This window comes from Streptomyces sp. NPDC040432 (genome assembly GCF_055595445.1).
In genome coordinates, this window is sequence record NZ_JBVIVP010000016.1 from 57672 (window position 1) to 113970 (window position 56299).

At 68.3% G+C, this 56299-nt stretch carries 51 protein-coding genes and 6 pseudogenes (1 of these 57 running past the window's edge); 32 read left to right on the forward strand and 25 right to left on the reverse strand.

The features are described 5' to 3' along the window. The 3 genes from ACZ58N_RS27250 to ACZ58N_RS27260 all read left to right on the forward strand — a co-directional run. Positions 1-478 carry the 3' portion of an SDR family oxidoreductase gene (locus tag ACZ58N_RS27250; protein ID WP_471164879.1) on the forward strand. It extends 338 nt beyond the left edge of the window, so only the last 478 of its 816 coding nucleotides appear in the window; the start codon falls outside the window, past its left edge; the stop codon is at positions 476-478. A 375-nt stretch (positions 479-853) separates the two neighbouring features. Further along, positions 854-1408, forward strand: coding sequence for a hypothetical protein (locus ACZ58N_RS27255; protein WP_471164882.1), 555 nt, complete (start codon positions 854-856; stop codon positions 1406-1408). 1184 nt (positions 1409-2592) lie between these two features. After that, positions 2593-2769, forward strand: a complete 177-nt coding sequence (locus ACZ58N_RS27260; RefSeq protein WP_471164884.1) for a hypothetical protein — start codon at positions 2593-2595, stop codon at positions 2767-2769. Between the two features lie 121 nt (positions 2770-2890). Here the strand turns inward: ACZ58N_RS27260 and ACZ58N_RS27265 are convergent, their stop codons facing one another. Continuing rightward, positions 2891-3232 carry an STAS domain-containing protein gene (locus ACZ58N_RS27265; protein ID WP_471164887.1) on the reverse strand — a complete coding sequence of 114 codons (342 nt, stop codon included), beginning with the start codon at positions 3230-3232 and terminating at the stop codon, positions 2891-2893. A gap of 761 nt (positions 3233-3993) precedes the next feature. Here ACZ58N_RS27265 and ACZ58N_RS27270 point away from each other — a divergent pair. From ACZ58N_RS27270 to ACZ58N_RS27280, 3 genes are read left to right on the forward strand one after another with little or no spacing between them, the layout of a single operon-like run. Then, positions 3994-5037 (forward strand): ATP-binding protein, encoded by a 1044-nt coding sequence (locus ACZ58N_RS27270; RefSeq protein WP_471164890.1) that lies wholly within the window; start codon positions 3994-3996, stop codon positions 5035-5037. A 53-nt stretch (positions 5038-5090) separates the two neighbouring features. Beyond that, positions 5091-5339 carry a hypothetical protein gene (locus tag ACZ58N_RS27275; RefSeq protein ID WP_471164893.1) on the forward strand — a complete coding sequence of 83 codons (249 nt, stop codon included), beginning with the start codon at positions 5091-5093 and terminating at the stop codon, positions 5337-5339. Next, positions 5320-5640 carry a hypothetical protein gene (locus ACZ58N_RS27280; protein ID WP_471164895.1) on the forward strand — a complete coding sequence of 107 codons (321 nt, stop codon included), beginning with the start codon at positions 5320-5322 and terminating at the stop codon, positions 5638-5640. The genes ACZ58N_RS27275 and ACZ58N_RS27280 overlap by 20 nt, the downstream gene beginning before the upstream one ends. 266 nt (positions 5641-5906) lie before the next feature. Here the strand turns inward: ACZ58N_RS27280 and ACZ58N_RS27285 are convergent, their stop codons facing one another. Then, entirely contained in the window at positions 5907-7085 is a 1179-nt protein-coding gene (locus tag ACZ58N_RS27285) for a PP2C family protein-serine/threonine phosphatase (RefSeq protein WP_471164897.1), read from the reverse strand. A gap of 53 nt (positions 7086-7138) precedes the next feature. Here ACZ58N_RS27285 and ACZ58N_RS27290 point away from each other — a divergent pair, with 53 nt between their 5' ends. Next, entirely contained in the window at positions 7139-7648 is a 510-nt protein-coding gene (locus tag ACZ58N_RS27290; RefSeq protein WP_471164900.1) for a MarR family transcriptional regulator, read from the forward strand. A 111-nt stretch (positions 7649-7759) separates the two neighbouring features. Here ACZ58N_RS27290 and ACZ58N_RS27295 read toward each other — a convergent pair whose 3' ends face one another. Continuing rightward, positions 7760-8554 carry a MarR family transcriptional regulator gene (locus ACZ58N_RS27295; protein ID WP_471164903.1) on the reverse strand — a complete coding sequence of 265 codons (795 nt, stop codon included), beginning with the start codon at positions 8552-8554 and terminating at the stop codon, positions 7760-7762. A 265-nt stretch (positions 8555-8819) separates the two neighbouring features. After that, entirely contained in the window at positions 8820-9062 is a 243-nt protein-coding gene (locus ACZ58N_RS27300; protein ID WP_471164906.1) for a hypothetical protein, read from the reverse strand. 24 nt (positions 9063-9086) lie between these two features. Between ACZ58N_RS27300 and ACZ58N_RS27305 the strand changes: the two genes are divergently transcribed. Continuing rightward, a complete protein-coding gene (locus ACZ58N_RS27305; RefSeq protein WP_471164908.1) occupies positions 9087-10772 on the forward strand; it encodes an acetolactate synthase large subunit in 1686 nt (561 codons plus the stop codon). A 154-nt stretch (positions 10773-10926) separates the two neighbouring features. Then, the gene (locus tag ACZ58N_RS27310) at positions 10927-12441 is read left to right on the forward strand and encodes a glutamate synthase-related protein (RefSeq protein ID WP_471164911.1); all 1515 of its coding nucleotides are present in this window, start codon (positions 10927-10929) and stop codon (positions 12439-12441) included. 5 nt (positions 12442-12446) lie between these two features. On the opposite strand, the gene ACZ58N_RS27315 is transcribed toward ACZ58N_RS27310, so the two are convergent. The 5 genes and pseudogenes from ACZ58N_RS27315 to ACZ58N_RS27335 all read right to left on the reverse strand — a co-directional run bounded on the left by ACZ58N_RS27315 (position 12447) and on the right by ACZ58N_RS27335 (position 19321). Further along, complete coding sequence (locus ACZ58N_RS27315) at positions 12447-12947, reverse strand: hypothetical protein (RefSeq protein WP_471164914.1); 501 nt, start codon at positions 12945-12947, stop codon at positions 12447-12449. A gap of 377 nt (positions 12948-13324) precedes the next feature. After that, positions 13325-14599, reverse strand: a pseudogene (locus ACZ58N_RS27320) (IS701 family transposase); the annotation flags it as partial. Positions 14600-14655: 56 nt separating this feature from the next. Then, on the reverse strand, positions 14656-15738 hold the full coding sequence (locus ACZ58N_RS27325) for an IS630 family transposase (protein WP_471165167.1): 1083 nt from the start codon (positions 15736-15738) through the stop codon (positions 14656-14658). A 59-nt stretch (positions 15739-15797) separates the two neighbouring features. Continuing rightward, complete coding sequence (locus tag ACZ58N_RS27330; protein ID WP_471164923.1) at positions 15798-17195, reverse strand: protein kinase domain-containing protein; 1398 nt, start codon at positions 17193-17195, stop codon at positions 15798-15800. After that, positions 17192-19321, reverse strand: coding sequence for an AIPR family protein (locus tag ACZ58N_RS27335; protein WP_471164926.1), 2130 nt, complete (start codon positions 19319-19321; stop codon positions 17192-17194). Before ACZ58N_RS27335 ends, ACZ58N_RS27330 begins: the two co-directional genes overlap by 4 nt. A 404-nt stretch (positions 19322-19725) precedes the next feature. Between ACZ58N_RS27335 and ACZ58N_RS27340 the strand changes: the two genes are divergently transcribed. Beyond that, on the forward strand, positions 19726-20250 hold the full coding sequence (locus ACZ58N_RS27340) for a DUF5956 family protein (RefSeq protein ID WP_471164929.1): 525 nt from the start codon (positions 19726-19728) through the stop codon (positions 20248-20250). A 28-nt stretch (positions 20251-20278) separates the two neighbouring features. Here ACZ58N_RS27340 and ACZ58N_RS27345 read toward each other — a convergent pair whose 3' ends face one another. From ACZ58N_RS27345 to ACZ58N_RS27355, 3 genes are all read right to left on the reverse strand, one after another. Next, a complete protein-coding gene (locus ACZ58N_RS27345) occupies positions 20279-20503 on the reverse strand; it encodes a hypothetical protein (protein ID WP_471164932.1) in 225 nt (74 codons plus the stop codon). Continuing rightward, on the reverse strand, positions 20500-21114 hold the full coding sequence (locus ACZ58N_RS27350) for a hypothetical protein (protein WP_471164934.1): 615 nt from the start codon (positions 21112-21114) through the stop codon (positions 20500-20502). The genes ACZ58N_RS27345 and ACZ58N_RS27350 overlap by 4 nt, the downstream gene beginning before the upstream one ends. A 62-nt stretch (positions 21115-21176) precedes the next feature. Beyond that, entirely contained in the window at positions 21177-21368 is a 192-nt protein-coding gene (locus ACZ58N_RS27355; RefSeq protein ID WP_471164937.1) for a hypothetical protein, read from the reverse strand. Here ACZ58N_RS27355 and ACZ58N_RS27360 point away from each other — a divergent pair. After that, entirely contained in the window at positions 21339-21596 is a 258-nt protein-coding gene (locus ACZ58N_RS27360) for a hypothetical protein (protein WP_471164940.1), read from the forward strand. The genes ACZ58N_RS27355 and ACZ58N_RS27360 overlap by 30 nt on opposite strands. Before the next feature lie 226 nt (positions 21597-21822). Here ACZ58N_RS27360 and ACZ58N_RS27365 read toward each other — a convergent pair whose 3' ends face one another. Then, positions 21823-22284 (reverse strand): Ku protein, encoded by a 462-nt coding sequence (locus tag ACZ58N_RS27365; RefSeq protein ID WP_471165169.1) that lies wholly within the window; start codon positions 22282-22284, stop codon positions 21823-21825. Between ACZ58N_RS27365 and ACZ58N_RS27370 the strand changes: the two genes are divergently transcribed. Beyond that, positions 22215-22694 (forward strand): hypothetical protein, encoded by a 480-nt coding sequence (locus ACZ58N_RS27370; RefSeq protein WP_471164942.1) that lies wholly within the window; start codon positions 22215-22217, stop codon positions 22692-22694. The genes ACZ58N_RS27365 and ACZ58N_RS27370 overlap by 70 nt on opposite strands. A 182-nt stretch (positions 22695-22876) precedes the next feature. Continuing rightward, positions 22877-25945, forward strand: a complete 3069-nt coding sequence (locus tag ACZ58N_RS27375) for a tetratricopeptide repeat protein (RefSeq protein ID WP_471164944.1) — start codon at positions 22877-22879, stop codon at positions 25943-25945. Between the two features lie 520 nt (positions 25946-26465). Here ACZ58N_RS27375 and ACZ58N_RS27380 read toward each other — a convergent pair. Further along, entirely contained in the window at positions 26466-26999 is a 534-nt protein-coding gene (locus ACZ58N_RS27380) for a hypothetical protein (RefSeq protein WP_471164946.1), read from the reverse strand. Positions 27000-27305: 306 nt separating this feature from the next. Between ACZ58N_RS27380 and ACZ58N_RS27385 the strand changes: the two genes are divergently transcribed. After that, positions 27306-27905: an SMI1/KNR4 family protein gene (locus tag ACZ58N_RS27385; RefSeq protein ID WP_471164949.1), complete on the forward strand. Its 600-nt coding sequence runs from the start codon at positions 27306-27308 to the stop codon at positions 27903-27905. A gap of 1119 nt (positions 27906-29024) precedes the next feature. Here ACZ58N_RS27385 and ACZ58N_RS27390 read toward each other — a convergent pair. Beyond that, positions 29025-29432, reverse strand: coding sequence for a RidA family protein (locus ACZ58N_RS27390; RefSeq protein ID WP_471164951.1), 408 nt, complete (start codon positions 29430-29432; stop codon positions 29025-29027). 408 nt (positions 29433-29840) lie between these two features. Here ACZ58N_RS27390 and ACZ58N_RS27395 point away from each other — a divergent pair, with 408 nt between their 5' ends. From ACZ58N_RS27395 to ACZ58N_RS27425, 7 genes are all read left to right on the forward strand, one after another. Continuing rightward, the gene (locus ACZ58N_RS27395) at positions 29841-30233 is read left to right on the forward strand and encodes a hypothetical protein (protein WP_471164953.1); all 393 of its coding nucleotides are present in this window, start codon (positions 29841-29843) and stop codon (positions 30231-30233) included. A 602-nt stretch (positions 30234-30835) separates the two neighbouring features. After that, positions 30836-32080 (forward strand): sensor histidine kinase, encoded by a 1245-nt coding sequence (locus ACZ58N_RS27400; protein WP_471164956.1) that lies wholly within the window; start codon positions 30836-30838, stop codon positions 32078-32080. Further along, positions 32077-32778: a response regulator transcription factor gene (locus tag ACZ58N_RS27405; RefSeq protein WP_471164957.1), complete on the forward strand. Its 702-nt coding sequence runs from the start codon at positions 32077-32079 to the stop codon at positions 32776-32778. Before ACZ58N_RS27400 ends, ACZ58N_RS27405 begins: the two co-directional genes overlap by 4 nt. 187 nt (positions 32779-32965) lie before the next feature. Continuing rightward, positions 32966-33919 (forward strand): ABC transporter ATP-binding protein, encoded by a 954-nt coding sequence (locus tag ACZ58N_RS27410; RefSeq protein ID WP_471164959.1) that lies wholly within the window; start codon positions 32966-32968, stop codon positions 33917-33919. After that, positions 33916-35466, forward strand: coding sequence for an ABC transporter permease subunit (locus tag ACZ58N_RS27415; protein WP_471164962.1), 1551 nt, complete (start codon positions 33916-33918; stop codon positions 35464-35466). Before ACZ58N_RS27410 ends, ACZ58N_RS27415 begins: the two co-directional genes overlap by 4 nt. After that, entirely contained in the window at positions 35463-36239 is a 777-nt protein-coding gene (locus ACZ58N_RS27420) for an ABC transporter permease (protein WP_471164963.1), read from the forward strand. Before ACZ58N_RS27415 ends, ACZ58N_RS27420 begins: the two co-directional genes overlap by 4 nt. Positions 36240-36408: 169 nt before the next feature. Further along, positions 36409-37020, forward strand: a complete 612-nt coding sequence (locus ACZ58N_RS27425; RefSeq protein ID WP_471164965.1) for an SMI1/KNR4 family protein — start codon at positions 36409-36411, stop codon at positions 37018-37020. A gap of 1242 nt (positions 37021-38262) precedes the next feature. Here ACZ58N_RS27425 and ACZ58N_RS27430 read toward each other — a convergent pair. Next, complete coding sequence (locus ACZ58N_RS27430; RefSeq protein ID WP_471164967.1) at positions 38263-38508, reverse strand: hypothetical protein; 246 nt, start codon at positions 38506-38508, stop codon at positions 38263-38265. Positions 38509-39075: 567 nt separating this feature from the next. Between ACZ58N_RS27430 and ACZ58N_RS27435 the strand changes: the two genes are divergently transcribed. From ACZ58N_RS27435 to ACZ58N_RS27445, 3 genes are all read left to right on the forward strand, one after another. Next, complete coding sequence (locus tag ACZ58N_RS27435) at positions 39076-39435, forward strand: hypothetical protein (protein ID WP_471164970.1); 360 nt, start codon at positions 39076-39078, stop codon at positions 39433-39435. Positions 39436-39449: 14 nt separating this feature from the next. Beyond that, on the forward strand, positions 39450-39629 hold the full coding sequence (locus ACZ58N_RS27440) for a hypothetical protein (protein ID WP_471164973.1): 180 nt from the start codon (positions 39450-39452) through the stop codon (positions 39627-39629). Between the two features lie 512 nt (positions 39630-40141). After that, positions 40142-40585, forward strand: a complete 444-nt coding sequence (locus ACZ58N_RS27445) for an integrase core domain-containing protein (protein WP_471164974.1) — start codon at positions 40142-40144, stop codon at positions 40583-40585. 36 nt (positions 40586-40621) lie between these two features. Here the strand turns inward: ACZ58N_RS27445 and ACZ58N_RS27450 are convergent. The 3 genes and pseudogenes from ACZ58N_RS27450 to ACZ58N_RS27460 all read right to left on the reverse strand — a co-directional run. Then, positions 40622-40849: pseudogene (locus ACZ58N_RS27450) on the reverse strand (hypothetical protein); the annotation flags it as partial. A gap of 208 nt (positions 40850-41057) precedes the next feature. Further along, a pseudogene (locus tag ACZ58N_RS27455) lies at positions 41058-41231 on the reverse strand (three-helix bundle dimerization domain-containing protein); the annotation flags it as partial. 156 nt (positions 41232-41387) lie between these two features. Continuing rightward, the gene (locus tag ACZ58N_RS27460) at positions 41388-41972 is read right to left on the reverse strand and encodes a DUF5994 family protein (protein ID WP_471164977.1); all 585 of its coding nucleotides are present in this window, start codon (positions 41970-41972) and stop codon (positions 41388-41390) included. Positions 41973-42301: 329 nt separating this feature from the next. Here ACZ58N_RS27460 and ACZ58N_RS27465 point away from each other — a divergent pair. Then, positions 42302-43391: pseudogene (locus ACZ58N_RS27465) on the forward strand (alcohol dehydrogenase catalytic domain-containing protein). 141 nt (positions 43392-43532) lie between these two features. On the opposite strand, the gene ACZ58N_RS27470 reads toward ACZ58N_RS27465, so the two are convergent. Further along, a complete protein-coding gene (locus tag ACZ58N_RS27470) occupies positions 43533-44390 on the reverse strand; it encodes a slipin family protein (protein WP_471164979.1) in 858 nt (285 codons plus the stop codon). Positions 44391-44496: 106 nt separating this feature from the next. Beyond that, a complete protein-coding gene (locus ACZ58N_RS27475) occupies positions 44497-45120 on the reverse strand; it encodes a CBS domain-containing protein (protein WP_471164982.1) in 624 nt (207 codons plus the stop codon). 169 nt (positions 45121-45289) lie between these two features. On the opposite strand from ACZ58N_RS27475, the gene ACZ58N_RS27480 reads away from it, so the two are divergent. Both ACZ58N_RS27480 and ACZ58N_RS27485 read left to right on the forward strand, forming a co-directional pair. After that, the gene (locus ACZ58N_RS27480) at positions 45290-45670 is read left to right on the forward strand and encodes a universal stress protein (RefSeq protein WP_471164985.1); all 381 of its coding nucleotides are present in this window, start codon (positions 45290-45292) and stop codon (positions 45668-45670) included. A gap of 123 nt (positions 45671-45793) precedes the next feature. Further along, a pseudogene (locus tag ACZ58N_RS27485) lies at positions 45794-45862 on the forward strand (class I SAM-dependent methyltransferase); the annotation flags it as partial. A 10-nt stretch (positions 45863-45872) separates the two neighbouring features. Here the strand turns inward: ACZ58N_RS27485 and ACZ58N_RS27490 are convergent. After that, positions 45873-46016, reverse strand: a complete 144-nt coding sequence (locus ACZ58N_RS27490; protein WP_471164987.1) for a hypothetical protein — start codon at positions 46014-46016, stop codon at positions 45873-45875. Positions 46017-46340: 324 nt separating this feature from the next. On the opposite strand from ACZ58N_RS27490, the gene ACZ58N_RS27495 reads away from it, so the two are divergent. Beyond that, positions 46341-48059 carry a GAF domain-containing sensor histidine kinase gene (locus ACZ58N_RS27495; protein WP_471164988.1) on the forward strand — a complete coding sequence of 573 codons (1719 nt, stop codon included), beginning with the start codon at positions 46341-46343 and terminating at the stop codon, positions 48057-48059. Positions 48060-48068: 9 nt separating this feature from the next. On the opposite strand, the gene ACZ58N_RS27500 is transcribed toward ACZ58N_RS27495, so the two are convergent. The 3 genes from ACZ58N_RS27500 to ACZ58N_RS27510 form a co-directional block, all read right to left on the reverse strand. Beyond that, a complete protein-coding gene (locus ACZ58N_RS27500; protein ID WP_471164991.1) occupies positions 48069-48758 on the reverse strand; it encodes a response regulator in 690 nt (229 codons plus the stop codon). A 44-nt stretch (positions 48759-48802) separates the two neighbouring features. After that, positions 48803-49288: a Crp/Fnr family transcriptional regulator gene (locus ACZ58N_RS27505; RefSeq protein WP_471164994.1), complete on the reverse strand. Its 486-nt coding sequence runs from the start codon at positions 49286-49288 to the stop codon at positions 48803-48805. 118 nt (positions 49289-49406) lie between these two features. Next, positions 49407-51767, reverse strand: a complete 2361-nt coding sequence (locus ACZ58N_RS27510) for a phosphoketolase family protein (protein ID WP_471164997.1) — start codon at positions 51765-51767, stop codon at positions 49407-49409. 489 nt (positions 51768-52256) lie between these two features. Here ACZ58N_RS27510 and ACZ58N_RS27515 point away from each other — a divergent pair, with 489 nt between their 5' ends. From ACZ58N_RS27515 to ACZ58N_RS27530, 4 genes and pseudogenes are all read left to right on the forward strand, one after another. Next, positions 52257-52937, forward strand: a complete 681-nt coding sequence (locus ACZ58N_RS27515) for a helix-turn-helix domain-containing protein (RefSeq protein ID WP_471164999.1) — start codon at positions 52257-52259, stop codon at positions 52935-52937. Between the two features lie 333 nt (positions 52938-53270). Continuing rightward, positions 53271-55619: pseudogene (locus ACZ58N_RS27520) on the forward strand (glycoside hydrolase family 65 protein). A 162-nt stretch (positions 55620-55781) separates the two neighbouring features. Beyond that, complete coding sequence (locus ACZ58N_RS27525; protein ID WP_471165000.1) at positions 55782-56102, forward strand: flavodoxin domain-containing protein; 321 nt, start codon at positions 55782-55784, stop codon at positions 56100-56102. Then, positions 56054-56287: a hypothetical protein gene (locus ACZ58N_RS27530; protein ID WP_471165188.1), complete on the forward strand. Its 234-nt coding sequence runs from the start codon at positions 56054-56056 to the stop codon at positions 56285-56287. Before ACZ58N_RS27525 ends, ACZ58N_RS27530 begins: the two co-directional genes overlap by 49 nt. Positions 56288-56299: the final 12 nt, after the last annotated feature.

Here is a 56299-nt window from a genome sequence, read left to right on the forward strand (position 1 = left end):
GGCGTCGGATCTGGCGTGGACCACGGTGTCGCCGACCGAGATCATGGCCAACGCCCTGGAGTGGGCGGACGAGGTGCGCGACGGCCGGGTCGAGCGGCCGTACGGGGACTCGCGCACCGCGATGGTGCACGAGGGGGACATCGGCGCGGTGGCCGCGGCGGCGCTGCTCGATGACGGGCACGCGGGCGCGGAGTACCTGCTGACCGGCCCGGAGCGGCTATCGCTGCGGGAGAAGATCGCCGCATTGGGCTCGGCGGTCGGCCGGGAGGTGGAGTTCGTGGAGTTGACGCCGGATCAGGCGCGGGTGTCGATGCGGGCACAGGGTGTACCGGAGCACATGATCGACTTCCAGCTGGAGGTGTTCGCCGACCCGCCGGTCGAGTACAACTCCCCGAACGGTGTGATCGAGAAGGTGACCGGACGTCCGGCGCGCACCTTCGCGCGGTGGGCGAAGGAGAACGCGGGCGCGTTCCGCTGAGAGGCCGTCTCTGACCCTCCGCCGCCGGGGCGTTCGCAGCACCCCTCGCTCGCGTCACGCCGGCCTCGGCAACTTTCGTTCGGGGAACAGTCACTGTGACCGTTCCCCGAACGCTTGCACAGGGCTCCCCATTTCGGACCTGTGGCTCCTGACCTGCAGATACAGGTTTCCCGTCTCTCGCGATATTGCCGGTGCCTCACCTGCCTTGTTGGATTCGCCCGCACTCTCGGGGGACGTTGCCGGTCCTACGGCGAAGGACGTGAACGGTCTCAGGTGATGTTGTCGGCCAGGCTGATCTGTCTCAGGCGAAGTTGTCGCCCAGGTTGAACTTGCAATGCCCGAGATCACGGCTGAGCCGCGGCCGATGGTTGTGGCATGCTCGTCCGCGCGATCGATGCCCCGGCCGACGGCTGGTCGTTTGCCACAGCGCGGGAGCCGGCCCGATTCGGTGCCTGCGAGGTGAACGGCGTTCCCGGTGTTGAGCACGCGGTGGGCGCGCGCGGAACGTTGTGCGGATACCGGGTGGACACCACCCGGTATCCGCACTTGTTCGATCCCGGTGCCCTGCAGTCGTGTCGGCGTTGCCGCCAGCAGGTTGAGGCTGCACCGACAGAGCCATGCGTACAGGAACGTCTTCACGACAAGGTCCAGGGCGCCGCACAGGGGCAAGCCCGCGATGGGCTGCTCGCCGCGCTCCGCCGAGGCGCGAAGGACGCCTTGTGGATCAGCGGTCCATCCGCATCCCTGGCGAAGCACTACGCGAGGCTTGATGAGTTGACCGATGGGGCTGGGCCCGTCGCTGACGCGTTCGCTGCCGCTGCGACTATCGGCTTGGCTCGCGTTGAGGATGGCCCTTGGCGCTTCATCGTTGTTCTGCCGGAGGACAGCGGCTCCCCGCTCGTCGCACGCGGACCACACGATCTTCCCTGATACGGCCGGGCCCTCGTGATGACGGACTGTCTCAGGTTCGGTTACCCCTCTTGGGCGGTTTGAGCCTGTTTCCTGCGATTGTGCCCGGGCTCGAACGGTGGTTCGTGCCGGGTCGCTCGCCTGGGGGTTCGCCGGCCATCCATGGAACGGGGTCCGCTTCGCCTCCGCGTGGGGATCTGGCGACGTCCTGGACGCTATCCCGGTCCGACCCGAACAGGTTGCCGAGATCAGCGCGGACCGGGCCATCGACCACGGCGGCGTCCACCGCCACCCGGTCCGCTTCCAACGGCTGCGCCTGGACGTCACGGCGGACGACGTGCCGCAGTTCGGGACCGGCCCGGCGACGGCCACCGGTTCACTTCGGTGGCGGGCCGGATCGGTGAAGATGGCGTCATCGTCGCCGGCGCTTGGTACGCGGGCACGGCGACGTCCCGGGGACGCCGGTGAGTTCACCGAAGGCCGTCGGACCGCGTTCACGGTCGACGTCCGCGAGGTGCGGGTTCTCGGAAGCCGCTGACCTGCATTGGGGATGTTTTCGGTGAGGGTTCCGGTGATGTTTTCGGCAACCTCACCAAGCACCCAGTGAGGTCATCCGGGGGTCGGGCCGGTACCCAGGCCGCGTCGGCCCGTGCCGCGGGCGGGCGGGGCGGTGACGGCCTGGACGTCGGCCGCCCGGGACGTCATTCCGGGCGCGGGAGGGCTGCGGACCATCGGACTCGGGGCGGGCGCCGGTACCGAGCCGGCGACACGTGCTGCTCACCGTTTCCTCTGACAGCCAACTTGGACGGGCTGCCATCGAGGCTGGACGGATCGACCGGGTACGTGCGCGTTGACCGGGCAACCGGATAGTGGGCCGCAATCAGTAGCCACGGACGGGACGGAAAACGACATGTCGCACATGCAGCTCTTGGCCAAGGGAGCGGGTCAGGGCTCCCCGCCCTTCTGGATCATCGCCATCGGTGTGATCGTCGTCGTTGGAGCGGCGTTTCTGGTTTCGAAGGCGCGTAGGAGATAGAGCGCGGCGCTCAAGCCGTCCAACTTCGATGGCGATCGGTCCGACTTCGATGTCAGAGGACACACCGGTTCATTGTCCCGGCCTTCGTTGGCGTCACGTGAAGGTGTCACCCGGTGAAGCCTCCTGGTCGGATTTCTGCCGATTCGAGCGGGCGGAGACGCCGACGAGGGTGACGTCGGAGCTCGACGAGGAAGGCCTGGTCGCCGCCCTCACGCGTACTCCTTCGTCACGCTGCGTCCGGAGCGTGCTCGATGCCGTCGTCGAGGCCGTGGACGCCTTCACCGCCGGGCAGGGCACCGACGACGACCAGGCCGTGCTCGTCCTGACCGCCACCGGGCCCGAGTAGACGTACGCGAGGATCCGCCCGCCCGACCCGCAGGCGCCGGTCCCACCGGACATCGACGAACACCCAAGGCCCACGGCCCGCCCCGCCCCGACCGGACCGAACCGTCCATGGGGCCCCACGGTCAGGCGGCGGTGGTGGCGGCCGGCTCGTTGTAGATGAGGGTGTCCCACAGGGGGTGGGGGAAGAGTGATCGGGTCAGGCCGAGGAGCCGCCGTGGCTGTGGGTTGAGCCCGGTGACGGTGAGGCTTCGGCCGGTTTCCTGGCAGGCGAGGTGTTGGAGGGTGAGGAGATGGACGCCCGCCACCCCCATGAAGGTGATGTTGTTCAGGTTCCATACGACATGGGTGACCGATCCGGGCCAGCGGTTCGTGGCCGCGATCAGGGCGGGTAGGTCGTCGTGGTCGATGTCGCCGTGCGGGTTGATCGTCACGGTGGCGTGGCCGCGGTCGAAGTGGATGTGCATCGCGTGCGCCCCCCTTCCGGGGGTCGTGAGCACAAAACGTCCGGAGCCCGTGGGCCCCCGAACAGGGTTGGCGGTCCCCGGGTGCCCGTGAAGGGGGCAATGCCCAAGGCCCGTGAACCGTCCCCGAGTCGTGACGACCCGGGAGCGGCAAGCTCTCGTCCCGTCATCATGACACCCGACCTCGACCACCGACACGCCCCCGGACGGAGCGCCCTCAATCACCGCGGGCGAACGCTCGGCCGACGGAGGGACGGAGGGACGGAGCAGAACATCATCGACGTCGAGCAGTACGGCAGCGGTCTTCATGTTGAGCACCCGCACGGGCACGGGCACGGGCATGGCAAGGGGGATCAGGGTTCGGTGGCAGGCTGTCCGGCTTTGGCGGCCGAGTGTTCGCCCGGACCAGTGCGAGGAGGTCGCGCCGAGGAGGTCCGATCCGGCCCTCCGGCCCTCGTCCGATCGAGGGCGTCGGTGGCCACCGCCCGCTACCCGACTCTGCTCGTGGCGACCGTTGCCCTTACCAGGGCAGGTCTCACCACCGCAGGGCAGCTCCCACCCAGGGTCGGGTGCGGCCCCCTCGGACCTGACTTGCCGGCTGTTTCGCCGCCCTGATCTACGCACGTGGTGTGTCGCGCCGGGGCCTGCATCTCGTCGACATTGCGTGTCGTTGGACGTCACCGCCACGCCCAGGGCGGCCAACGTCGTCGTGGCATTCCTGCGTTCTGGTGCGCGGGCGGTGCGGAACGGTTGAGAATGCTGTGATGATCTCCGACCTGCGTGATGGCGCGACGCGGTTCGTCGGCCGCACGTCCGAGATGGTCGCCCTCTTGGCCGCTCTGGCCGGGAAGCGGCTCACGACCGTGACGGGAGTCGGTGGTGTGGGCAAGTCGCGTCTCGCCCTCCACGTCGTCCGCGATGGTGTCGGCGAAGGCATCCCGATCGTGTGGGCTGACCTGTGGCCGCTGGAGGACGACAAACGCCTGGTTGCCACGATCGCCGACGCGATGGGCTTCTGCGACCACCGACACCGCGACCCCTTGGCAGGCTTGTGCGAATGGCTGTCCGAGCGGCGAATGCTGCTGGTCCTCGACTCGTGCGAGCACCTGATCGCTGCTGTTCGCAGCGTGGTGGCGGACCTCTTGACCGCCGGTCCCGGGCTTCGGGTACTGGTCACGAGTCGCGAGCCGCTCGTGATTCCCGGCGAGCACGTGCTCGAACTCGCCCCTCTCGCCGAAAGTGATGCGGTGGACCTGCTCTGCGAGCGAGCTTCCGCAGCAGGGGCGGCGTGGCAGGGCCGGGGTGAAGTGGCCGCGTTAGCCGAAATCTGCCGGCTTCTGGATGGTCCGCCACTGGCTCTGGAGCTCGCCGCCGCCCAGCTGCCGCACAGTTCCCCTCTGCATCTCACGGACCGGCTTCGCGCCCCCGCAGGTACGCAACTGCTTCGAACACGGGAATCCGTACGTCCCGAGCGCCACCGGAGCCTATGGACGGCAATGGGGTGGAGCCACGAACTGTGCGACCCGAGAGAGCGCCTCCTATGGGCTCGACTGACCGTGTTCCGCAGACCCTTCCAGCTCACGGCCGCGCGGAAGGTCTGCGCCGACCTGCGCCTCCCGCCCCAGGAGGTGACCCGCGGGCTGCACGGCCTGGTTCGCAAATCCGTCCTGATCCGGACCGGGCCCTGCTCCTGCAGGGAGACCACCCCGGTGCACTCGAACTGGCCGACGCGTGCGCGGCGGCCGATCCCGCCCTCTCGCCCGAGGAGGCCTTGCGGGCCGCCTACCTCGGCGGGCTGGTCCACCTGATGTCCGGCAACCCCCACCCAGCCCATGACCTCGTTCGAACAACCTTGGCCGCAGTGCCCCGTGACCCCTTCTTCTCGCAGGCCCGCCTGTTCTGCAGGCTCGTGACCGTGTTCGCGCTCACCGGCTCCGGACGTCTCGCCGAAGCCGAGGCGACGGCCGAGTCACTGCGCGAGAAGTGCGTCCTGATCGGCGAGTACTGGACCCGCTCGTACACCGAGTACCAGCTCGCCCTGATAGCTCTTCTCCAAGGCAGTCCGGATCTCGCCGCGGAGCGCGCGTTCCATGCTGCGGTCGAAGCGTAGGATCGGCGACAGTTTCGGAGTCGCTCTCGGCCTGGACCTGCTGGCCGCGGCCGTCGCGCTCCAAGGCGAAGCGGAACGGGCCGCGTACATCTACGCGGCGGGTCTCGTGCACTGGCGTGCGGTCGGTCACCCCCAGCGCGGCACTCCGGAACTGGCGCCGGTCCGTGAGCGTTGCGAGCGATCCATGCGGGCGGCCCTGGGAGCAGACGGCCTGGCCCGGACTCGTAACGAGACCGAACAGGAAGACCTTGCCGTGCTGCTTTCCCGGGCGCTCGGCGAAGCGACTACGGATCCGTCCTGACCGGTGACCCACCTTGGCGGCAGCGGCGCGAGCGCTCACGGATACCCGAGCGTGGCTCTGCCGGCGTCGAGCACCCCACTTTGAACCGGCTCATGACCACGGGCGGACCCTGACGCGGTCGGGACCGGCGCGTCGGCATGTCGTCGGCGGACCGAACCGCGTGAAAGCCCTGCCACGACGCTCATGCCGGTGCTTCCACACCGTTCTCGTGATGGTGGTGAACGCAGTCGCCCGCAGTACCGCGGCACCGCGGGCCCCGCCCCCGCCTACTCGGTGGCTTGCGCGCGGCCGTGCCAGTCGAGACAGACGACCATGGCGTCGTCGTCGGCCTCGATGATGCCGCGGTGCCCGGCGAGTTCGTGCAGGACGGCGCGGGGAACCTGGGAGGCGGTCAGGAGACGGGTGCTGGTCAGGGCGCGGGCCAGGGCCCGTTCGCTGTAGCGTTCGCCGCCGGGGGAGGGGACGTTGTAGACGCCGTCGCTGACGAAGACGAGGCGGTCGCCGGGCTCGACCCGGAAGTCCTCGGCCGAGTAGAGGGTGTCCTCGAACATGCCGAGCGGAAGCTGCGAATCCAGCTCGATCTGTTCGACCTTGCCCGCGCGCATGCGCCACATCTTCGGGGAACCGGCGTCCACGATCTCGACGGCGCCTGTCCGCAGGTCGAAGCGCAGCAGCAGTACCGACAGGTGTTGCGCTCCGCGGTGTTGACCGTAGATGGCCTGATCGGCGAGGTAGGCCTGGTCGGTGAGGGACAGCCCGGCGCGGCGGGCGTTGCGCAGGGCGTTGACGGCGAGATTGGTCAGCAGCGCGGCGTCGATGCCCTCGCCCATGCTGTTGGTCACGGTCAGGGTGAGGTGGTCGGCCGATGTGGACCAGTCGAAGTTGTCCCCGAAGATGGCGTACGCGGGCTCCAATTGGGCGCCGATCTCGTACTCGGGCCGGGTGCAGGAGCGGCCGGGCAGGAGCTGCCACTGCATCTCGGCCGCCAACGTCAGGCGGGCTGCCCGTCGGGCCTGCAGATAGAGGTCGGTGTCGCGCTCGCTGACCAGGATCTCGTGCCCCAGCACTTCCGCGATGTCCATCAGTTCCCGCTCGGTGTCCGCGTCGAGGCGCTCGGAGGGAAGCCTGACGGACAGGACCCCGATGCGGTCCCCGCGGACGCTCACCGGTAGATGCGCGATGACCTGTCCTGCTTGCGAGGACTCCTCGATGTGGATCTGCTGCCAGTTGAACGCCCTACCGGCAGGGCTGGTATGTACCAGAAGAGGGGCCATTGTATGGGGCAGAGTAGTGACCGGTTGAAGTATGGTCATCGCGTAGTCGGCCATGAGCAGGGTCACATCCGCAGCCCCGTAATGCGCGGCCAGGCCCTCACCGAGGACACGGGGAAGCGCGTCGGGCGTGGCGGAACGCAGGGAGCGCTCCACCGCGGTGTATCTGTCCATCGTTCGGTTTCCGCCTACTGTTGAAGAACGTGTACGAAAAGGGAGCTTGATTCATGTCACGGCGACCGGAGGAAGCGTTGGGGCACGACAGCGCGGGGGAGACCGCCGCCGGTGTGGCCCGCGAGGTACTCGAACTGCTCGAAGTGATGTGGTCGCGGCAGGAGGGCGCTTCGACCGCCCCTTTGTCCATCTCGCAGGTTCGGGTGCTCTACGCATTGGAGCAGGAGCCGACGACCAATCAGAGGACGCTGGCCGCGAAGCTGAACTCCACACCGCCATCGATCAGCCGCATGTGCGACCGGCTTCACGCCGCCGGTTTCATCGACCGGGACCACAATCCCGCCGATCGCCGGGAACTGGAGCTACGACTCTCGCGCCGTGGCGCGGCCTACCTGGCGGGGCTGCGTGCCCGGCGGGAGGAGGTCCTGGGGGAGTTGCTGGAGAGGATGACCCCTCTGGACAGAGCGGTACTGATACGGGGCCTGTCCGCGGCGCGGACAGCCGCCGAGCAGATGGAATCCTGCGTCGACGGGCGGGCGGGCACACAGGCGCAATCGGCCTGAGGTCGACGGCTGCCCGACCGGATCACGATTCCACCTCTCCCAATGCCCCCATGGGGTGCTGCAGCCACCCTGTGGCTGCAGCGTCAGATTCGCGCCCCACAGGGATACTTGTCAAATGACAACTATTGATGGGGGTGGGGAAGCGACCGAACCTGCCTCGAAGGACGAGTCAGCCGCTGCCCTCTTGATCGTCGAGGAGTCGAAGCAACGTGGAACGGAGAACGGCCGGCCCACGCGCATGGGCCGCCCATCGATGTCGACCAGCGCAAGACGCATCCGCAGATCCGCCGCCTGTTCGGCCTTCAGCGCGATCAGCGAAGCGGCGCTCGCACGGGTCGGAGAGAAGATCTTGACCCTTCCGTCGCCCGGCATCGGCATCCGGGTCAGCAGACCCGCCTGGATCATGCGTGCCGTCAAGCGACTCAAGGAGGCGTTCGAGACCCCGAGGACGCGCGCCAGACGCCCCGCCGACATGGAACCCTCCCGCTGCAACACCGCCAGCACGTGGGAATTATGACTGGCCGGCTCCTGGCAGAGCTCCAGCGACTGCCAGAACCTCAACGTTGCCGCGATGACGGCCGCCTCGGATGGTCGAGGGCCGACATCTCCAAGGGCATCGTCATTCATGGTCACACTTGGCCACGAAGGGGCAATTCCTCCCTGCTGCCCGGAGCCGGCGGCCAGGACACGACGCCGGCGTGTGAGGCCGACATCGTCTGCGCAGGCGAGTTCGAACGGCCGGGTGTTGCGCAGCCGGATCAGCACGTTCAGGAACGACGAGTCCGCGAACACCACCCGGGTGACGTCGAGAACGAGCGACTCCACGTCGGCCGCGACCCGGTCGCATGCCACGGTCAGCACGCCGGCTGTGTCCATGTCCAGTGGAGCCCGCTCGATGGGATCCACTCAGTGTCGACTCCGGGGCGGTCCACTCGGTGGACGGTACTCGGCCTCGTCACCACAGCCAGGCGTTCGAGTGCCGCGTCCGGGACCGGGCGCGGGTGTCTCGGGGGGCGGCGGCGCTGCTCGTGCTGGCCGGCCCGGTCCCGTCTTGGCTGCAGCACATGCTGAGCTTCCGCCAACTTGAAGTCTCAGGTCACAGGGCTGGTGTGACCGATTCTTCACATGCTCACGCTGTTCATGGACGGGAGTCCGCGAAGAAGATCACCTGTCAGTGGTTGATTTCGATGTTCGTCAGGACGAGCAGAGCACGCAGGAAGCAGGTGTCGCGGGTGGGGTCGGTGCGGAGCTTGATGAGGATCCGCCAGTTCTTGAGATGGGCGAAACCGTGGTTGACCGGTGCCCGTCCGATCGCGGGGACGCGGTCGGCTTCCTTCTGGTCCGGGGTGAGATTGTGAGTGCGGCCGGCCGGCCGGGGTAGACGGCTGACCGGCCCGCCCATCGGCGCGGCCAAAGCTCAGGAGAGGACACGATCAGCGTGAGCGACGCCGAGCGCCGGAAGCAGACCCCTGACGGAGCGGCCGAACTCCTGGTTCGCTGCCTGGAGAACGAGGGCGTCGAGGTGGTGTTCGGCGTGCCCGGCGAGGAGAACATCCGTTTCACCAACGCCCTGGCCCGCTCGGAGAAGATCCGCTACGTCCTGACCAGGCACGAGCAGGCCGCGTCTTTCATGGCGGAGATGCATGGCCGGCTCACCGGCTCGGCGGGTGTGATGTCCGCGACGCTGGGGCCCGGCGCGATCAACCTGATGCTGGGCGTCGCCGACGCCATGACGAACAGCACGCCCGTCGTCGCGATCACCGCGCAGGTCGGCAAGGAGCGCAACTACAAGGAGTCCCACCAGTTCGTGGACCTGGTGAGCATGTTCGCCCCGGTCACGAAGTGGTCGGCGGAGGTCCCGGCCACCCGGGCCATCCCCGAGATGGTGCGGCGCGCGTTCAAGACCGCGGAGTCCGAGCGGCCCGGCGCCGTCTATCTCGCTGTGCCCGAGGACGTCGACGCGGCGACGGACGGCTCGGACCTGCGTCCGCTGCGCAGGAACGTCGTGCAGCCCGAGGCACCGTCTCCGAAGCAGATCAAGCGAGCGGCGGAGCTGCTGCGGGCGGCCCGTCGGCCAGTGATCCTCGCCGGACACGGCGCGGCGCGCGGCGGCGCCGCGGAGTCGCTGACGGCGTTCGCCACCGCACTCGACGTGTCGACGGCGACCACCTTCCACGGCAAGGGCGTCCTGCCCGACGACCACCCGTGCGCGACCGGCACGTTCGGGTTCATGCGGCGCGACTACACCAACTTCGGGTTCGAGGAGGCCGACGTCGTCATCGCCGTCGGCTACGAGCTCCAGGAGTTCGACCCGTCCCGGATAAACCCGGACGGTGACAAGAAGATCATCCACATCCACCGCGTCCCGGCGGAGGTGGACGGCAGCTACTCGGTCGACGTCGGCATCATCGGCGACATTTCGGCCTCCCTCGATGCCCTCGCCACCGAACTCGACGGCCTGCGCTGGACCATCGACGACGAGGACGCCATGGCCACCCGCGCGCTGCTGGCCAAGGAACTTGAGCAGGGCGCTGCGGACGAGCGCTACCCGCTCGCCCCGCAGCGCGTCGTCGCCGACACCCGCGCCGCGCTCGGTCGCGACGACATCGTGCTGGTCGACACCGGCGCGCTGAAGATGTGGATGGCCCGGCTCTACCCGACGTACGCGCCGAACACCTGCCTCATCTCCAACGGCTTGTCCACCATGGGTTTCTCACTGCCCGGCGCGCTCGCGGTTCAGCTTGCCAGGCCGCAGACGAAGGTGCTGGCGGCGGTCGGCGACGGCTCGTTCCTCATGCACTCCCAGGAGATCGAGACGGCGGTCCGCGAGAACATTCCACTGACCGTGCTGATCTGGGAGGACAACGGCTACGGGCTCATCAAGTGGAAGATGGACCTGGAGGTCGGGGAAAACTCCAACACCGACTTCGGCAACCCGGACATCGTCCAGTACGCCCGCAGCTTCGGCGCGAAGGGCTACCACATCGAGTCCGCTGGGGACCTGCTGCCGACGCTCCGTGAGGCACTGGCGGACCCGGGCGTGTCGATCATCAACTGCCCGGTGGACTACGCCGAGAACATGAACCTCATCAAGCACCTCGGGCACCTCGACTCGGCGCTCTGACCCGCCCGCCGCGCGGCCCGACCCCCGTACGGGCCGCGCGTCGGCCCTCCCGCAGGGGCGGTGCCCTTCGGTCTCCGGCAGCGCGTGGTATTTCCGCGGCGCGGGGTAGATGGTCCGCGTGAGGTTCGGCCAGTCGAGGAGAGGAACGATTGTGATGCGTGCTCGGAGCATAGGTGCGGCAGCCGCCACGGGGTTGGCGCTGGTGGCCGCCCGCGACCTCGTGCAGAAGAAGCACGCGCTGCTGAGGAACTTCCCCCTGGTGGGACACGCCAGGTATGCGCTGGAGACGATCGGCCCCGAGCTACGGCAGTACATCGTGACGTCCAACGACGAGGAGCGTCCCTTCAGCCGTGACCAGCGCAGCTGGATCTACGCGTCGGCGAAGGGGGAGAACAACTACTTCGGGTTCGGCACCGACAACGACGTCGAGCACGTGCAGGGTCATGCATACGTGAAGCAGCGTACGTTCGCCGGTGCGCTGCCCGATCTGAGCGACCCGCAAGCGGCGTTGCCCTCGGCCAAGGTGCTCGGCGGACCGCGCGGCCGCGCGAAGGCGTTCCGCCCGGCGAGCGTCATCAACATCTCGGCGATGAGCTTCGGCTCGCTGTCCGGCGCGGCCGTCACGGCGCTCAACAAGGGCGCGGCGCTGGCCGGGACGATGCAGAACACCGGCGAGGGCGGCATGTCGCCGTACCACCTCAACGGCGGGGACCTTGTCCTCCAGATCGGTACGTCGTACTTCGGCTGCCGCAACGAGGATGGGACGTTCAACCTTGACAGGCTCAAGTCCATGGTCGCGGGCGCGCCCGTCAAGGCGATCGAGATCAAGCTCTCGCAGGGCGCGAAGCCGGGGCTCGGGGGCATGCTGCCGGGCGCGAAGGTGACCGACGAGATCGCCGGGATCCGCGGCATTCCTGCGGGCAAGGACTGCGCTTCGCCGTCGCGGCACACCGCGTTCCATGACGTGGACTCGATGCTCGACTTCGTGGAACTGTTGGCCACGGAGACCGGGTTGCCGGTCGGGATCAAGAGCGCCGTCGGGGAGATGGACTTCTGGGAGGAACTCGCCACGCTGATGGAGCGGGGTGAGCGAGGGGTCGACTTCGTGACCGTCGACGGTGGCGAGGGCGGCACTGGGGCGGCTCCCCTGATCTTCGCCGACTCGGTGTCCCTGCCGTTCCGCGTGGGCTTCTCCCGCGTCTACGGCGTGTTCGCCGAGCGGGGCCTGACCGACGACATCACCTTCATCGGCTCCGGCAAGCTCGGCCTGCCCGAGAACGCCGTCGTTGCGTTCGCCCTCGGCGTCGACATGATCAACGTGGGTCGTGAGGCGATGCTGTCCATCGGCTGCATCCAGGCCCAGAAGTGCCACACCGACAAGTGCCCCACCGGCATCGCCACCCAGAAACCGTGGCTGGTGCGTGGCATCGACGCGCCCTCGAAGGGCATTCGGGCAGCGATGTACCTGCGCACCCTGCGCAGGGAGTTGCTGAGGGTCTCGGGCGCCGTCGGTGTCCCCCACCCGTCGCTCATCACCCCCACCGACATAGACATCCTGAACGGCGACTACGACGCCCGCACCTTGGGGAGTGTGTACGGCTACAAGGATGGCTGGGGCTCGCTCGGGCCGGAGCTCGCCCATGAGATCGCCGAACTGATCACCACCTGAGCCGGCTACTCGGCCTTGTTTTCAACCGTCATGCCGTGCGCAGCACACCCACCGAGTGGAGCGCACGGAGTGGACGGCGGTGCTGTCAGGGTGCGGTGCGGTGCGCCCATCCGGTGGAGGCCACCCGATGGGCGCGATGCGCACCACCGTCGCCCCCCCGCCGCGGATTGCACGATGGAGAGGCGCACCTTGCGGGCACCGTCCGGTGCGGGGTGGGCGGCGAGAGCCTGGACCACTCCCACCGCCTCCAGCCGGCGCAGGACTTCGGTGACGTCCTCGTGGTCGTCGGTGAGGAACTCCACGACGAAGTCGACGACGGCGCCGGCGATGCCCTCCGCCGCGTCCGGCCCGCCCTGTGCGCCCCCCTTCCGCAGGGAGGTCACCAGAACTCGCCCAAGGGCCTCCAGGGCGGACATCTGCGTGGACGGCTTGCCCTCTTCCGAGCAGGGCAGGGCGTTGACGGGGACGACGATCCGCTCGACGGCGTCGACGAGCAGCTCGGCCATCCGCGGCTCGGTGTCGGCGAACTCCCGGGCTGCTTCGACGTCACCGGACTCGACGGCCCGGAGGAGCCGAAGGCGCTGATCGCGGTGTGCGGGGTCATCGGGGCGAGCGGCAGGGTGGTGGTGTCGTGCATGGCGGCTCCTCACGTACGGGCCGCCGCGCGGATCGCGACGGCCTGGTTCCGAGCCTCGGGGAACCGCCCTGTGGACAGAGTCCGCGCACCGACGGTGATCACCCACCGCCCCTTGTCCAGGTTCGGACGGCCGCACGTTTCCCCTAATAGGACTCCGTTAGGTTGCTTTTGATCTTGGTGTGGTGTGTGGTCTGTTCGGGAGGGGTTGCCGGCAGGTGGTGCAGATGCCAGTCCAGCACCTCGGGATGTTCTGGAGGGCGTCGAGGGTCTGGTAGAGGGTGAGGCCGGTGCTGGGACTTTTGGGGTCAGCCTCTGTTCTGTGAGGAAAGCTTGGGCTGCGGTCACGAGGGTGACGTGGTGGTGCCAGCCCGGCCAGGACCGTCCCTCGAAGTGGTCCAGGCCCAGGCCGTGCTTGAGTTCGCGGTAGTCGTGTTCGATGCGCCGGCGGACCTTGGCCAGCCGGACCAGCTCGGCGATCGGGGTGTCGGCCGGGAGGCTGGAGAGCCAGTAATCGGTCGGGGCTTCCGCGTGTTCCGGCCACTCGACCAGCAGCCGGCAGTCCGGCAGGACCCCGTCCCACCAGCCTTGAGTGGACGAGGCCGCGGTCTTGACTGGGCGCTCGACAGCCTTGCCGGAGGGCCGGACCCGCAGGGCGGCGAAGCGGGACTTCAGCCGGCCTCGGGTTCCCTGCCGCCAGTTGACCGTGGTGAGTGCCTTCGGCCCCAGACCGGCGGCCAGGGTCGCCACCGACGGTGCGGGGTGCCGGTATCGCGGCTGGGGCCGGCAGCCGACCGGCCCCTTGCGGGGCGGCGCTTCGGGCTCGGCATCGAACGGGTGGGCACTCACATCTGCCCGGATGGCCAGGACGTAGTGGATGCCGCGGTCGGCGAGCCCGGCCCTGAAGTGTGCGTTGGTGCCGTAGGCGGCATCCGCCACCACGGCTGGGGGCCTCAGGTCCCAGTCGGTCAGGGTGTCGAGCATGTCCAGGGCCAGTCGCCACTTCTCACGGTGGGTGACCTCGGGCGGGACGCGGGTGGACGTCCTGCGGTCGTCGTCCGCTTCCCAGGCCAGTGGCAGGAACAGCCTCCACTGCAGCGGGCAGGACGCGGCATCCGTCGCGGCATGGACGCTGACCGCGACCTGGCAGTTGGCCCGCTTGCCCAGGGCTCCGCAGTACTACGGAGCCACCCCGACCGACATCCTTCCGTCCTTGGGCAGCGACACGTCGTCGAGCACCCATGCCTTCGGAGCGATGAGCGGCAGCATGCGTTCACAGATCCGGCGCTGCACCGGCACCGGATCCCAGGTGGACTGGTTCACGAACTGCTGCAGGTTCTGCTCGTTACCGTCCGGCAGCCGACCGGCCATGGCCTGGATCGACTTACGCCGACCGTCCAGCATCAGTCCCCGCAGGTAGCAGGCGCTCTTCGCCCGCTGGTCCTTACGCCTCAGAGAGGCGAACACGTCAGCCACATACGACGCCAACTCAACCCGAACACGGTCCACTTCGCGTGTGTCCACACATCCGACATGCCCACACAAGGACAGCCGCAACCGGAAGACCTAACGGAGTCCTACTAGTGTTCTGAGTCTGGAATTCTGTTCAGATAGCTGGCGAGGCGTTCGAGGATTTCGTTTGCGGTCTTGGTCCAGACGTAGGGCTTCGGGTCGCTGTTCCAGGTTGCGATCCAGTCGCGGATGTCTTTCTCGAGGGCCTGGACGGACTTGTGAACGCCTCGCCGTATCTGCTTGTTGGTCAGCTCGGCGAACCACCGCTCCACCAGGTTCAGCCAGGACGATCCGGTGGGTGTGAAGTGCAGGTGGAACCGGGGGTGCGCCAGCAGCCACTTCTTGATGTCCGGAGTCTTGTGGGTGGCGTAGTTGTCCAGCACGAGGTGGATCTCGAGGTCGTCGGGGACTTCCTTGTCGAGCTTGACGAGGAACTTCTTGAATTCCTCGGCGCGGTGGCGGCGGTGCAGGGATCCGATCACCTTGCCGGTGGCCACCTCGAGCGCGGCGAAGAGAGTGGTGGTGCCGTGCCGGACGTAGTCGGCCGTCCGCCGCTCCGGCACCGCCGGCATCATGGGCAGCACCGGCTGGGACCGGTCCAGGGCCTGGATCTGGGACTTCTCGTCCACGCAGAACACCAAGGCCCGCTCCGGCGGGTCCAGGTAGAGGCCGACGACATCGTGCACCTTGTCGACGAAGTACGGGTCAGTGGACAGCTTGAACGTCTCAGTCCGATGCGGCTGCAGGCCGAACGCCCGCCAGATCCGCGACACCGTCGACTGCGACAGACCCGTCTCCTTGGCCATCGACCGCGTCGACCAGTGCGTCGCTTCCTTCGGCACCGACTCCAGAGTCCTCGCGACGAGGGCGGCGACCTGCTCGTCCGTCACCGTCCTCGGACCTCCCGAACGAGGCATGTCGCCCAAGCCCGCGATCCGGTACTGCACGAAACGGGCCCGCCGGCGGCCCACCGCCTGAGGCGTGGAACCGACCTGAACGGCAACGTCCTTGTTTGTCGCACCATCGGCACAGGCCAGGATGATCCGACAACGCAAGGCCCACGCCTGCGGCGTCGAGCGGCGCCGCACCCAGCCCTCGAGCGCGGCCCGCTCCTCATCCGTGAGCACCAACTCGGCCTTCGGTCGCCCCATCGCCATACCGAAAGACTACATCTGAACAGAATTCCAGACTCAGAACACTAGTGCGTCTTCTACTTTTTGGGTCGCAGCTGCCGCCGCAGGCGGTTCAAGGCATCGCGTACGCGATGGGTCTCCGGGGACTCCGCGCCTTGATGCTGGAGCAGGTCGGGATAGAGGGCGACCAACACGTGGAAGGCCTCCAACAGCCGGCCGGCGGAGTGCAGGAGCAGACCGTGACGGCGACGGGTGCTGAGGAGAAACGGGTCGTCTGTCGGGAGGGCGTCGCCGGCTGTCTTCAGGACGCGTTCGAACAACTCCAAGGCTCGGGCCACCTCGCCCAGCTTCATCTGACAGTAGGCCACCTGCCCGCGGACCTTGAGTGCCTCAACGCCCTCCTGCGCCCCCTGTGAGGTAAGCGCGGCCAGATGGCTCTCGTAGAGCGCCAGCGCCTGTGCAAACTCCTCTTCCTCGAACAATGCGTCCGCCCGCCTGACCTGGTCGATGTCCAGGACGGGGGAGCGCGCGTCGGCGGGGGGAGCGCTGAACCATGAGGATCCGGCATGAGCCAGGACGCGGAGACCCGGCGGCCAGTCTCCCCCGGCCCGCGCGTCACGCCGGTCCGCGGGCAGTGCCACCAGACGTGCGAGGACCTCCTGCGCCGATGCCGGTCGGTCCTCCGGGCGCTTGGCGAGTAGTTGGCCTATCAGGAGGTCCAGATCGCGCGGAATCTCAGGGCGTACTTGACACACCGGAGCGGGTGCCTCGTGGACGTGGTGGTAGAGGACACTGTGAACGTTGTCCTGGGTGAACGGGGTTTGACCGGTGAGGAGTTCGTACAGGACGCATCCCAAAGAGTAAAGATCGCTACGTGGCGTGACCTCACCGGCCTGGATCTGTTCCGGCGACATGTACCGAGGACTGCCCAAGGCGCTGCCCGTGGGCGTGAGAGTGGTCTGGTTGCCGTCTAGCAGTGCGGCGATGCCGAAGTCCAGCACCATCACAAGACCGTTATCCGTGACCATGATGTTGGCGGGCTTCAGGTCGCGGTGGACCAGCGGCACGCTCCCGGTATAGGTCAGCACCGAGCACAGGTGGACGCCCAGGCAGACCGCCCACGAGATGGGCAGGAGACCGAAGGAAGTGCAAATGTCCCGCAGTGTGGAGCCGTACAGGCGCTGCATGACGATGTAGAGGCGTTCACCGCCAGCGGTATCGGGGACGATGTCATAGATCTGGGGGATTCCGGGATGGGCCAGCCGGGCCATGATCTGGGCCTCGCGTCGGAAGCGGGCGATCCTGGCCTCCGCGTCCGTGGGGGTGGATTCCTCCCGCGGAAGAATGAGCTTGATGGCGACGTGCCGGCCCAGTTCGGGGTCATGCCCTGCCCAGACCTGCCCCATTCCGCCCCGGCCGATGGGTTCACCGAGTTCGTAGCGCCCCACGTGACGGCGCACGCCAGGCGCGCTCACTCGCCTGCGTCCTGGACGGCATCGGAGTTCCAGAGCGACTCGGCGAGCTCGGCGAGGCTACCCTCGCCCGGGACCACCCAGTACCGAGGGCCTTGGACGGAGCTCCACGCCTCACGCCATCCGGCACTCTGCCAGATATGGCGGGTCAGCCGGTTGACGGAGTACTGGCGTCCATCGGCGGCCCATCGCAAGGGCCGCAGGGGATCGTTGGTCCAGCTAGCCAGGTAGCGGCGAGGATCTTCGTCAAGCCACTCGCCGATGGCCTTTTCCTCCACACGTCCGGGCTGATATAGCACCTGAGCCCCTTCAGCGATCCGCCCGCGCTCCACCAGGAGGCGCGACGAGCTGGGCCTGCGAGGCCGTGGAGGCGGCGAGGAGGTGAACAGGTGCGGGACGGGTGTTCCGTCGGCGAGGACCCTCTGAACAGCTTGCGCGATCTCCTGGCATCGGGTCGGGTTCCGGAAGATCGGCGCGATGAAGGAGCTGCTGCCGAAGAGGTTGTCAACACAGAGGATCAACGCCGACACGATTTGCTTCATATGATCGGCCAGATTGGCCGACAGCGGATCCCAATCGACGTCGGGGTCCTCGATGCCCTCGGCCTCATCGAGCCGAAACACCAGGTGTGCCACGAGAAGGTCGCCGCGCTCGGCAATGGCAACCGCACGCCCGAACAGAAGGGGCTTGAGATCATGCAACGCCTCACGGACGGCGCGCAGGAGCATCACCGAACGCCAAATCTGCAGAGCGCTCGGCCGGCGTCCGAACAATCGGGTATAGGGGCCTTCCGGATGTGACTCCCACAGATGCTCGGTTGAGGCGTTGGCCACGGCACTGAGCGCAGCGTCCGGGTGACCGCAGGCCAGAGCCACGGCAGCCTCCTCGAGGGAGCAGCCCGCCATCGGCGCCGGAACCAGCTCCCCCCGACGAAAGACGTACTCCTTTTCCAGGGTGACGCGGAAGTCCTCGCGAATGAGGGCCTGTACCTCATCGAGCGCAACCAGGTCCCGGCGTCCGGTGTGGTGCTGGGTATGTGTCGCAGCGATGACCGAAGCAGCGAAATCCGCGGGCGCGCCGGCCACGGAGATGAACCGCACTGGCACGGCCGCCAATGAGAGGTTCTCCTGGTCCTCGTCGTGGGCGTGGTAGACGGAAGTCACCGTCTGCGCACCGTTCACAACGGCGGCGCCCTTCAGGCGCAGTCGGACCGGAGCGCCTTCGACGGGACGGCCGAAGAACTCGGTCTCAATGGATTCGCACAATACGGTGATGCCGTTGTGCAGGTAAGAGAAGGTTTCGGGAGCTGTCCGCAGGGTCTCCACGAGACCGAGGTTGAGCGCGGTCGCGCCGAGGCTGCCCCGCACATTTTGTTCGAACAGGCCAGTTCCGTGCTGTTGATACCACAGCGCGATCTCATCGGCCGCGACCAGTCCGCTGAACATCCGATACGGAATGTTCCGCGTGTGCCAACTGCCGAGCATCGTGGCGGTGACATCAGCACGTCTGGGCACCGCACCGCGGTGGGCGGCCGCGTGGAAGTCCGGCAGAGCCAGGACGTGGCAATCCACCTCCGTGCCGAAGTCCGCCGCGGCCTGCTCAATGACCTGGCGTGCTTGCTCCTTGGACGCCTGCTCACCCATGACCGCCACCACAAGATGAACCCGGCAATCAGGCGCATCGAGAATGTCACGCACACGCGCGGCGTGCTCACGCACACGGCCGTTGAACCTGTCGAAGTCGCGGTTGTCCAACTGGCGCAGGCCATGGAGCAGCATCAGCGCGCGATCGACACCGAACCACGCCTTGCCCTGGTCGCTCCATTTGGCATGTACGAGCCACAATTCCGGTGCGGACACGGAGTAGCCAATGGCATCGATGCCCTGATCGTCCATGCCGTCCGTAACCGCCGCCGCAGCCTGCGCGGGTGAACAGCCGGTGAGCAACTGGATCGACATCGCGGCCAGCGCACGTGAGACGAAAACCTGCTCAACCAGGCTTGGATCGCGTCGCTCCCGCACGTCCTCCAGCGCGATGAGCCCTTCGTACTCGCGCCGCAGGGCAGCCCGGATGATCTCCACCGCTTGGCCGCGCGTTGCCGCCGTGGTCTCGCCCTCACCCTCACCCATGAACGCCCCCACCTCGTGTGATCGTTCAATCCTAGAGGTGTGAGCGGCCCCTTCGAGTGCCGAACCCGAGATCCTCCATCGCAGCGACCGGAGTTCACCACCGGACTACCGGAACGCGACGCGCGACCGGCATCCGGAGGGAATCTACTGGTGCCATGAGCGCCGTCTCCGCGACGTGGCCTCGCGTGATGCAGTTAAGACGCTGGCCAACGCAGCGCCCCGGGGCGGGCTCGCGAAGCAAACGATCCCGCGAGCCCGCCCCGGGCGGGCGAGCCGGCGCTCCGGCTCACAAGCCCGTTGTGGCCTCAAGTGCGCCGTCGAGGGAATCGAGGCTTATGGAGCATCGTGATTTCAGGGGCGGGCGAAGCGTTCGTTCTGGCCTGCGGCAGGTACTGTGCGCAGGTATGTCATGGGATGTGCATGGTCGTCCGCACGGGTTGGCGGAGCGTCGCTCCGGGGTGACGGAGTTGGAGCCGGACCGGTTGCCGGAGGTGCGGGAATTGGGGGAGTGGGGTTGGTCGCTCGCGCCTGATGCCCCGATGTGGGTGTTCCTGTCGTACGTGTGGCCGTCGGGTGCGCGTACCTGGGTTCCGGATCGCTCGACACGTTGGCAGATCGAAACCGTCCTCGATGAGGCGAACCACGTCATCGACGTTGCCTGCCACCCGGTTCCTGAGACCGGGCGGGAGACTCAGGAAAGGGATGCCAACGCGGATCTGGCCCGTGTCGGCATCCCCCCACGTCCCGTGGGTCGAGTGTGGCTCCTGCGACCGGTGGGCGGCTTCGCTGGTGTGGAGGACGTGCTCGATCACCTGTGCTCCGGGGCCGAGGCCCGCGGCGTGGCCGTGGCCCTTTCCGAGGACTTCGCACGGCTGTGCGCGGATGAACTGAAGAGCCTCGCCGCGACGGATGAGCAGTCCCGCGGCTGATGAATCACGCGCCTCGAACCGGCTACGGCTACGGCTTCCAGGGCACCTGGTAGTACTGGCAGCCGGTATTCGAGTTGCACTTGGTCCAGCGGCCGGTGTGGAGCACGCCGGCCTTGAACAGCTGCTGGTGTCCGAAGGCGGTGAATTCTCCTTCGTGGTCGTCGTGGTAGTTTCCGTTGCCCGTCAGACGCTGGTCGTTGTATGCCCACCGATCGCCGCTTGGCCACCACGCGCGTGGCGTTTTGGCGTTCACCGAGGCGAGGTTGACGTCGTTCCTTCCGCAGTAGTCGTCCGGGCGGCTGCTGACGTTGACGCGGCAGTTGTTCGTCCAGGTCCCGGGGTTGATTTCCGGTCCGCTGTCCCAGTCGAGAGGGTGCGCCAGCGAGGTAGCTTCCCGTCGAATGATTGCCGGTAGATGACGTCGAAGGTGCCGATCACCCCTTTGCTGTTCCCGTAGGCACCGTTTCCTTTCACCTCCGCCGTGTAGTCGTTGATCTTCCGGCTGCAAATCGTGCCGTTCTCGCACCACGAGTCATAGTCGTCCTTGGTCGGAGCTGCCACGCGCGACCTCGCGGTCGCGATGGAGTCCTCGGCGACGATGTACGCGGCGTCGGTCGACCGGCCCTGGTTGTCCTCGGTGACCCGGAGCGTTCCGCCCATGCAGGTCCATGCTTGGGACCTCTCTTCCCGCGCCTCGTCGACGCATGCCTGCAACCCGTCGCCCTGGTCTTCGGCGGTGCCCTGGCTCAATGTCCGCCAGGGCGCCGCCTCATTACGATGGAGGGCGGCAGCCGGCGACGCGCGGAGGGCTGCCAGGGTCAGACATGCGGCCAGGGCCAGGCCAAGGGTTCGTGGTGTCGTCATGCCGGTCTCTCCTGAGGGGCGCTTCCGGAGGTCGTGCTGGGGTGTGGGGACGGGCTGTGGTGTCAGGGTGCGGTTTCGTAGGCGACGGTGGTGGTGGGGTAGTCCTCGGCCAGCCCGAGCAGGGCTTGGCGCTCGGCCTCGTCGACGGCCAGGTCCCAGCGGAGCTTGGTCCCGACCCAGGTCCCCCGACCGGATGGGGCCCCGGAGGACCGAAGGAGCGGGTCATGGGCGAGATCAGCATCGAGCGACAGCACCTTGACCACCTACTGGCCGACAGCGCGAGCACGCACGGTGCCCCCTACCAACAGGCCTTCGCCGAACTCGCCGAAGCGAGACGTGGCCGGCCCGTCGCCGAGATCCTGCCGCTGCTGCGCCGCGCCGCCGACGAAGCGCTGCTCGGCTTCACGGACACCGATCTGTGCGAGCAGGCCCAGGCCATCAGTACGGGGGAGCCGTACGTTCTGCGTGTGAAGGTGGCCTGACCCCAGGACCGCGGCTCGTGTCCGCCCGCTGTTGTTGGAGTCGTCGGCGCGGCCGACCCGGCAGGTCCGCTGGATCATGAGGTCGGCCAGAACGGCCGCCTGCCGGGCCTGAGGCGTAGACCGCCTGGCTGGCAGGCCTCAACGGCCGAGCCGGAGAGGGAGGGGGACGGCGAAAAGTGCAGCTTCTGGGGTCCTTCCCCGCCGCCTTTGCAGTCGAGGAACAAGATCACGTAGCCTCGTCGAGCTCCTGGGGCTCGACGATCACATACTCGGCTCCGGTGTCGCAGCCCGTCACGATGTCCGCGAGGTCGACCTCGTCGCCAGTGCGCTCGTTCACGCGCCGGTTCCGGTTCCGGATCCGGTCTGCGGTCCCGCGCTGGAGCTGGTGGAAGCGGATTGTGTGGCTGTCGGTGGCCGCCGTGTAGAGACCCACCGGCAGGCTGACGTTCTCCGAACCAGAGGAAGGTCGATCTGTTGGGGACGCCGGTGGCCTCTCCCATGCTGGTTTCCGGGTCGTCTTGACGAAACGGGTAGTGGCTGCGGCACTTGTTTGGTGGAATGCGTGTGCTGTGAGAGGCCTGAGGCCGGGTTCGGTCTCCTGGGGGAAGGCGGGGCGGCATGCTGGCGGAGGGGTTAGCCGCGTTGGCTGCGGCCGGTGGTACGGCAGTGGTCCAGGCTGCGGGTACAGAGGTGTGGACCGGGTTCCGGCAGCGAGCGGCGGGTTGGTTCGGTCGTGGGGGCAACGCTCAGCGGGAGAGCGCCGAGCTGGAACGGCTTGATCAGACCGCGAGGGTGTTGGAGGCGGCAGGGCCGGAGCAGGTGGAGCGGGTGCGGCTGCGCCAGGAAGCCTTCTGGGAAGCCTGGTTCATCGGGTTCCTGGAGAGCCTGGATGAGGAACAGCGCGAACAGGCCGCCGACGAGCTCCGTGCGCTGCTGGGGCAGGATGCTCCGCAGGCCGGCGTTTCGGCCGGTCAGGGCGGAATCGCCGCCGGCCGGGATGTGAACGTGACGGCGGACAACGGCTCGATCGCCGCCGCCATACTCAACGGGGGTGCGACGATCGGCCCCCCTTCAGGGCCGGATCCGTCCCAGGGCTGAACGGACCGGCTACTCAAAGCCCGCTTGCGCTCCCTTCGGGTGGCGGTCGACCGGAGGTCGGCACGGTTCAGGCCGTCGACCACAGCATCGCGATCGGTGTAGCCGGCCAGGTCACCATCCACGCCGCGCCCCGGAGACCGGCGCCCTGGCCGCACCAGGTAGGGGTCATCCCCTCCCGAGCGGTGACGTACCAGAACCGCCTCGAAGCAACCCGGCTGCGGGCTGCCGTCGCTCGCGATGGCACGGCCGTACTCGGCCAAATCCTGATCGGCATGGGCGGGGTCGGCAAGACCCAGCTCGCAGCCGACTACGCCCGCACCGCCTGGCATGACGGCACCCTGGACGTCCTGCTCTGGGTGACTGCGAGCAGCCGCTCGGCCGTAGTCGCCAGCTACGCGCAGGCCGCCACCGAGCTGCTTCTTACCGACCCCAACGATCCCGAACAGGCTGCACAGGCCTTCCTGGCCGGGCTGGCCCCCAACAGCGGGGCGCAGCCATGCCGGTGGCTCATCGTCCTGGACGATGTCGCCGACCCTGACGACTTGCGGGGCCTGTGGCCGCCCGCCGGCGCCCATGGCCGGACCCTGGTCACCACCCGCCGCCGCGACGCCGCCCTGACCGGTGAAGGACGCCGCCGCATCGACGTCGGACTGTTCACCCAGGACGAAGCCGCCACCTACCTCACCCGGGCCCTGGCCGCCCATGACCGACACGAACCCGACGAGCAACTCGCCGCCCTCACCGAGGAGCTCGGGCGCCTCCCGCTGGCGCTCGCCCAGGCCGTTGCCTATCTCATCGACTCCGGCGAGACCATCGCCGCATACCGTGAGCTCTTGGCCGATCGCGCCACCACCCTCGCCGACACCGCCCCCGACCGGCTCCCGGACGACCAGGACCTCCCTCTGGCCGCCGCCTGGTCCCTGTCACTCGCCCGAGCCGACGCCCTCGCACCGGCGGGCTTGGCCCGACCCATGCTCGACCTGGCCGCCTTGCTGGATCCCAACGGCATCCCCCAAACCGTCCTCACCAGCGCCCCGGCCCTCAGCCACCTCACCCAACACCGCACACGAACCGGGTCGGACTCCACCGGGGCCGCACCCGTTTCTCCCCGCGACGCGGTGCGCGCCCTGCGCGCGCTGGACCGACTCAGCCTCATCGACCACGCCCCCAGCACCCCTCACCAGGCCGTCCGAGTCCACCAGCTCATCCAGCGCACCACCCGCGACACCCATACTCCCGACCAACACGACCGCCTTGCCCACACCGCCGCCGACGCCCTCGTCGCCGCCTGGCCCGGAGTGGAACGCGACACCGTCCTCAGCCAGGCACTGCGCGCCAATACAAGCGCCCTCACCGGCTGCGCCGAGGACACCCTGTACCGGTCGCGGGCGCATGCGGTGCTGTACATCACGGGCCGGAGCTTAGGAAACAGCGGTCAGGTCGCGGCTGCCCTCGGCCACTTCCGCCAGCTCGTCGCCGGCATCAGCCGCCACCTCGGTCCTGACCACCCCGACACCCTGACCGCCCGGAGCCATTTGGCCAGCTGGCGGGAGGAGGCGGGGGATGCGGCCGGAGCCGCGGCGGCGTTCGCCGACCTACTGGACGACCGTGTACGGGTGCTGGGCCCCGATCATCCCAGCACCCTCATCACCCGGAACAATCTGGCTTTCTGTCGGGGGGAGGCTGGGGATGCGGCCGGGGCCGCGGCGGAGTTCGTCGAGTTGCTGGAGGACCAGATGCGGGTGCTGGGTGCCGACCACCCCTACACCCTCACCACCCGGAACAACCTGGCGCGCTGTCGGGGGAAGGCGGGGGACGCATCCGGATCCGTGACGGCGTTCGCCGAGCTGTTGGAGGACCGGCTGAGGGTGTTGGGTCCCGATCACCCCGATACCCTCGCCACCCGGAACAACTTGGCGCGCTGTCGGGGGGAGGCTGGGGATGCGGCCGGGGCCGCGGCGGAGTTCGTCGAGTTGCTGGAGGACCAGATGCGGGTGCTGGGTGCCGACCACCCCGACACCCTCACCACCCGGAACAACCTGGCTCTCTGGCGGGGAGAGGCGGGGGACCCGGCCGGAGCAGCGACGGCATTCGCCGACCTGCTGGAGGACCAGATGCGGGTGTTGGGTGCCGATCACCCCAGCACCCTCGCCACCCGGAACAGCCTGGCGCGCTGTCGGGGGGAGGCTGGGGATGCGGCCGGGGCCGCGGTGGCCTTCGTCGAGTTGCTGGAGGACCAGATGCGGGTGCTGGGTGCCGACCACCCCAGCACCCTCACCACCCGGAACAACCTGGCTCTCTGGCGGGGAGAGGCGGGGGACCCGGCCGGATCCGCGGCGGCGTTCGCCGAGCTTCTGGATGACCGTCTAAGGGTGTTGGGTGCCGATCACCCCGACACCCTCTCCACCCGGAACAACCTGGCCTCCCGGCGGGGTGATGTGGGGGATGCGGCCGGAGCGGCGGTGGCGTTCGCCGAGCTGCTGGACGACCAGATGCGGGTGCTGGGTCCCGACCACCCCAGCACCCTCGCCACCCGGAACAATCTGGCGCGCTGTCGGGGGGAGGCGGGGGATGTGGCCGGGGCCGCGGCGGAGTTCGCCGAGCTGCTGGACCACCAGATGCGGTTGCGGGGTCCCGACCATCCCATCACCCTCTCCACCCGGAACAACCTGACTCTCTGTCGGGGGATGGCGGGGGATGCGGCCGGGGCCGCGGCGGCGTTCGCCGAGCTGCTGGACGACCACGTACGGGTGCTGGGCCCTGACCACCCCGACACCCTCGCCACCTGGGACAACATGGCGCGCTGGCGTGGGGAGGCGGGGGATGCGGCCGGAGCCGTGACGGCGTTCGCCGAGCTGCTGGACCACCGCGTACGGGTGCTGGGCGCCGAGCACCCCGACACCCTCACCACCCGGAACAACCTGGCCCGCTGGCGGTGGGAGGCGGGGGATGTGGCCGGATCCGTGACGGCGTTCGTCGACCTGCGGGACGACCAGATGCGGGTGCTGGGTCCTGACCACCCCGACACCCTTGGCACCCGGAGCATTCTGGCGTCCTGCCAGGGGGTGGCGGGGGATGAGGCCGGAGCCGCGGCGGCTTTCGCCGACCTGCTGAACGACCACGTACGGGTGCTGGGCGCCGAGCACCCCGACACCCTCACCACCCGGGACAACCTAGCCTTCTGGAAGGAAAAAGCTCTGCCCACCCCCCCGCCCAGAAGACGCGGTGCTTGGGGACGGCGAAGAGGGTGAGCTTGCCGGCTGCATCGCCGGCGCTGTCCTGAACTACTAGCTCAAGGCCCGCACGGACGACTACGCAGGAGAAGGACCGCGGGCCCTGGAAGCCTTGGCGAAGCCTCCCTCGAATGCGACCTTCACCGCCTGGCCTGTCTTGAAGCCATGCGCGCTGTACCGCGCGATACCGCCCCGTCGCCGGCGGCACATTCGTTCCCCGCCAGGGGGCTCCGGCCCGGCGCCGTGGGCGCGGCCACAGGGGCCGCCGGCTCCCCGCGTCCGGGGACGGGCCGGCGGCTGGCTCAGCTTCACGGACGCGGACCTCCGGGAACAGGCGCAGGCAATCAGCGCAGGGGACGCGTACGTCCTGCGCGTGGAAGTGGCCTGGCCCAAGGACCGCATTGGCCGGCCACGGGACCGGGTCGCTTCGCTGCTGCTGTCGCCGGCGTGATAGAGCCGGCCCGCCTGCTGGGACCGTGAGGTCAGCCGGGACGGCCGTCTGTCAGGTATGGGGCATCGACCGCCCGGCCGGCAGGCGTCAACGGCCCGAGCCGGGGAGGGAGGGGGAGGGAACGAAGTGCAGCTTTTGGGGTCCCTTCCCGTCGCCCTTCCAGTCGAGGAACACGATCACGTCGGTGAAGAGGCGATCGCGGCTTGGCCAGTGCGAGGAGTAGGACGCGGGAGTGATGGACCCGTCCTTCGCCCGGTTCAGGCTCTGGGCCAGGTCCGTCCGCTTCGTCACGGCCAAACCGCCGCCCTCGATCATCGCGGTCACTTCGACGTTCGTGCCAGTGGGGTTGAAGAGGGAACCCGCGCGGCTGGAGGATTCGGGCAGATCCCAGGAGATCGTCGCCCAGTGCCGGATGTTCGCTCCGGATGTGGTGACGCACGCCTTCACGTTGAAGTCCCAGTTGTCCGGCCAGGGGCCGCTGTAGGCGGGGTTGTCGACGGTCTTCGACGACACCGTGCAGCGCTCCACCGCGTACGCGGGGCCGCTCCCGGAAGTGGCCGCCGTGATGGTGGCCGCCACCAATACCGCCGCGAGCCGCACGGTGGGGAGTGTCCTGGGCATGGGTGCGCCTCCGAGGGTCGAATGCCCAGGACAACGAGGCGATGCCGGGAAAGAACCGTGCCGGCGAGGGTGACGCCCATCCGATCCCCTGCTCGATCCAACCACTCCGGAAGCGGGCCCGCCGGGTGTCATCGTTCCTGGGCTGGCTGACGCTGTTCCTGGGCGCGGAACCCGTGACATGACCAGTCTTTGATGGGATGGGACTGTACCTCTTAAAGACATAGGGGGGCACCCTGAGCGTCGCATCGACTTGAATACTTCATCACCGTCCCCGACGATGGGACTTTATTGTCACAGGAACAGCCAATGAGAGGCGAACATGAGTGGATCGGCATTGGACGAGGAAGCAGACGTGCGGAACGTGTGGAATCGGATTACCAGATGGTTCCAGCTCCATGCTCCCGGACTGCTGCCGCACTGACTACCCCGGCGAGCCTTGAGAACATCAGCGAAGCTGAGGAGAAGCCCGGCATCCACTTCCCCGAAACCCTGTCGTCCTGGCTTCTGATCACTGACATCGGATCTGGGGAGAATCCCGAGGAAGGTTCGTGCCTCGTCGCGCCTGGCCATGACGGAATCGTCCCAGGCGGCGGGCTACTCCGGGGCCTTACAGACATTCAGCGTGTTTATCTTCATCGGTTGGGATCCGCGGACCTGGAAGCCGAGTACCCGACCTGGCGTAGGGAATGGTTGCCGATCACATCGGAAAGCGATGGATTCTACGGAACTTTTATCGATATCCAGGACGGGCGCATCGGCTGTTGGTCCGAGGGGTACAACTCCGAGGAAGGCGTGGAACCGTCCCTTGCGGACTTCTTTCGAAAAATGGCGGCACGCCTGGACCAAGTCTCCGCAGGAAACTCGCCGAAGGGGAAGTTCGAGAACGGTACTTTTACGTGGAATTAGTATCCTGCCCGGAGGACGTGCCGGTGAGGTCCCACTCGCTCAGCGGTCCCGAGGCGACCGTGACGGGAGATGTTGCCCGGCAGCAGCCGACGGCTCCTCCAGACCTCCAGCACACTTCGTCACGGGCGAACGCGATGGCGTGGTCTTCCGGATACGAATTTCCGTGATCTCGGATGTGGTTCTCCACCAGGCGAAGACCCCATCGATCGCCTTCCACACGCCTGAAACCTCATCAAGCCCGACCCGGTGCGGACTCCCGCCACGCTCGGTCGCAGATATGTGCTGTGCTATGAGTGTGACGGCCTGGGCTGGTGTCCGTCGTGCTGGGGGCGTGGCTGGGTACCGCACGTCGAGCGGGGGCGGCGCCGGTGTTCGCAGTGTCATCAGGACCGGGTGTGCCCGATCTGTCGCGGTGCCGGCGAAAAGCATGCGGCGACCCTGCAGGACCACGAACGCGACTACTATCCCGAGCTTCCCCAGGAGTGACATCGGGCTGCTTCGACCTGGCGTCGACGCCGCCGCGATTGCCCCAGGGGTGGTGATCAGGGAACTCCCCAAGGCTTCACGGGACTCGCACCTCATCGAATGGATCGTCACTCCATCCGCTGGTGTGCAGAAGAGGCTCTGCGACCGGTCCCGGCAGGGCCACCGGCGACAGAGTGTCCGAGATTCGGTCGTGGGGATCGTCGAACCGCTCGCCCTCCTCCACCATCAGCGGTGCCGGCGGCTCGTCGAAACACCGCTAGACCTCTTCGAACGTCGGCGTGGGAACAAAGCGACCGTTCAACCAGGGAAAGTCGGCCTCGCCGACCGCGATCTCGTCGATGAGACCCTCGCGCCGCATCAATCGCCGGACTCCGTGTCGGCGTTCGGACTTTCCTTCACGTGTACGCCGACACTTCGCCCCCAAGACCCATGCCGCAGGCTCGACAGCCATGTCCCGGTGCCGGTGGGCAGCCTTCACGCGGCAAAGGACAACGGGGCAAGAGCGCCCGTGAGTCCGCAGTATCGGGGCTCCTGCGTGCGATGGATCAGCGCGACGTCAGGGATAGGCGCCGGCACTCGTGGGGAGTTCTGGGTGGGCAGCCGGGGACGTTCTTCCCGCCCGTGAACCCGTGGTCAGTCGATGATCGCTGTTGCTTCCACCTCGACGAGGAGACCGGGGGCGGCCAGCGCCGCGACGCCGATTCCGGTGAGTGGGGGAGCGGGCAGGGGGCCGAGTTTCGCGGCGGCCCGCGCGACGCCTTCGACGAACAGGGGCATCTTGTCGGGGGTCCAGTCGATGAGGTAGACGGTCAGCTTCGCGACATGTTGGAACGAGGCACCGACCTCGGCGAGTGCGGCTGCGATGTTGAGGTAGCACTGTTCGACCTGAGCCGCGAGGTCGCCCTCGCCGACGAGAACGCCGTCGGCGTCCCAAGCCACCTGTCCTGCGACGAAGACCAGCTTCGAGCCGGTCGCAACCGCCGTCTGCCGGTAAAGGTCCACCCGTACCAGCCCTGCCGGGTCCACCAGGTTGATGGTCACGTCTGCTCCTTGCCATGAGAGTTCGAGAACCCGGTGCCGCCGAAAAATGCGGCCGCTGGCTCTCTTGTGGTTGCTCGGTAACCGTAGGAGAGCGAAGGCTGACGTGGAAGAACGCACTTTTTGGTGACAAGGGAACCTCATGGTGACCAAGCAGCTCAGCGGCCGTTTCGGCGACGCGGATCCCCGCACGCACCATGAAGCGATGGTCCGGTCACGTCGATGGCCGGGGCCGTCACCGGCGAACGCGCAGTCGCGCTGCACGCAGTTGAGGCCCCGTTCGCCGCGCGATTGATGGCTGCCACACGACGGCAGTACAACGCCACCACCCGCAGTCGGCCTCCTTCGCCCCAAAGGAGGGCTGAGGCCCCCGCCGCAGTGTCGGTGGGGTGACCGGCCTGCCGGCCGGCAGTGGTTCGGCACGCCCGCCTGTCACGCCAGGCAACCCTGACGGCCTCCGGCAAGGACATCGACACCACCTTCGAGCCCTGGCGAGACCTGATCACCGACATCGCCCTGCACCTGAGCGTCCACGACGTCGCCGACCGGCTCCGCTCACTGCACGGTGTGGGAGCGGCACTGGCACCCGCGCGGGCCTCGTCACCGGCCAGGGCGACGGCCACGTCCAGTACTCGTTCGCCGCGCATCGCGGGAGGCCGGCGCCTTCACGCCGCCCTCCCGCCACAACTGATGCCACTGATGAGCCGACTGCACGTCCAAGGGGCCGGCACGCCATGTACCTCGACCGCCTCGGAGTACCGCCGCGAGGCCGACGGGCTGATCGCCGGCGGGTGCCGGCCGTAGCGGGAGCGAGAACGGCCCGCCCCCGGAGAAAGCGGGGGCGGGCCTGGTCATGACTTACCGCGCTGGCCAGTCGGTGGACATGCCCTAGCGTGAGGGCGGTGTAGGGGGCTTTGATGGACTACCGCAGCTTCTCTCCGACCATACGGGTGGAGAGCAGACGACTATTCAGACAGTGGAGTGGCCGACGTAGTGGTGGGATGACCCAGAACCGGGCCGACAGGGTGGGGGATTGGGCACGCGGCCCGCACGGGCGCAGCGCTCCGAAGCGCAGGCCCGCACCGGCTGACCGGGACTCGTGTGGGGTGCCTGGCCGTCCGGTCCGGCATGGGCGGCTACGGCGATGGCTTCGCGAGCCGGTCGACAGGGCGGATCCGGAGGGCGGAGTTCAGGCCCGGTGGCGCCGGGCTGCTGGTCCGCGGTCGTAGGTGTCTTTGGGTGTTCGGCAGTGGCACGTGTGGATGGATTGTGCGGTCGGTGGGTCTGGCGGACCGGGACTCGGCGCTCCCTCGTTCGAGCGACGCCTTCGTCCCTCGTGCGGGGGAGTGCCCGATCCCCGTATGGAGGGACGGTCGCGCCGGGCCAGCACTGCCATAATGAGCGGCGTGAACCGTGCGACTGCCTGGCGTGACGGCTGGACCGGATTGTTGCGGCGGGCCTCGCTCCTCTCGCGTGACACCGTGTTCATATCGACGCTGTGCGTGCTTGCCATCGCCGAATCGATCGCCGAATTTGCGGCTGTCGGTGGGTCGATGCCTCGGCTGTTCGTGGACGCCTCGGAGGAAGCGGTCCGGGACGGAAGCGGCGGTGGTATACAACTGGCTTTGCTCATAGGTCTGTTATGCCTGTGTACCGCGCTGCCGCTGATGTTTCTGCGGCCCGTGCTCGCCGGATTCACGGTGACCGCGGCGAGCTTCGCCTCACTCACCCTCTTCGAGACGCTGACGTTGGCGGGACTCGCCGCTCAGCTCATCGCCCAGTACCGGCTCGGTCGCGGCGGAAACCTGCTGGCGGCGATGGTCTTCAGCGCACCCTTCCTGGCCCTGGCCCTCATCGGTTCCATGGACGCCGGCACCGACTTCCAGGTACGCACGGTGCTCCTCGCCTCGCTGTCCCCGATGGCCGCGTTCGCCGGTCTCGCCCGACGCATGGGACTGGTGGACCGGGAACACGATGCCATGCGCGCAGTCATGGCCGACAGCCGATGGGAGAACGCGGCCCGCGAGGAGCGTGCCCGTATCGTCCGCGAACTGCACGATGTCGTCGGCCACCACGTCTCCATGATCGCCGTACAGGCCGAGACGGCCCGTGTGGCCACCCCAGGCATGCCCGCCGCGGGCGCCCAGCGGCTGCGCGGCATCGGGGATACCGCCCGCGCCGCCCTCACCGAGATGCGCCGCCTCCTCGGCGTACTACGTGACGAGGAGCCCGCCGTGGGCGCCGAGCGCAGGCCGCAGCCCGACCTCACACAGCTCCACGAACTGCTTGATGAGGCCCGCGAAGCCTCCACCGCCACGATCCGGTTCATCCTCAGCGGTAGGCCGCGCCCCATGGGCCCGGGTATCGAGCTGGCGGTCTACCGCATCGTCCAGGAGTCCCTCACCAACGCCCGCAAGCACGCCGTCGGCTCACCGGTCGACGTGGAACTGCACTACGCCCCTGAGACCCTGCACCTCAGCATCCGCGACAACGGCCCCGGAGCGCCCGCGACACCGGACGGCGGATACGGCCTGCTGGGCATGCGGGAACGGGTCGCCGCGGTCGGAGGGATGATCAGCACAGGCCCGGCGAACACCGGTGGATTCATCGTCGAAGCCAGTTTTCCCGCCAAGCCGGAACGGACCCCATGACCTTCTCGCAGACACCCATCCGCGTCGTCATCGCGGACGACCACCTGGTCGTCCGCACCGGATTCGCCGCGCTCCTCGACTCCCAGCCGGAATTCACCATCGTCGAGACCGCCACCACGGGCGTCGACGCCATCCGTGTCTGCCGCCAGGTGTCCCCGGACGTTGTCCTCATGGACATCCGTATGCCCGAAATGGACGGCATAGAAGCCACCCGCCGGCTCCTCGCCGACGCACCAGACGGAGCACCGGTGCCGCGGGTTCTCATCCTGACGACCTTCGACCTGGACGAGTACGTCTACGACGCCCTGCGCGCCGGAGCCAGCGGCTTCCTCCTCAAGGACGCCACGGCCGAGCGGCTCTTCGACGCCGTGCGCGTCGTTGCCGCCGGAGAGGCTCTGCTCGACCCCGTGGTCACCCGCCGCCTGATCGGTGAGTTCGCCCAACTGCCCGCCAAGGCACCGGCCCACCCGCCGTCGGGCCTGGAAACGCTCACGGCGCGGGAAACGGAGGTACTGCTGCTCATCGCCGAAGGCCTGTCCAACGGCGAAATCGCCACCCGACTCCTCGTCACGGAGGAGACGGTGAAGTCACACGTCAGCCGCACATTGACCAAACTGGGCCTGCGGGACCGCACCCAGGCCGTGATCGCGGCCTACGAAACGGGCCTGGTCGTCCCTGGATTCCGCAGGGCCCAGTAGCCCCGCGGCGCTCGCCGAACCGTGACGTTCGGCCGCCGGCCATTACCCCGGACCTCATCCTCAGGTGGGAGACCGATCCTCCCTCCTACGAGCCAGGGGCGCTCCGCTCCTGGCTCCCGCGAGCACCCGGACACTTCGCTCCCGGTCGTGATGACCCCTACCCCGTCATCTCCCTAGCCTGGCTTCCATGGAGAAGACGATCGATGGGTCGCAAGCGGTGATCGAGGTCAGGGACCTCCACAAGCGGTTCGGTGGCATCCAGGCCTTGGACGGAATGTCGTTCTCCGTCAGGCCGGGGATGATCACCGGCTTCGTCGGTCCGAACGGGGCCGGCAAGTCCACGACGATGCGCGTCATTCTCGGTCTGGACCAACCGGATCGGGGGAGCGCGCTGGTCGGCGGGCGCCCCTACCGGACGCTGCGCACTCCCCTCAAGCACGTCGGAGCGCTGCTCGACGCGGCTGCCGTACAGCCGAGCCGCCCGGCCCGCCAGCACCTTCTGTGGCTGGCCCACTCGCAGGGACTCGGCACCACCGCGGTGGACGAGGCGATCCGCAGGGTCGGCCTCCAGGACGTGGCCGCCCGCAGGGCGGGCGGCTTCTCCCTGGGGATGCGGCAGCGACTGGGCATCGCCGCCGCGCTGCTCGGCGACCCGCCGATGCTGATGCTGGACGAGCCGTTCAACGGCCTGGACCCCGAGGGCTTCATGTGGATGCGGGGCTTCCTGGCGTCGCTGGCTCAGCAGGGCCGAGCCGTGTTGGTCTCCAGTCACCTGATGAGCGAACTCCAGGACTCGGCCGATCACGTGATCGTCGTGGGCCGGGGAAAGGTCGTGGCCGACATGAGCGTGCGGGACCTGCTCGCCTCGGTTTCCGAAGGCCGCGTCACGCTACGGACGTCGGCCCCTACGCAGGCGATGGAGGTGCTCGCGAGGGCCGGTGCGACGGTGAGCTCCACCGGCGGCGACACGATCGGCGTCACCGACCTGCCGGCCGAGCACATCGTGTCCGTGCTCGGCGCGAACGGGGTGCCCTTCTCCGAAGTGTCCTCCCACCAAGCATCCCTGGAAGAGGCGTACATGGAACTCACCCGCGACTCGGTGCAATACCGCGGGACCGTCACCGGGGAGGCCGGACGATGACCACGACGCTCTCGTCCCCACCCGCCGACCGCCGGACGGAACGCGGCGGCTTCGGGCGCGTACTGCACGCGGAGTGGACCAAGTTCCGTACGGTGCGAGGCTGGGTGTTCAGCACCATCGGCGCGCTCGTGGTCACCTGCCTGGTCGGTCTGCTCGCGACGGCCCAGAGCAACGACGGCGGCCTCAACGCGGCGAAACTGCCCGTCGGACCCGCCGGCGAGGCGGTCAACGACGCCTTCCACTTCATGCACCAACCCCTGACCGGCGACGGCGCCATCACGGTGTCGGTGTCCTCACTGACCGGCCTGGTCGCCACGTCACCCACGCAGAACAGGCCCGGCCTCGCACCCTGGGCCAAGGCCGGGATCATCGTCAAGGACTCCCTCGAACCAGGGTCCTCGTACGCCTCGATGATGGTCACCGGCGAGCACGGCGTGCGGATGCAGTACGACTACACGCACGACACGGCGGGACTGCCCGGCGCGGTGTCCAAGGACGCGCCGCGCTGGCTCAGGCTCGAACGCTCCGGCGACACCCTGACCGGCTCACAGTCGACGGACGGCCGTGACTGGGAGGAGGTGGGCACCGCCCGCCTCTCCGGACTCTCGCGATCGCCGCAGGTCGGACTGTTCGTGACCTCACCGTCGGCCACGGAGGAGACCGGCACGGGAACGGGGTTCGTCCCGGCCGTCGCCACCGGCACGTTCAGCGCCCCCACCCTGAGCGGCGGCTGGAGCGGCAACGCCTGGCAAAACCGTCAGGTCGGCGACGGAGCGGGTACGAGCGGCAGCTACAGCGAGTCCACACAAGGCGAAGTCGTTCCGTCCGGCATGGGCTACGCCATCACCGGCGCCGGCGACATCGCGCCGATGGTCGGCGGGCCTGCCGCCGGCGGCGTACGCATCCTCTCGAACTTCCTCGTCGGCGCGTTCGCAGGACTGATCATGATGGTCGTCGTGGCCGCGGGCTACATGACCGTCGAATACCGGCGGGGACTGATCGGCGTCACTTTCGCGGCCAGTCCCCGCAGGGGCCGCGTGCTGGTGGCGAAAGCCCTCGTGGTGGGCAGCGCCGCCTTCCTCGCCGGAACGGTATCCGCCGCCATCATGCTGCCCCTCGGCGCGGCACGGTCCACCGCAAACGGCTTCCCCGTCCTGACCGTGCCGGCACCGACCGAACTACGGGTCATCGTGGGAACAGGCCTGCTGCTCGCCACCGCCGGAATCCTCGCCCTGGCGGTCGGCGCGATCCTACGACGCAGCGCGGTGACCATCACCGTGGTGGTCGTCAGCATGGTGCTGCCCTACCTGCTCGCCACCGCGTCCGTCCTGCCCCCCGCGGCCTCGAACTGGCTCCTGAAGGTCACACCGGCCGCCGGGTTCGCCATCCAGCAGACCGTCACCCACTACGACCAGGTCGTCACCGTCTACTCGCCGGCGCACGGCTACTTCCCGCTCGCGCCCTGGGAGGGCTACGCCGTCCTGTGCGCCTACGCGGCCGTAGCCCTCGCCTGCGCCCTGGTGCTCATCCGCAGGAGGGACGCATGAGGTACGCGGGACGCGCGGAGTGGACGAAACTGAGGACGGACCCCGGCAACGCCTGGCTGCTGCTCGCCGTCGTCATTCTGACGGTGGCGGTCGGCGCGGCAGTGACCATGACCTCGCGGTGCGACGCCCCGGGGTGCGCGGAGGACCCCACGAAGCTGAGTCTCACCGGTGTCATGGTCGGCCAGGTCGTCGTCGCGATCATCGCGGTGCTCATGGTCGGCAACGAGTACGCCACGGGCATGATGCAGACGACGATCGCCGCGGTCCCCCGCAGACTCACCGTCCTCGCCTCGAAGGCGACCGTCCTCAGCGCGGCGATCCTGGTGACGGGTGCGCTTGCCGTCCTCGCCTCCCTGCTGCTCGCCGGCACGGTGCAGCCCAGCCGCGGCTTCACCGAGGCACACGGGTACCAGGCGATGTCACCGACCGACCCGGATACGCTGCGCGCCGCCGCGGGATCCGTCCTCTACCTCGTCGACATCGGACTCCTCAGCCTCGGCGTGGCACTGATCGTGCGGAACTCGGCGACAGCGATCGGGATCGTCCTGGGACTGCTCTTCTTCTTCCCGATCCTCACCCAGGTCGTCACGGACCCGCAGTGGCAGCGGCTCCTCCAACAGATCGCCCCCATGACCGCCGGCCTCTCCGTCCAGACGACGATCGGAATCGACCGCCTTCCGATCGGCCCCTGGGAGGGCCTGGGAGTGGTAACCCTGTGGGCCACAGGCGCGCTGACCATCGGCGGCACGCTACTCCGCACGCGAGACGCATAATCACATCCGACCAGCGCATCATCCCGCCATAATGCGCACAGCCGGGGACGGACGAGATCGAATTCGGGCGGCCCGGGGGGATCACGGGGATGGGCTCCTCTGGAACGCCGATCGGGCTCACGTGGGGGCGAGCCGCGAATGTCAGCGGCATCCGGCAGCATGCCATTCCATGACCGCACACGTGAATGAATCCTGGACGCGTATCGAGAAATGGCTGGCCCGGCACGCCCCGGCGTCCCACGCCGAGCTGGCGCCGCCCGCGGATCCGGTGGAGATCGCCGCGACCGAACGCATCATCGGCGCGCCGCTCCTGAGGCCTTTGGTGGCATCGCTGCTGCGGCACAACGGCTTGATCGGTGAACGGTTCACTCTGCTTCCGGGGCACTACGAGCCGCTGAGCGCGCGCGAGATAGCGGAAACCTGGCAGAACCTCACCCCTTACCACGACCAGAACATGACGGACGAGGAGAGAGAGGACGCGGACGAGCACTTCCTGACGTCCGGATACAGTTCCCTCCTCTACGGACATCCGGACCTGATCCCCATCGCCCGAAACAACGGCGGGCAGCTTCTCGTATTGGACCACCGTCGATGGAGCGACCGTGGCCGCGTCCACGAAGCCGAGCCGGTGGAAGGTGTCGGCCATGTGGCGCATGATGCGTGGAAGTCATTCCCGGCACTTCTGGAGGGGGTGGCCGACGCTCTCGAAACGGGCCGCTCTCTCAACGGCTACACGACCGCCGTGAACGACGAGCACCGATTGTGCTGGGACTTCCGGTGAGGCCGGCCCGAAAGAAGTTCAGTAGCACCGGATGCTCGCGACGCCTCCGTGGAGGGGATGCTTCTGCCGACCCTTGTGGCCGCCCGCCCGCGCAGGTCCCACTCCCGGCTGCGGCAGTGTCGCAGCCCGTCGGCAGCGGTGGTGCGGGGTTGGCCGGCGAGTTCGCTTGCCGGGTGGCCGCGTTCTCGATGAGCCTGCGCAATTCGAGGAGCGTTCAGTGCCCAACGCTCGGCGCGTGGTGGCCGGGGAATTCGGCCAGGCCGCGGCTGTGACCTGCTGAGGCTGGGCCGACCCGGACGCGCAGTCCGCAGCACTCCGCCCGATGGTGCAGATCGTGCAGGTGCAGGAAGCCCCTCACGGTTCATCAGGTTCACACCAGGCAGGTCCAGCATGATGATCTGTTCGAAGGCGTTGTCCCGCTCCAGGACCCGGCCCTGGCTTCCCCTGACAGTAGGCGCCGCCTCGATACCTCATGATCGGAGTTCGTTTTCGCCTCTGGTGGTGGCTGCGGCCGAGGCCCCTCTTCATGATCTCGCCGGGCATGTGGCGCTCTCATGAGCGGGCGTGGAGTCGGATGGCGACCACCGAACACCCCGAACCATTGTCGCGATCAACGGAGTTGGTAGTTTCGGGATCACGGGGAGAATCGTCTGGGTGACCAGGCTTCTGGGTGGGGGCGCGCTGCTGTTCGTGGTGCTGGCTCTGTGGGCGCTCTTGTTCCACGTCGGTGTGTCTGTGTATCGGCCGGACGTGGCCGTGCTTGGGGCGGTGGCCCTGGCGCTGGCCGCCGGGTGGGTGTGGTCGGCCTCCCGGCCGATCCCGGTCACGCTCAAGCGTCGCCGAGCGGGACTACTCGGGGCGAGCGGGGAGATATCTGGCCGTACGCGGGGAAACCCTTGGCCACGAAATGCGCGGTATATGACCGCCTACGGGGAGCTTGCCACGACCGCCGTCACCTCCCCAGGAGTTCCGACCACCCTTGCAGGTGATCGTGCGCACCGCATCCGGCCCATATCCGCCAGGTTGGAGCCGGTGGAAGAGTGAAGGACGTAACGACGCCGGTTCCTCGCGTACTCCTCTCCATCACGCTCGTCGGACCCACGTCATCTGGCAGTGCTGACGCGTCCCGTCTTTGTCAGGGCTGCTACCGTCCTCCCCGGCATCACCCGGATCAGACTGCCCTCAGCTTCATCGTCCTGCTGCGACAGGATCAGTGGCGAAGGTCTCTCACCCTCGCTCGAATCACAGCGCCTCACGGCGCAAGTCGTCGTCCTTCCAGTGCGGGTACAGCTCCCGCTCGTACCCGTCGCGGACTTCCTCGGCGACGCGGAGGTAGCCGATCCCGTCGAGGAGACTCGCCTCGTCCGCGTGGGCGGGAGCGGCGGGTGCGAGGAAGGCGAAGGAGAGGGCGAGCGCGGCGGCGGGCAGGCCCCGCCAAAGGTGTTGATCATGCGCTGGTGATAGCCGCTCACCGGGGGTCGAGGACACCCCCGTGGAAGGATCCTCACTCCGTCGGGGGCACCTGTTCACCGGAGAAACGGCCCTGCAAGGTCCGCCCGGGGGTCAGGCCTTGATCTCGTCGAGGAGCATGCGCAGGGTGAGGCTGTGCTTTTCGGGGGCAGGCGTTCAGTGCGGCGGTGGCGTAGGTGATGCCGCCGGTTCGGTCGCCGGAGCGGGCCGGCATGAGGCCGCGGTGGAGTTCGAGGTGGGTGGCGAAGCGGGGCAGGGTCGTGGGGAGTTCGGCGAGTGCCTGGTCGTTGGGGGTGCGGTACTCCTCGGCAGGGCTCGGCTGCGGGTGATGAGGGCGCGGTGGGCCTCCGTGGTGTCGATGTCGACTGCGGCGTGGATGACGGTTTCATCCGGCTGGTGTTCGCCGGCCGGCATGGCGAGAATTCGATCCCATTGCCGGGGTGAAGCGGTGAAGGCGGTCATGCTCAACGTTTCCTCAAATCCATTCCATTGCGATGTGACCGGTGAGTAGGTTCTTCTTGATCGAAGACGTCGGGCCTGACCAGTCTGGTGTTGAAAAGTTAATTGAATTGGGGAAGTTCAATAATGAAGAACATGCTTCACGGTGTCCTGTCGGTGGCTCTCGTCGGCGGACTCGTCATGGCGGGAGGGGCCGGCGTGGCGCACGCCGATTCGACCCCGCGTCCCGTGGTCGAGTCGGCCATGGTGAACCCGCTCGAAGAGGCCCGCTCGCTCTGCATCATGTCCAAGAGCAAGCGGGACTGCGAGTACCTGATGACTAACGCCAAGATGAACGAAATGGTGAAGAGCTGCCTGATCAAGGGTGCCATCGGCGGGGCCGGTGCGCTGATCGTCGGTCGCTTCGTCAGTAAGGACGTCGCGAAGGACATAGTTTCCAAGACCGTGGTCGCCGGTGCCACCGGCTGCCTCGCAGCACTCGCCTAGGGCAGGGAAGAATCATGGCCAAGATCGTTTTCACTGTTTTCTGGCTCGCCGTCCTCGTCCTCGTCAACCGGCTCCTCCACGACACGGCCTGGGCGCAATACCTGGCCACGTTCCTTCTGGGAGGTCTCTATGCTCTGGCTCTGAGCAAGGTGGAGATTCTCCGTACGAGGCCGCGGCCGGAGGGCTCGAAGTGACGTACTTTCTTGGCCTGTCTCTACTGTTAGGCAAAAGCTGCGACCATTCGCCGTGAGGAATTAAGCCTGAATGCGGCGGTGAATCAGTGCCGGTGGTGCCCCGTTCGGGGACCGCCGGCACTGCCGGTCAGGCGGTCGGGTTTGCGAGCGTCTGCCGGCTTCGCGAGTCGAGCGGGCGGATGAACGCCCCACGCGTCAGGGGGATCAACACGGCCACCCGCGATGCCGTGTTGACGGCTTGCCCGGATTCAGCAGCTGACCCAGCTGAGCCCGGCCAGGTAGATCGGATTGGCGGCAGAAGCGCGGACCTCCCGGTACCGGGTCGAACCCTTGGGGCCCACTCCCGCCGAGTGCGCATACACGCCGGACATCCGCTGGGCCGACAGCCGCGGACACCTGCCGTCCGCCTTGTCATCCGTCACGTCGGCCCACGCCCACGTCTTGTTGTCACAGTATGGGCTTGCTTCGCTTTGACGGACATCATCCTTCCTTGCCCAAGCCCCTGATCTCTGATGTCCGTCAAAGCGAAGCAAGCCCACAAGATCGTGGGCTGGTCCATCGCCGACCACATGCGCACCGGCTTGGTGGCCGACGCACTTCGGATGGCCGGCTCGACCCGCGGCAGCCTTCATGGCTCCGTGTTCCACTCGGACCACGGAGCCCAGTACGGTTGCCAGGCCTACGCCGAGCTCTGCGACCAGCTCGGCGTGACCCGTTCCATGGGCGCGGTCGGCACCAGCGCCGACAACGCCGCCCGCGAAAGCTTCCACGCTTCCCTGAAACGCGAAACCCTCCGAGGAGACCCCGACTACGGCGATGCCGATACCTGTCGCCGGACCGTCTTCGCCTGGCTGACCCGCTACAACACCCGCCGCCGGCACTCCGCCATCGGCCACCTCAGCCCGGACGCATACGAACGCCGACACCACGCCGCCAGACTCACCCTCGCCGCGTGATCAATAACCGCGTGCCCACCTTCTTGGGGGAAGGCCCACATCGTGTTCGTGGCGAGTGGTGTCACGGCGGACGATCTCGTATCCGCCGTTATGAAGGACGGCGACGGAGGCGAACCAGACGGGGTCGTCCTGGTCGGGCTGGATGACGACGAAAGTGTTGTCCGTGTCGTTCAGGTCGCTGATCAGCATGAACAGGGCGTCCTCGGACGGGTCGTCGACGTGGTCGCCGTTCTCGCTGTCGGCGCGGTGGTACTCGGCGGCCACAGGCCCTCCCCGTCGCGACGGCCCGGTGCTGCTTGAGGCGGCTGATCCCGCACTCAACCGCGTGACGCGCCAGGCTGCGCGGGTGATGGCTTCCCAGGTTGGTGGAGCGCGCGCCACATGCTCCACACCTGCCCCGGCTCTCCTTCTCCAGCCCCCAACCGGGGTCAGAATCCGGGCCTCGTGAATTCGTCGGGGGCAGCAGATCCTTGGCCCTGCGCTCCACCAGGACAGCCAGGTAGGTACGGACGCGCGCGTACCTGAACTCTTCGTAGGCGGTCTGTACGGAGCTTCGCACCAGGTCGGAGTCCAGGCACGGGTGCGCGTTCATCAGCCGTTCGGCGACATACCGGACGATGAGGTGATTTTCTGAGTCCGCTGTCATGCACCTTGGCCTTCGGTGGCAGTGTTTTTGTCCATTTTCATGGTATTTGCGTCCAGTCCGTAAGCCGATCTTGCGCCGTACTTCGTGGTGGTCGGCATTGCCATCGGCTGGTGTCCGCGCGTGCAGCGTGTTCCGAGGAGAGGGTGTCCTCGGCGTTCACCACCAGGCGCCGGCGGACAAGGGTCCAACTCGCTGCCTGCCAGGCAGCCCGATGGGAGACCTGCACGCCCCGCCGTCGTTCTCCCAGGCGTCTTCCCGGTTCCGAAGTTCGGGCCTGCCGCCGATGACGGCTTCGGCCGCGATCAGCGTGCGGGCTGTGAGGACGCTGCCGGGGACTGCTGCGGCTGCCATCAGGCGGGCCGCGGCCGCGGGTGCTGTCTCCGGTGGTACGACGAGGAGGTCCCAGCGGCCGACGGTGTAGGAGAGCAGGATGACCTTGTCTGGGTCCTGTTCGGTGAACCAACCCACGTGCATGGTGTGCCCGACGGCGGGCACCTTGGGGGGAATGACGGGCCAGCGGGTGGGGTTCACGGTGACGCGCGTGATGCGTCCCCAGGGCTCGTCCAGCGCGGCGGCGAGCGCCGGAAGTTCAGCCTTGAGGTCGCGGGAGCGGGGCCACCAGGCCCCGTCCAGTTGGCCGGAGAGCACGCTTGTCGGCGTGAGCGACAGTCGCGCCGGGCGAGCGACCTGGCCGGGAGGCACACGTGTAGCGCGTTCCAGGGGGATGGCCGTGATGGTCATGGTGGGGACCTGTCCCCGGGCCTGCAGTTCGACGACCCGGCGTATTGATCGCCGGAAACGACACCTGCGTTGCATTCGATGTGCGAAATGCTTCCGGTGACTCCAGTCTACGCTGAAGGAGAGATCAACATCATGTGTGACCAGGTATTTCTGGCGTCGCCGCGACGACGGCCAACTCCTGTTTCTGCGCGAGCGTGAAGTCGGCCCCGACGGGACCGACCGACTGCCTATCGGCCCCCGGTAGGGGACCGTCCGGCCCTGTGGGCCTGCCCGGTGGAGGGGACAGCATGAAGTGATCCCCGCCGTGGTGACCAGAGTGAGGTGGCGCCATGAAGGCACTCGTGTTCCAGGGTTCTGGGCGTACCGAATGGCAGGACGTGCCGGATCCCGTGATCAAGGATCCCGCCGACGTGATAGTTCGCGTGGATGTGACGACCATTTGTGGTACTGACCTGCACATCGTCAAGGGTGACCTGCCCGAAGTGGCGCCAGGCCGGGTGCTCGGCCACGAGGCCATGGGCACCGTGGTGGAGAGCGGGGGGTGATGCCCGTTCGGTCCGGCCCGGTGACCGGGTGTTGGTCTCATGCATCTCCGCGTGCGGCCGGTGCCGGTTCTGCCGCGAGCGCCGCTACGGCCAGTGTCTGGGGGGCGGCGGCTGGGTTCTCGGGCACACCATCGACGGCACACAGGCCGACTACGTCCGTGTGCCGTTCGCCGACCTCTCCGTGTACCCGTTGCCGAGTAGGGTCGACAGCGCTGACGCCGTCCTGCTGGCGGACATCTTCCCCACCGCTTACGAAGTGGGGTGCTGAACGGCAACGTGCGGCCCGGGGGCACCGTCGTCGTGGTCGGCGCCGGCCCGATCGGCCTCGCGGGCCATCGCCACGGCCCGGCTCCACTCGCCAGCCCGAGTCATCGCCGTGGACTTGGAGCCGACCCGACTGGCGAAGGCCCGCGAAATGGGTGCGGACGCGATCGTGCGTGCCGCCGAGGAGCCGGAACGACTCGTGGGTGACCTGACCGACGGCCTCGGCGCGGACGTCGTCATGGAGGCGGTCGGCTTGCCGGAGGCCTTCGAGATGTGCATGCGCATGGTCCGCCCAGGCGGCCGGGTCGCGAACATCGGCGTCCATGGCGGGCCCGCGACCCTGCACCTGGAAGACCTGTGGACCAAGGACATCACCCTCACCACCGGACTGGTGGACACCTCCTCCACTTCGATGCTCCTGCGCATGCTGGCGGCAGGCAGACTGCCGACATCGTCGCTGATCACCCATCATTTCGAGCTGCGCCAGATGCAAGAGGCCCACGAGGTGTTCTCCCACGCGGGGGAGACGGGCGCACTGAAGGTCGTGCTGGGCGATTCCTGGCACGACGACCTGGTGGTGTCGAACCCGTCGCGAACCCAGAGAAAGTGAGAGACCCCAGGCCGATTCGGGCCGACTGCCACTCCGTGGACCGGTGGTACGCAGCCAACTCGGACGGCGGGCGGGTGCCCACGACATCGCTGGGTACCCGCCCGCCGTCCTGCGCACCCCGCCGGGTGGCGCGCCGTGAGGTCATACGTTCTTGACCGCTCCGTTCGGGAGGGGGCGGCCGGGGATCGAAACGCTGATTTCGGCCGTGGGCGGTGCAGGGTTCGCCGCTGCCGCGGATTCGCGGGCGAGGAATGCGCCGAGTTCGCCGATCGTGCTCATGAGCGGTGCGGGGAAGACCACGGTGGTGTTCTTGTCGACACCGATCTCCACGAGGCTCTGCAGGTTGCGCAGTTGCAGGGCGAGGGGGTGGGCCATCATGGTGTCGGAGGCGTCACCGAGCGCTGCGGCGGCCATCGATTCGCCCTCCGCGTTGATGATCTTGGCCCTCTTCTCCCGCTCGGCCTCGGCCTGGCGGGCCATCGCGCGCTTCATGCTGTCGGGCAGCTGGATGTCCTTGAGCTCGACCAGGGTGACTTCGACGCCCCATTCGGCGGTGGTGACATCGAGGATCTCGCGGATGCCGATGTTGATGCGGTCGGTCTCCGACAGGGTCTCGTCGAGGGTGTGTTGGCCCACGACCTTGCGCAGTGTGGTCTGGGCAATCTGGTTGATGGCCGCACCGACGTTCTCGATGGCGATGACCGATTTCACGGCGTCGACGACGCGGAAGTAGGCGACCGCGGAGACGTCGACGCTCACGTTGTCCCGGGTGATGATCCCCTGGGACTGGATGGGCATGGTGACGATGCGCAAGGACACCCGGTGCAGGACGTCCGCGAAGGGAACGATGACCCGCAGGCCCGGCGCTCGCGTCCCGATTTGCCGGCCGAACCTGAACAGCACACCCCGCTCGTACTGCTTGACGACCTTGACGGCCATGGCGAGCAGCAGAAGGGCGAGAACTGCGAGGACGACCAGGACAACGATCAGAACGGTCATGGTGGTGCTCCTCCCGGAGAGGACGGAACTTTGAGGGGCGAGCTGGGCCCGCGGAGCAGGGGCCGAACGGTCCACATTTCCGAGGTTTTCCGCCGGGCGCGCTTCGTTACCGAGGGACGATGTTGGTGCTGCGGTCCGGTGGGGTGGGGCGGGAATCGTCGAACCGGGCGGTGAGCCGGTCGGTCACAGCGACGACTCCGTCCAACTGCTCGGCGAGCCGCAGGACGATGGGAATGTGACTGTTCCGTGCCAGCTGCCCGTCCAAGGTGACGGTTCCGTCCACGACGCGCACGTCCACCGCGTCGGCGTCGAGCCCCATGGTCTCCGCGAGTACGTCCTCGATCAGGCGCCTGCGTATCTCGTGGTCCGGGCGCAGGAACACACGGAGCAGGTCCCGTCGGGTCACGATGCCGACCAGCCGATCCTCCTCGTCGACGACAGGGAGCCTCTCCACACCACGACGGGTCATGAGCCGGGCGGCCTCCGTGACGGTCTGCTCCGCAGGGACGGTGACAGCCGGGGCAGACATGATTTGCTGGGCGGTGAGGTCGCCGCGGATGAGGAGATCGGTCCGGGAGACGATCCCGATGACGCGGTCGTCCTCGTTCACGACGGGTACGCCGCTGATGTCGTGTTCGACGAGCAGCGACGCCACTGCCGCGGACGGGGTCCTCCCGAAGACCGAGACGACCTCGTCGGTCATCAGGAAGCCGACTCGGGAGTGTTTCATGGGCGGTCCTCCTGACGGTATCGGCCGGCGGCGTTCCTGGTGGAGCGCCCTCACCAGCCACCATCCGCTCTGCCCCGCCCGCGGCGCGAGTGCCGAACGGTCCTGAGCCAGGACTGACCGGTACCCGGTGGAATCACGCCGTCGACGCTGTTCGACGAAGGAGGAAGCCATGGAAGGCACCACCCCACGCCGACCGGACCTCGGGCCGGTCGTGGTCGGCCTAGATGGATCTCCCACCGCACGGACGGCCGCACTCTGGGCTGCCACCGAGGCCGCCCGAGGCAACTGGACCCTGCACATCCTCTACGCGGCCGACACCGCCGACCGGCTCTTCTGCCTCTCCGCGGAGACCATCGAACGCGTTCACGCGGCGGGTCGTGACCTGTTGGAGGCCACGGCCGCTGCGGTCTCGCAACGATTTCCGGGGCTTCACGTCAGCACGGAGTGCAGTGGCCGGGGCTCTGCCTCAGCCCTGCACCGGGCGTCGAAGCACGGCACGGCGGCGGTCGGTCACCGCGGGTGTCGCTCATGCCGGGATCAGTCGGCCTGAGGGTCGCGGCAGGCGCCATGATCCCCGTCATCCTGGTGTGGGGCGAGGACCGACTTGGCGGAGATCGAAGGCCAGCCGGCGCGCCGCTGGGGTCGGTGATCCTGAGGGGCAGGCCGGAATCCGGATCTTGCCACCGTCTGGCTGCTTGAAGGGCTGCTCTACTACCTGCCGCCGGAGCGGTGCGACGCGCTTCTCGGCGCCATCAGCGGGGCTTCCGCTCCAGGGGTCCGCCGTAGCCCTGGACGTCGCCTACGCCTCCTTCTTCGAGGTAGCGGAGACCCGTGCCCACCTCGACTTCCTCGCTGCTCGCGACTCCCCCTGCCTGACGGGCATCGCCGACGTCCATGGCTGGCTCGGAGGCTTCGGTAGGAAGACCAGCGCCTTCCAGTGCGAACAGCTGGACCCGTGCGACCTGATCCCCACGCCCCGGCCCGCCTCCTGGCACGCCGGGACGTCTGGCTTGCCGTCGGCACCCGCTGACCCCCACCGGCCCCGAGGGAGGAGCGGGCCGGTCAGCAGTGTCTTTCGGCGAGTTGGGGGCGCGGTCGCTGACCTGTTGGCGTAGCGCCGCGCCGTCGGCTGGTCCTGAAAGCGACTGGCCGGCCGGCGGCAGGACTACGCTGAGGATCGGGAGGGTGAGCGAGGCCCCTCGACGGCGCCGGAGGTGTACATGGTCGGGGATGACAGCGAGACAGCGGACAGTCGGATTCCGCAGCTGAGGCCGGACGTACTCCAGGCGCAGGTCACCGACGCGAGAGTTACCCGTGATCGGCTGAGCGGGCTGCTTGAGGCTGTCATGTCAGTTGGGCAGGAATTGGACCTGGCCCAAGTGCTGCGCGGGATCGTGGAGGCAGCGGTCGTCCTCGTGGACGCGGAGTACGGGGCGCTGGGCGTGGTGGGGGACGACAAGAGACTTGCCGCCTTCATTCCGGTGGGCGTCACCGACCGGCTGCGGGCACGCATCGGAGACCTTCCCGCCGGTCACGGACTGCTGGGAGAGCTGATCCGACACCCATGGCCGTTGCGCCTGGGGGACCTCTCGGAGCACGCGGCCTCTGCGGGTTTCCCCGACCATCACCCGCCGATGCGCTCCTTCCTCGGTGTACCGATCCGGGTCCGGGACGAGGTGTTCGGCAATCTCTACTTGACCGAGAAGCGCGGCGGAACGGACTTCGACGCTGAGGACGAGAGGGTCTTGTCCACCCTCGCGGTTGCCGCCGGCGTCGCCATCGACAACGCCCGCCGGTACGAGGAGGTCCGACTCCGGGAACGTTGGCTGACTGCCAGTTCCGACTTCACGAGCGCGCTGTTGTCGGGCTCCTCCGAGATCGAGGTTCTGGAGAGCATGCTGGAGCGGGCCCGGGACATCATCTCGGCGGAGATGTGCGTCTTCTACCAGGTGGGAGCAGGAGGTGAGCTGCACGGGTCGCTGGCCCTGGGAGACGGTGCTGAAGCGCACCGGGGGATCGTCCTACCCGGCGGTGAGGGGCTCCTGGGCGGGCTTGTCGCGGCTCGGGACGGATTGATCACCTTCGCGGACGTTGCCACCGATGTCAGGGTCGCGGCGCAATCGGAGGGCTGGACGGGCTTCGGGCCGGGCGTGGCGGTCACGGTCGGCGCCAGGCCGAAGCTGCGGGGGGTACTGATGTTGGCGCGGCGGACGGGGCGGCCATCGTTTGCCACGGCTGAGGTCGCGCCCCTGCCCGGCTTCGCCGGGCAGGCCGCCCTGGCGCTTGAGCTGGCCGACCGGCGCCGGGACACCGAGCAGGTCAGCCTGCTCGCGGATCGTGACCGGATTGCCCGTGATCTGCATGACCTCGCGATTCAGCGGCTTTTCGCGACGGGGATGACGCTGCAGAGCGCCCAACGTTTTGTGGAGCATCCCGAGGCGTCCGAGCGGCTTGGCCGGTCGATCGACGATCTGGATGAGACGATTAAGATCATCCGTTCGACGATCTTCGGACTCCGCGACCATGGGGCGGCGGCGGGCCGGCCCCCCAGACTCCGGGTCCGTGTGGTGCGGGCTGTGGGTGAGGCGGCGGAGGTGCTCGGCTTCGCTCCAGCCCTGCGCATGGAGGGGCTGATTGACACCGATGTGCCGTTGCCGGTCGCTGAGGACGTGGTGGCCGTCCTGGTCGAGGCCCTCACGAATATTGCCCGGCACGCACGTGCGGCTCGGGCGGAAGTTTCCATCGTTGTGGCGGATGGTGTGCTCGATCTTACGGTGAGTGATGATGGTGTGGGGGTCGCTGATGGTGGCCGTCGCAGTGGGCTGCGCAATCTGACGGAGCGGGCCGGGGCCCGTGGGGGCGCGTTGTCCGTCACGTCGCCCCCGGACGGCAGCGGAACCCGCCTGAACTGGCGTATCCCGCTGACCCCTCCCGGCTGAGGCCGGACGTCAGCGGCGGGTTTCGTCGTGCTCGCGCACCTCGGCGGCGATGACCGCCGCCTGGACGCGCCGCTCGACCCCGAGCTTGGCGAGCAGCCGTGAGATGTGGTTCTTGACCGTCTTTTCCGAGAGGAAGAGCCGTTTGCCGATCTGTCGGTTGGTGAGGCCTTCGCCGACGAGCTCCAGTACGGCGCGCTCGCGCTCGGAGAGGGCCGTCAATCGCTGGTCCTCGGGCGGCTTACCGGAGGCGGGGTCCCTCAGTGAGCGCATCAGGCGCGCGGTCGTCGCCGGGTCGAGCATCGACTGTCCGGTCGCGACTGTCCGGATGGCGGCGACCAGGTCCGAGCCCCTGATCTGCTTCAGGACGTAACCGGCTGCGCCGGCCATGATCGCGTCGAGCAGTGCGTCCTCGTCGTCGAAGGACGTCAGCATGAGACAGGCGATCTCCGGCATGCGGGAGCGCAGCTCGCGGCAGACGGTGATGCCGTCGCTGTCGGGCAGCCGTACGTCGAGCACCGCGACATCCGGCTTCAGGGCCGGCCCCCGGGCCAGGGCTTGTGCGGCCGTGGCTGCTTCGCCGACCACTTCGATGTCTGGCTCGGCGTCCAGGAGGTCGTGGAGCCCCCGGCGGACGACCTCGTGGTCGTCGAGGAGGAACACCCTGGTGGGGGCCGGGGTGGCAGCTGGTGCATTGGACATCCGCGCCACACCCTCGGGTCGGGATACGTCTGGGCTCAATTGTCTCAGATGCTGCTTCCGCTGCCGTGGGGCGCGTACAGGTCGAGGAGGCGGATTTGGGCGGATATGAGCCGGTGGGCGAGCACCTGACCCACCCACTGCCACATCTCGGAGGCGAGTGCGGGGTCGGAGTCCATCAGCATGCGCACGGCGGCGGCGTCGAACTCGTCGGTGCGTACCGGTGTCATGGCCTCGGCGCCGAAGTGCCAGGTATAGGGGCGGAACAGCCAGGACCAGCCGACGAGCTCGCCGGGGCCGACTGTCTCGACGACCGCGGCCTGCCTGCCGGGCACGTGCACGTCCATGCCGACGCTGCCCGACCGGATGACCCAGAAATGGCCGGTGTGCCCACCCTGGTTGAACAGGCGTGCACCGGCGGGGAAGTTCTTCTCGTGGGCCAAAGCCAGCAGGCTGCCGCGGTGCTCCGGGGACACGGCGCGGGTGAAGCGGTCGGGGGAGGACGTGAGCCGGTGGAGGGAGGAGGTGCTCATGGCGGTTCTCCGTTCGGGGGTACGCCTCCACCCTCCGCCGGTGGCGGCCGGCCCGGGAAGGGCCGTTCGGTACCCTCGTCGGCCCGGACGGCCCACCCCTCTCACCCCGAGCGGGCGCTCAGTAGGGCCAGGACCAGTCGGCGACCTCCGGCAGGTCGGTTCCGTGGAGGCGGATCCAATCGTGATGGCGGATCCGCTGGTCGGACATGCTCTGGCGCAAGCCCGCCGCCCGCCCGGCGAGGCCGGGGATGCGGTCGATGACGTCCATGACGAGCCGGTAGCGGTCGAGGTCGTTGCGGACGACCATGTCGAAGGGAGTGGTGGTCGTACCGGACTCCTTGTAGCCGCGGACGTGCAGGTTCGGATGGCCCGTCCGGCGATAGGCGAGGCGGTGGATCAGCCACGGATAGCCGTGGTAGGCGAAGACGACGGGCCTGTCGGTGGTGAAGAGCGCGTCGTACTCCGTGTCGGTCATCCCGTGCGGATGCTCCTCCCGCGGCATCAGGCGGGCGATGTCGACGACGTTGACCACGCGCACGGTCAGCTCCGGTAGGTGCCGGCGCAGCAGGGTGGTGGCGGCGAGCACCTCCAGGGTCGGCACGTCTCCGGCGCAGGCCAGAACGACGTCGACCTCCTGGGCCCCGTCGTCCGTTCCGGCCCACTCCCAGATTCCGGCGCCGCGTGCGACGTGTGTGCGTGCTTCGTCCATGGACAGCCAGTCGTGGCAGGGCTGCTTGCCGGCGACGATCACGTTGACCTGGTCGCGGCTGCGCAGGGCGTGATCGGCCACGGCGAGGAGGGTGTTGGCGTCCGGCGGCAGGTAGACGCGTACGACATCCGGGCTCTTGTTGAGGACGTGGTCGACGAAGCCGGGGTCCTGGTGGGAGAAGCCGTTGCTGTCCTGGCGCCAGACGTGCGAGGTGAGTAGGTAGTTGAGGGAGGCGATGGGCGCGCGCCGGCTCAGCTCGCGCGCGCTCTTGAGCCATTTGATGTGCTGGCCGACCATCGAGTCGACGATGTGGGCGAAGGCCTCGTACGTGGAGAACAGGCCGTGGCGGCCGGTCAGGAGGTACCCCTCCAGCCAGCCCTGGCAGACGTGCTCGGAGAGGATCTCCATGACCCGGCCGTCCGGGGACAGGTTCCGGTCGGTGGGTTCCGTCAGGTCCTGCCAGGCCTTTCCCGTCGCGTCGTACAGGTCGTCGAGGTGGTTGCTCGCGGTCTCGTCCGGTCCGAAGACCCGGAAGTCCCGCCGTCCGGCCGTATCCCTCATGACCTGCGCGAGGTAGCGTCCCAGGACGCGGGTCGGCTCGTGCAGGGTGCTGCCGGGCTTCTCCACGGGGACGGCGTGCGCGTCGAGGCCGGGCAGGGGGAGCGAGCGCAGCAGCCCGCCGCCGTTGGCGTACGGACTCGCGCCCAGTCGCCGCCCACCCTCCGGAACGCACGCCAGCACGGAGGACACCGGACGGCCATCGGCCTCGAAGAGGTCCTCCGGCCGGTAGGAACGCATCCAATCCTCCAGCTGGCGCAGGTGTGCGGGGTCCTCGCGGACCTCGGCGAGCGGCACTTGGTGCGCGCGCCAGGTGCCCTCGACCGGCAGGCTGTCGACGGTCGCCGGCCCCGTCCAGCCCTTGGGGGTCCGCAGAACGATCATCGGCCACCGCGCGCGCTCATTGCCGGGATCCGCACCTGCGGCCCGCGCTTCCGCCTGGATGGTGTGGATGCGGTCGAGGGCCTGGTCAAGGGCCCTGGCCATGGCCGGGTGGACGAGGGCGGGGTCGCTGCCGGAAACGTAGAGGGGGGCGTGCCCGTAGCCACGCAGCAGCGCGTCGAGTTCCGCCTCGGGTATGCGCGACAGCACGGTCGGGTTGGCGATCTTGTAGCCGTTGAGGTGCAGGACCGGCAGGACGGCGCCGTCGTGGACCGGGTCCAGGAACTTGTTGGAGTGCCAGGAAGCGGCCAGCGGCCCCGTCTCCGCCTCGCCGTCACCGATGACGCAGGCCACCAGCAGTCCGGGATGATCGAAGGCGGCCCCGTACGCGTGGGCGAGCGAGTAGCCGAGCTCCCCGCCCTCGTGGATGGAACCCGGTGTCCCCGGCGCGACGTGACTCGGGACGCCACCAGGGAAGGAGAACTGGCGGAACAGCTTGCGCATCCCGTCCGCGTCGCGGCCGATGTCCGGGTAGGTCTCGCTGTACGTGCCCTCCAGCCAGGAGTTGGCGAGCACGGCGGCCCCGCCGTGGCCGGGCCCCCAGACGCACAGCGCCTCCAGCGAACGCTCCTTGATCACCCGGTTGAGGTGGGTGTGGACGAAGTTCAGGCCGGGTGCGGTACCCCAATGCCCGAGCAGCCTGGGCTTGATGTGTTCCGGCCCTAGCGGCTCCGTGAGCAGCGGGTTGTCCAGGAGGTAGATCTGGCCGACGGCCAGGTAGTTCGCGGCGCGCCAGTGCGCGTCAAGCTCCGCGATTCGGTACGTGGTCATGAGTACTCCTTCGGACCGCGGGCCGGGGTATGCGTCGGCTTGGCCGATGCCTGACACGCTGCTCTCGTGGGGCCGGGGCGGGAAGGGCAGGATCGGCCCCCTGCGAGGGCCGGACGGCCCCTTCTGCGTCATCGCCGCACGGCTGGGGGCCGGCTTAGACGGTGCGCAAGGCCGCCAGGCGGCCTTTCCAACAGGCGAAGGCCGACCCTGACCTTGTCGAGCAGGAGCTCAGACCCATACGGAACTGACCCGTGCCATCCACGCGATGACCATCGAAATCCACCGCTGGCTGGTATCCGAAACGGATCAGGGGAGTTGACTGCTCGAACCGTGAGGGCGTCCGAGGTCCGCACTGCGCGGAAGTGGGCCGGGCGGGCCCAGGTAGGGGGCCGACCGGCACTGGCCACGTGCCGGCAGCGGGTACAGCCTGGGGTGGACGCCCACGGGACCCTCCTGTACCGGCTTCGACATGGCAAGGGTGTGACGATCATGGGAAAGACCGCAGCAGATCCGTCCCCGATCAAGGTTCCCGCTGCCCGCGGCGACCTCGGACGGCGCGTGACCGCCCGCCGCGAAGAATTGGGCATCACACGCGAAGAACTCGCGCAGCGCGTCGGGGCGGCCGCGTCGTACATCACCTATGTGGAGGAGCGGGAGTCGGCGCCCAGCATGGGCATGCTCGTATGTCTCGCGGACGGCCTCGGCACCACCGTCTCCGAGCTGACCGGGAGAACGACCGACAGTCCGCCCGGCATGGGGACCGCCATGCGTGATTCCGAGCTGACGGTGCTGGGTGAGGCGGAGTGCCACTGCCTGCTCTCCACCCACGGCATCGGCCGGGTCGGGTTTTCCGGCCTGGAGGGACTCGCCGTCTTTCCCGTCAACTACGTCGTCCTGGGAGACGAGATCGCGTTCCGGACAGCAGCCAACTCCCGGCTAGCCGACGCAACCGGGACCGAGGTCGCCTTCGAGGTGGACCACATCGACGACGCGATGCGAGAAGGCTGGAGCGTCATGGTCGTCGGCGAGTTGTCCGGCGTCACGGACGGGGCGCGCGTCAGCCACCTGTTTTCGATCTCCCGCTCGCTTCCCTGGGCCGGCGGCCCCCGCACGCACTGGATGTCCATCACCCCCACCCGGATCAGCGGCCGCCGCGCGCGATCCGGGTGAGCGCGCTACGTGCCGTCGTGTTCGACACCGACGGCGTACTGCTCGACTCGGCACGGCTGCACGCCGCAGCCTGGAAGACCGCCTTCGACAGCTGTCTGGACGCCTGGACCGCGTCCGGGAAGGGGCGGCAGCCGCCTTTCGGCGCGGATCGTGAGTACCGCCAGTGGGTCGACGGCAAGCCCCGGCTGGACGGAGCGGCCGCCTTCCTGGACGCGCGAGGTATCGACCTGCCGGCCGGTGGCCCCGGCAACGCCCCGGGTACCGACACGGTCTGGGCGGTCGCGGCGCGCAAGGAGAAGGAGTTCGTACGCCTTCTGGACGACGTGACCGTCGATGCCTTCACCGACGTCGCTCCGGCGCTCGCGGTTCGCCACGCGCGGCGCCGCCCCCGAGACCCCGGCGGGCTCCGTCCACTACCCCGCCACCTACGCCGCCGGCTGCTACAACCGGCTCACCTCCCACGTGGCCGGACAGCAGGTCGACAACGAAGACATGGTCAACCTGCCCAACTGGACGGTGCTGCGCTACCGCTGCATCGCCGACGACGGCTTTCCCCGCGACTGGCTGACGCCCGACGACCCCGGCATGCTGCACCACAAGGTGGTGCTCGACCTGCGCCGCGGGACGCTCACCCGGCACATGCTCTTCGAGGACGGCCGAGGCCGCCGCCTCGGCGTCACCCACCTGCGCATCGTGCACATGGGGGACCCGTTCCTCGCAGCCCGGCGGACCACCTTCCGCGCGTACGGCTGGAGCGGCAACGTCGAAGTGGAATCAGGGCTCGACGCAGCGGTCACCAACGCGGGAGTGGATCGCTACAGCGGGCTCGACGGCCACCACCTGACCGATCACCGGACGGGCTTCGCACCGCACGGCCTCGCCTGGATCGCCTGCCGAACGACTTCCTCCCGCATCGACATCGCCCTCGCCGCCAGGACGGTCACCCGACCCGGCACACCCGTCGCGACGAGCCGCACTGCGACCGGAACGGTCCGGACGTTCACGTTGCCCGTGACGCCCAGGCGATCTGCGACGGTAGTGAAGACCGTGGCCCTGTACACCTCCCTCGGCAGGCCCGCCGGAGACCTCCTGGAGCGTGCCATCGAACACGCCTCCGGAGCAGCCGGGTTCCCGGCACTGCTCACGACGCAGCACTCGGCATGGGAACGGCTCTGGGAAGAAGGCGAACTGAGCGTGGCTGGGGAGAAGGGCCGGATCCTGCGCCTCCACCTCTTCCACGTGCTCCAGACGCTCTCCCCGCACACCGCCGAGCTGGACGTGGGTGTCCCCGCACGGGGTCTGCACGGCGAGGCGTACCGGGGCCACGTCTTCTGGGACGAACTCTTCGTCCTGCCCTACATCACCCTGCACTTCCCCGAAGTGGCGCGGGCCCTGCTCATGTACCGTCACCGACGTCTGCCGGCTGCCCGCACCGCAGCCCGGCAAGCCGGGCAAAGTGGGGCCATGTTCCCCTGGCAGAGCGGAAGTTCAGGCCAAGAGGACAGCCCGGCCCTGCACCTCAATCCCTGCTCCGGCCGCTGGCTGCCCGACCACTCCCACCTGCAGCACCATGTCGGCTCCGCCATCGCCCTGAACGTCTGCCGGTACGGCCGGGCCACCGGGGATACCGGCTTCAGGCACGGCCCCGGCGCCGAACTTCTGCTGGAGATCGCCGCCTTCTGGGCCGACGCCGCCGTCTACGATCCGGAGCGAAAGCGGTACCACATCCGCGGTGTGCTGGGCCCGGACGAGTACCACGACGCCTATCCCGACGCCACGAGCCCCGGAATCGACGACAACGCCTACACCAATGTCATGGCCGCCTTTGTCATCCAGCAGGGACTCGAACTGCTCGCCGAGCTGCCCCCCCCGCACACCGGACGGAGCTGACTGACCGGCGGCCTCGGCCTGGACCGCGCCGCGCTGGAGCACTGGGACGAGGTGTCCCGCCGCCTGTACGTCCCGTTCCACCGAGGCGTCATCAGCCAGTTCGAGGGATACGAAGACCTGGCCGAGCTGGACTGGAAGGCCTACCGAGCCTGCTACCGCGACGTCCGCAGGCTCGACCGGATCCTCGAATCCGAAGGGGACACGGCCAACCGTTACCAGGCATCGAAACAGGCCGACGTGGTCATGCTCGGCTACCTCTTCCGGCCCGCCGAGCTGTACGGGCTCTTCGGCCGGCTCGGCTACCGGCTCGACGACGCGACATGGCGGGCCACCGTCGCCTACTACTTGCCGCGCACCAGCCACGAATCCACACTCAGCAGCCTGGTGCACGGCTGGGTACTGGCCCGCCTGGAGGAGCCCGACGCCCGGAAATACTGCGAGGAGGCACTCCTCGGCGATGTGACCGACATCCAGGGCGGAACCACCGGCGAAGGCATCCACCTGGGCGCCATGGCCGGAACCCTGGACCTTGCGGAACGCGGCGTCACGGGCCTGGAGACCGGCCCGGCAGGCATGTACGTCGAACCCGTCCCCCTGGGGCAGATCGAGCCCGTCTCCTTCACGCTCTGCCACCGCGGACACCACGGCGTCCGCCTCCGGCGGTTCCCTGGCAGGCTCGGTATCACCGTGCCGGAATCCCTGGCGGGCTCCGTCAACCTCGTGCTGCCCGGGGAACAGGCCGTCGTGGCGGAGGCGGGAGACGAGCACTGGTTCCGTCCCCCCTCGGATTGATCTCCCACCTACGTCCCCAGGGCCGGACCGACCCGGGAAGGCCGGACGGCCCCGACCGACCCCCAGTGGTCCCTACGGGCTGCACGGTTTTCGAGCGGACAGTGGAAGGCACCCGGCCCGCACCACGTACGGGGCTCGCAGGAACGACCGAAGGAGGAACGCATGAAAACGAAACGGGTTCTGGTCGCCTACGGAAGCAAGTACGGTGCGACTGCCGGGATCGCTGAGCGGATCGGAACGTCGCTGCGCGAGGACGGGATCGACGCGGTCGCGGGTCCGGCCGGCGAGGGCACGGACATCCGTGGCCACGACGCCGTGTTGCTCGGCGGCTTCCTCCATGCGGGGCGGTGGAACGGGTGTTGCGAGGCGCTGCGCGCCACGCAACACCCGGCAGCTGAAGCACTGCCCCCGTCCGGCTGTTCAGCAGTGGACCGGTGGACTCCTCCGCCGAACAGCACGACAGCCCGCCGGTACGGGCCGTAGCCCGGCAGATGCGACGACTCGGCGCCCGCGACCACATCACTCTCGGCGGCAGCATCACGGCCGGAACACCCGGCCTGCTCGCCCGCGCTCTCGTACGCGAAGGCAAGGGCGGAGACTTCCGTGACCCGGAGCGCGTTCAGGCCTGGGCACATCACATCGGTGCCGAGCTCGCCTCTGCCGACTGACCCGTTCGACGA

Coding starts and splice junctions, on each gene's coding strand:
- ACZ58N_RS27515 (WP_471164999.1), top strand. CDS start 52,257: ATGGGAAAGACCGCAGCAGATCCGTCCCCGATCAAGGTTCCCGCTGCC.
- ACZ58N_RS27475 (WP_471164982.1), bottom strand. CDS start 45,120: ATGAAACACTCCCGAGTCGGCTTCCTGATGACCGACGAGGTCGTCTCG.
- ACZ58N_RS27325 (WP_471165167.1), bottom strand. CDS start 15,738: ATGGGGCGACCGAAGGCCGAGTTGGTGCTCACGGATGAGGAGCGGGCC.
- ACZ58N_RS27445 (WP_471164974.1), top strand. CDS start 40,142: ATGTCCGTCAAAGCGAAGCAAGCCCACAAGATCGTGGGCTGGTCCATC.
- ACZ58N_RS27410 (WP_471164959.1), top strand. CDS start 32,966: ATGGAGAAGACGATCGATGGGTCGCAAGCGGTGATCGAGGTCAGGGAC.
- ACZ58N_RS27265 (WP_471164887.1), bottom strand. CDS start 3,232: ATGCACATCCACTTCGACCGCGGCCACGCCACCGTGACGATCAACCCG.
- ACZ58N_RS27340 (WP_471164929.1), top strand. CDS start 19,726: ATGTCATGGGATGTGCATGGTCGTCCGCACGGGTTGGCGGAGCGTCGC.
- ACZ58N_RS27310 (WP_471164911.1), top strand. CDS start 10,927: ATGCGTGCTCGGAGCATAGGTGCGGCAGCCGCCACGGGGTTGGCGCTG.
- ACZ58N_RS27290 (WP_471164900.1), top strand. CDS start 7,139: ATGTCACGGCGACCGGAGGAAGCGTTGGGGCACGACAGCGCGGGGGAG.
- ACZ58N_RS27440 (WP_471164973.1), top strand. CDS start 39,450: ATGGCCAAGATCGTTTTCACTGTTTTCTGGCTCGCCGTCCTCGTCCTC.
- ACZ58N_RS27360 (WP_471164940.1), top strand. CDS start 21,339: ATGGGCGAGATCAGCATCGAGCGACAGCACCTTGACCACCTACTGGCC.
- ACZ58N_RS27380 (WP_471164946.1), bottom strand. CDS start 26,999: ATGCCCAGGACACTCCCCACCGTGCGGCTCGCGGCGGTATTGGTGGCG.
- ACZ58N_RS27405 (WP_471164957.1), top strand. CDS start 32,077: ATGACCTTCTCGCAGACACCCATCCGCGTCGTCATCGCGGACGACCAC.
- ACZ58N_RS27335 (WP_471164926.1), bottom strand. CDS start 19,321: ATGGGTGAGGGTGAGGGCGAGACCACGGCGGCAACGCGCGGCCAAGCG.
- ACZ58N_RS27525 (WP_471165000.1), top strand. CDS start 55,782: ATGAAAACGAAACGGGTTCTGGTCGCCTACGGAAGCAAGTACGGTGCG.
- ACZ58N_RS27315 (WP_471164914.1), bottom strand. CDS start 12,947: ATGGCCGAGCTGCTCGTCGACGCCGTCGAGCGGATCGTCGTCCCCGTC.
- ACZ58N_RS27270 (WP_471164890.1), top strand. CDS start 3,994: ATGATCTCCGACCTGCGTGATGGCGCGACGCGGTTCGTCGGCCGCACG.
- ACZ58N_RS27460 (WP_471164977.1), bottom strand. CDS start 41,972: ATGACCATCACGGCCATCCCCCTGGAACGCGCTACACGTGTGCCTCCC.
- ACZ58N_RS27500 (WP_471164991.1), bottom strand. CDS start 48,758: ATGTCCAATGCACCAGCTGCCACCCCGGCCCCCACCAGGGTGTTCCTC.
- ACZ58N_RS27425 (WP_471164965.1), top strand. CDS start 36,409: ATGACCGCACACGTGAATGAATCCTGGACGCGTATCGAGAAATGGCTG.
- ACZ58N_RS27350 (WP_471164934.1), bottom strand. CDS start 21,114: ATGACGACACCACGAACCCTTGGCCTGGCCCTGGCCGCATGTCTGACC.
- ACZ58N_RS27470 (WP_471164979.1), bottom strand. CDS start 44,390: ATGACCGTTCTGATCGTTGTCCTGGTCGTCCTCGCAGTTCTCGCCCTT.
- ACZ58N_RS27280 (WP_471164895.1), top strand. CDS start 5,320: ATGCTGCGGTCGAAGCGTAGGATCGGCGACAGTTTCGGAGTCGCTCTC.
- ACZ58N_RS27415 (WP_471164962.1), top strand. CDS start 33,916: ATGACCACGACGCTCTCGTCCCCACCCGCCGACCGCCGGACGGAACGC.
- ACZ58N_RS27480 (WP_471164985.1), top strand. CDS start 45,290: ATGGAAGGCACCACCCCACGCCGACCGGACCTCGGGCCGGTCGTGGTC.
- ACZ58N_RS27285 (WP_471164897.1), bottom strand. CDS start 7,085: ATGGACAGATACACCGCGGTGGAGCGCTCCCTGCGTTCCGCCACGCCC.
- ACZ58N_RS27495 (WP_471164988.1), top strand. CDS start 46,341: ATGGTCGGGGATGACAGCGAGACAGCGGACAGTCGGATTCCGCAGCTG.
- ACZ58N_RS27255 (WP_471164882.1), top strand. CDS start 854: ATGCTCGTCCGCGCGATCGATGCCCCGGCCGACGGCTGGTCGTTTGCC.
- ACZ58N_RS27420 (WP_471164963.1), top strand. CDS start 35,463: ATGAGGTACGCGGGACGCGCGGAGTGGACGAAACTGAGGACGGACCCC.
- ACZ58N_RS27505 (WP_471164994.1), bottom strand. CDS start 49,288: ATGAGCACCTCCTCCCTCCACCGGCTCACGTCCTCCCCCGACCGCTTC.
- ACZ58N_RS27435 (WP_471164970.1), top strand. CDS start 39,076: ATGAAGAACATGCTTCACGGTGTCCTGTCGGTGGCTCTCGTCGGCGGA.
- ACZ58N_RS27370 (WP_471164942.1), top strand. CDS start 22,215: ATGCTGGCGGAGGGGTTAGCCGCGTTGGCTGCGGCCGGTGGTACGGCA.
- ACZ58N_RS27510 (WP_471164997.1), bottom strand. CDS start 51,767: ATGACCACGTACCGAATCGCGGAGCTTGACGCGCACTGGCGCGCCGCG.
- ACZ58N_RS27490 (WP_471164987.1), bottom strand. CDS start 46,016: ATGGACGTCGGCGATGCCCGTCAGGCAGGGGGAGTCGCGAGCAGCGAG.
- ACZ58N_RS27385 (WP_471164949.1), top strand. CDS start 27,306: ATGAGAGGCGAACATGAGTGGATCGGCATTGGACGAGGAAGCAGACGT.